General features: G+C 51.1%; 57 protein-coding genes (2 of these 57 cut by a window edge). 33 read left to right on the top strand and 24 right to left on the bottom strand.

The annotated features are described in order from the left end of the window. The 4 genes from nagA to CFK45_RS13870 all read right to left on the bottom strand — a co-directional run. Nucleotides 1–599 carry the 5' portion of an N-acetylglucosamine-6-phosphate deacetylase gene (gene nagA / locus CFK45_RS13880; protein ID WP_096087087.1) on the bottom strand. It extends 553 nt beyond the left edge of the window, so 599 of the gene's 1,152 nt are visible here — the first part of the coding sequence; the start codon lies at nt 597–599; its stop codon lies off the left edge, out of view. A 155-nt stretch (nt 600–754) separates the two neighbouring features. Further along, entirely contained in the window at nt 755–928 is a 174-nt protein-coding gene (locus CFK45_RS18505) for a hypothetical protein (RefSeq protein ID WP_158224712.1), read from the bottom strand. A gap of 150 nt (nt 929–1,078) precedes the next feature. Further along, a complete protein-coding gene (locus CFK45_RS13875; RefSeq protein ID WP_158224711.1) occupies nt 1,079–2,413 on the bottom strand; it encodes a TonB family protein in 1,335 nt (444 codons plus the stop codon). Nucleotides 2,414–2,431: 18 nt separating this feature from the next. Then, nucleotides 2,432–3,283: a hypothetical protein gene (locus CFK45_RS13870; RefSeq protein WP_096087042.1), complete on the bottom strand. Its 852-nt coding sequence runs from the start codon at nt 3,281–3,283 to the stop codon at nt 2,432–2,434. Between the two features lie 353 nt (nt 3,284–3,636). Between CFK45_RS13870 and CFK45_RS13865 the strand changes: the two genes are divergently transcribed. From CFK45_RS13865 to CFK45_RS13855, 3 genes are all read left to right on the top strand, one after another. Beyond that, nucleotides 3,637–4,914: a hypothetical protein gene (locus tag CFK45_RS13865; RefSeq protein WP_143247596.1), complete on the top strand. Its 1,278-nt coding sequence runs from the start codon at nt 3,637–3,639 to the stop codon at nt 4,912–4,914. A 14-nt stretch (nt 4,915–4,928) separates the two neighbouring features. After that, the gene (locus CFK45_RS13860; RefSeq protein ID WP_096087040.1) at nt 4,929–5,363 is read left to right on the top strand and encodes a type 2 periplasmic-binding domain-containing protein; all 435 of its coding nucleotides are present in this window, start codon (nt 4,929–4,931) and stop codon (nt 5,361–5,363) included. Between the two features lie 236 nt (nt 5,364–5,599). Then, a complete protein-coding gene (locus tag CFK45_RS13855; RefSeq protein ID WP_096087039.1) occupies nt 5,600–6,646 on the top strand; it encodes an SMP-30/gluconolactonase/LRE family protein in 1,047 nt (348 codons plus the stop codon). A gap of 208 nt (nt 6,647–6,854) precedes the next feature. On the opposite strand, the gene ilvA is transcribed toward CFK45_RS13855, so the two are convergent. Next, nucleotides 6,855–8,366 (bottom strand): threonine ammonia-lyase, biosynthetic, encoded by a 1,512-nt coding sequence (gene ilvA, locus CFK45_RS13850; RefSeq protein ID WP_096087038.1) that lies wholly within the window; start codon nt 8,364–8,366, stop codon nt 6,855–6,857. 183 nt (nt 8,367–8,549) lie between these two features. On the opposite strand from ilvA, the gene rpiA reads away from it, so the two are divergent. From rpiA to serA, 7 genes are all read left to right on the top strand, one after another. After that, nucleotides 8,550–9,236, top strand: a complete 687-nt coding sequence (gene rpiA, locus CFK45_RS13845) for a ribose-5-phosphate isomerase RpiA (protein WP_096087037.1) — start codon at nt 8,550–8,552, stop codon at nt 9,234–9,236. A gap of 227 nt (nt 9,237–9,463) precedes the next feature. Beyond that, on the top strand, nt 9,464–10,000 hold the full coding sequence (locus tag CFK45_RS13840) for a DUF4123 domain-containing protein (RefSeq protein WP_096087036.1): 537 nt from the start codon (nt 9,464–9,466) through the stop codon (nt 9,998–10,000). A 137-nt stretch (nt 10,001–10,137) separates the two neighbouring features. After that, nucleotides 10,138–10,770, top strand: coding sequence for a hypothetical protein (locus tag CFK45_RS13835; RefSeq protein ID WP_096087035.1), 633 nt, complete (start codon nt 10,138–10,140; stop codon nt 10,768–10,770). A gap of 26 nt (nt 10,771–10,796) precedes the next feature. Next, a complete protein-coding gene (locus CFK45_RS13830; protein WP_096087034.1) occupies nt 10,797–13,121 on the top strand; it encodes a YdeI/OmpD-associated family protein in 2,325 nt (774 codons plus the stop codon). An 18-nt stretch (nt 13,122–13,139) separates the two neighbouring features. Next, nucleotides 13,140–14,114, top strand: a complete 975-nt coding sequence (locus CFK45_RS13825; RefSeq protein WP_096087033.1) for a hypothetical protein — start codon at nt 13,140–13,142, stop codon at nt 14,112–14,114. Continuing rightward, nucleotides 14,096–14,476 carry a hypothetical protein gene (locus CFK45_RS13820; protein ID WP_143247595.1) on the top strand — a complete coding sequence of 127 codons (381 nt, stop codon included), beginning with the start codon at nt 14,096–14,098 and terminating at the stop codon, nt 14,474–14,476. Before CFK45_RS13825 ends, CFK45_RS13820 begins: the two co-directional genes overlap by 19 nt. 229 nt (nt 14,477–14,705) lie before the next feature. Next, the gene (gene serA, locus CFK45_RS13815) at nt 14,706–15,935 is read left to right on the top strand and encodes a phosphoglycerate dehydrogenase (protein ID WP_096087031.1); all 1,230 of its coding nucleotides are present in this window, start codon (nt 14,706–14,708) and stop codon (nt 15,933–15,935) included. A gap of 46 nt (nt 15,936–15,981) precedes the next feature. Here the strand turns inward: serA and CFK45_RS13810 are convergent, their stop codons facing one another. Further along, entirely contained in the window at nt 15,982–16,947 is a 966-nt protein-coding gene (locus CFK45_RS13810; RefSeq protein WP_096087030.1) for an alpha/beta fold hydrolase, read from the bottom strand. Between the two features lie 89 nt (nt 16,948–17,036). Here CFK45_RS13810 and CFK45_RS13805 point away from each other — a divergent pair, with 89 nt between their 5' ends. Continuing rightward, nucleotides 17,037–17,567, top strand: coding sequence for an ATP-dependent zinc protease family protein (locus CFK45_RS13805; RefSeq protein WP_158224710.1), 531 nt, complete (start codon nt 17,037–17,039; stop codon nt 17,565–17,567). 19 nt (nt 17,568–17,586) lie between these two features. Here CFK45_RS13805 and CFK45_RS13800 read toward each other — a convergent pair whose 3' ends face one another. From CFK45_RS13800 to CFK45_RS13785, 4 genes are all read right to left on the bottom strand, one after another. Further along, on the bottom strand, nt 17,587–18,120 hold the full coding sequence (locus CFK45_RS13800) for a hypothetical protein (protein ID WP_096087028.1): 534 nt from the start codon (nt 18,118–18,120) through the stop codon (nt 17,587–17,589). A 198-nt stretch (nt 18,121–18,318) separates the two neighbouring features. Next, nucleotides 18,319–18,804 (bottom strand): protein-export chaperone SecB, encoded by a 486-nt coding sequence (gene secB / locus CFK45_RS13795; protein ID WP_096087027.1) that lies wholly within the window; start codon nt 18,802–18,804, stop codon nt 18,319–18,321. 113 nt (nt 18,805–18,917) lie between these two features. Further along, nucleotides 18,918–19,181 (bottom strand): glutaredoxin 3, encoded by a 264-nt coding sequence (grxC, locus tag CFK45_RS13790; RefSeq protein WP_096087026.1) that lies wholly within the window; start codon nt 19,179–19,181, stop codon nt 18,918–18,920. A 1-nt stretch (nt 19,182) separates the two neighbouring features. Beyond that, nucleotides 19,183–19,593 carry a rhodanese-like domain-containing protein gene (locus tag CFK45_RS13785; RefSeq protein ID WP_096087025.1) on the bottom strand — a complete coding sequence of 137 codons (411 nt, stop codon included), beginning with the start codon at nt 19,591–19,593 and terminating at the stop codon, nt 19,183–19,185. A gap of 320 nt (nt 19,594–19,913) precedes the next feature. On the opposite strand from CFK45_RS13785, the gene gpmI reads away from it, so the two are divergent. The 5 genes from gpmI to CFK45_RS13760 all read left to right on the top strand — a co-directional run bounded on the left by gpmI (nt 19,914) and on the right by CFK45_RS13760 (nt 25,606). Then, a complete protein-coding gene (gene gpmI / locus CFK45_RS13780) occupies nt 19,914–21,461 on the top strand; it encodes a 2,3-bisphosphoglycerate-independent phosphoglycerate mutase (protein WP_096087024.1) in 1,548 nt (515 codons plus the stop codon). Between the two features lies 1 nt (nt 21,462). Next, complete coding sequence (locus CFK45_RS13775) at nt 21,463–22,656, top strand: murein hydrolase activator EnvC family protein (protein ID WP_096087023.1); 1,194 nt, start codon at nt 21,463–21,465, stop codon at nt 22,654–22,656. Between the two features lie 27 nt (nt 22,657–22,683). Further along, on the top strand, nt 22,684–24,045 hold the full coding sequence (locus CFK45_RS13770) for a S41 family peptidase (RefSeq protein ID WP_239923690.1): 1,362 nt from the start codon (nt 22,684–22,686) through the stop codon (nt 24,043–24,045). After that, a complete protein-coding gene (locus tag CFK45_RS13765; protein WP_096087022.1) occupies nt 24,042–25,058 on the top strand; it encodes a divergent polysaccharide deacetylase family protein in 1,017 nt (338 codons plus the stop codon). The genes CFK45_RS13770 and CFK45_RS13765 overlap by 4 nt, the downstream gene beginning before the upstream one ends. Nucleotides 25,059–25,381: 323 nt before the next feature. Further along, entirely contained in the window at nt 25,382–25,606 is a 225-nt protein-coding gene (locus CFK45_RS13760; RefSeq protein ID WP_096087021.1) for a DUF6316 family protein, read from the top strand. 96 nt (nt 25,607–25,702) lie between these two features. On the opposite strand, the gene hisF is transcribed toward CFK45_RS13760, so the two are convergent. The 4 genes from hisF to hisB all read right to left on the bottom strand — a co-directional run bounded on the left by hisF (nt 25,703) and on the right by hisB (nt 28,676). Further along, nucleotides 25,703–26,476, bottom strand: coding sequence for an imidazole glycerol phosphate synthase subunit HisF (gene hisF / locus CFK45_RS13755; RefSeq protein ID WP_096087020.1), 774 nt, complete (start codon nt 26,474–26,476; stop codon nt 25,703–25,705). Between the two features lie 20 nt (nt 26,477–26,496). After that, entirely contained in the window at nt 26,497–27,234 is a 738-nt protein-coding gene (gene hisA / locus CFK45_RS13750; protein WP_096087019.1) for a 1-(5-phosphoribosyl)-5-[(5-phosphoribosylamino)methylideneamino]imidazole-4-carboxamide isomerase, read from the bottom strand. Nucleotides 27,235–27,429: 195 nt separating this feature from the next. Then, nucleotides 27,430–28,086 carry an imidazole glycerol phosphate synthase subunit HisH gene (gene hisH / locus CFK45_RS13745; RefSeq protein WP_096087018.1) on the bottom strand — a complete coding sequence of 219 codons (657 nt, stop codon included), beginning with the start codon at nt 28,084–28,086 and terminating at the stop codon, nt 27,430–27,432. After that, the gene (gene hisB, locus CFK45_RS13740; RefSeq protein ID WP_096087017.1) at nt 28,083–28,676 is read right to left on the bottom strand and encodes an imidazoleglycerol-phosphate dehydratase HisB; all 594 of its coding nucleotides are present in this window, start codon (nt 28,674–28,676) and stop codon (nt 28,083–28,085) included. The genes hisH and hisB overlap by 4 nt, the downstream gene beginning before the upstream one ends. Nucleotides 28,677–28,816: 140 nt before the next feature. Between hisB and CFK45_RS18815 the strand changes: the two genes are divergently transcribed. The 4 genes from CFK45_RS18815 (at nt 28,817) to CFK45_RS13725 (ending at nt 32,520) form a co-directional block, all read left to right on the top strand. Beyond that, nucleotides 28,817–28,951 (top strand): hypothetical protein, encoded by a 135-nt coding sequence (locus CFK45_RS18815; RefSeq protein ID WP_275655699.1) that lies wholly within the window; start codon nt 28,817–28,819, stop codon nt 28,949–28,951. Between the two features lie 477 nt (nt 28,952–29,428). After that, nucleotides 29,429–30,724 carry a glycosyltransferase family 4 protein gene (locus tag CFK45_RS13735; RefSeq protein WP_096087016.1) on the top strand — a complete coding sequence of 432 codons (1,296 nt, stop codon included), beginning with the start codon at nt 29,429–29,431 and terminating at the stop codon, nt 30,722–30,724. A gap of 1 nt (nt 30,725) precedes the next feature. After that, entirely contained in the window at nt 30,726–31,457 is a 732-nt protein-coding gene (locus tag CFK45_RS13730; protein ID WP_096087015.1) for a class I SAM-dependent methyltransferase, read from the top strand. Then, nucleotides 31,450–32,520 carry a prenyltransferase/squalene oxidase repeat-containing protein gene (locus tag CFK45_RS13725; RefSeq protein ID WP_096087014.1) on the top strand — a complete coding sequence of 357 codons (1,071 nt, stop codon included), beginning with the start codon at nt 31,450–31,452 and terminating at the stop codon, nt 32,518–32,520. Before CFK45_RS13730 ends, CFK45_RS13725 begins: the two co-directional genes overlap by 8 nt. Here the strand turns inward: CFK45_RS13725 and CFK45_RS13720 are convergent. Beyond that, a complete protein-coding gene (locus tag CFK45_RS13720; RefSeq protein WP_096087085.1) occupies nt 32,497–33,105 on the bottom strand; it encodes a class I SAM-dependent methyltransferase in 609 nt (202 codons plus the stop codon). The genes CFK45_RS13725 and CFK45_RS13720 overlap by 24 nt on opposite strands. Before the next feature lie 163 nt (nt 33,106–33,268). Here CFK45_RS13720 and CFK45_RS18810 point away from each other — a divergent pair, with 163 nt between their 5' ends. Then, complete coding sequence (locus tag CFK45_RS18810) at nt 33,269–33,853, top strand: methylated-DNA--[protein]-cysteine S-methyltransferase (RefSeq protein ID WP_275655698.1); 585 nt, start codon at nt 33,269–33,271, stop codon at nt 33,851–33,853. Here CFK45_RS18810 and CFK45_RS13710 read toward each other — a convergent pair. After that, entirely contained in the window at nt 33,850–34,170 is a 321-nt protein-coding gene (locus CFK45_RS13710; RefSeq protein WP_096087012.1) for a hypothetical protein, read from the bottom strand. The genes CFK45_RS18810 and CFK45_RS13710 overlap by 4 nt on opposite strands. Nucleotides 34,171–34,330: 160 nt before the next feature. Here CFK45_RS13710 and CFK45_RS13705 point away from each other — a divergent pair, with 160 nt between their 5' ends. Further along, nucleotides 34,331–34,780 (top strand): MarR family winged helix-turn-helix transcriptional regulator, encoded by a 450-nt coding sequence (locus CFK45_RS13705; RefSeq protein ID WP_096087011.1) that lies wholly within the window; start codon nt 34,331–34,333, stop codon nt 34,778–34,780. A 166-nt stretch (nt 34,781–34,946) separates the two neighbouring features. On the opposite strand, the gene pgm is transcribed toward CFK45_RS13705, so the two are convergent. Further along, nucleotides 34,947–36,584 (bottom strand): phosphoglucomutase (alpha-D-glucose-1,6-bisphosphate-dependent), encoded by a 1,638-nt coding sequence (gene pgm / locus CFK45_RS13700; protein ID WP_096087010.1) that lies wholly within the window; start codon nt 36,582–36,584, stop codon nt 34,947–34,949. 128 nt (nt 36,585–36,712) lie between these two features. Between pgm and CFK45_RS13695 the strand changes: the two genes are divergently transcribed. The 3 genes from CFK45_RS13695 to CFK45_RS13685 all read left to right on the top strand — a co-directional run bounded on the left by CFK45_RS13695 (nt 36,713) and on the right by CFK45_RS13685 (nt 39,457). Next, nucleotides 36,713–37,666: a DUF6635 family protein gene (locus CFK45_RS13695; RefSeq protein WP_143247592.1), complete on the top strand. Its 954-nt coding sequence runs from the start codon at nt 36,713–36,715 to the stop codon at nt 37,664–37,666. 115 nt (nt 37,667–37,781) lie between these two features. After that, nucleotides 37,782–39,014, top strand: a complete 1,233-nt coding sequence (locus CFK45_RS13690) for a hypothetical protein (protein ID WP_096087008.1) — start codon at nt 37,782–37,784, stop codon at nt 39,012–39,014. Then, a complete protein-coding gene (locus CFK45_RS13685) occupies nt 39,014–39,457 on the top strand; it encodes a type 2 periplasmic-binding domain-containing protein (RefSeq protein WP_096087007.1) in 444 nt (147 codons plus the stop codon). The genes CFK45_RS13690 and CFK45_RS13685 overlap by 1 nt, the downstream gene beginning before the upstream one ends. A 12-nt stretch (nt 39,458–39,469) precedes the next feature. Here the strand turns inward: CFK45_RS13685 and CFK45_RS13680 are convergent, their stop codons facing one another. Next, the gene (locus CFK45_RS13680) at nt 39,470–41,044 is read right to left on the bottom strand and encodes a GGDEF domain-containing protein (RefSeq protein ID WP_096087006.1); all 1,575 of its coding nucleotides are present in this window, start codon (nt 41,042–41,044) and stop codon (nt 39,470–39,472) included. Nucleotides 41,045–41,204: 160 nt separating this feature from the next. Next, nucleotides 41,205–41,942, bottom strand: a complete 738-nt coding sequence (locus CFK45_RS13675; RefSeq protein WP_239923688.1) for a SapC family protein — start codon at nt 41,940–41,942, stop codon at nt 41,205–41,207. 291 nt (nt 41,943–42,233) lie between these two features. Here CFK45_RS13675 and CFK45_RS13670 point away from each other — a divergent pair, with 291 nt between their 5' ends. Further along, nucleotides 42,234–43,112, top strand: coding sequence for a LysR substrate-binding domain-containing protein (locus CFK45_RS13670; protein ID WP_096087004.1), 879 nt, complete (start codon nt 42,234–42,236; stop codon nt 43,110–43,112). 13 nt (nt 43,113–43,125) lie between these two features. On the opposite strand, the gene CFK45_RS13665 is transcribed toward CFK45_RS13670, so the two are convergent. From CFK45_RS13665 to CFK45_RS13655, 3 genes are all read right to left on the bottom strand, one after another. Next, entirely contained in the window at nt 43,126–43,887 is a 762-nt protein-coding gene (locus tag CFK45_RS13665) for a hypothetical protein (protein ID WP_096087003.1), read from the bottom strand. Nucleotides 43,888–44,032: 145 nt separating this feature from the next. Then, the gene (locus CFK45_RS13660; protein WP_096087002.1) at nt 44,033–45,820 is read right to left on the bottom strand and encodes an alkaline phosphatase; all 1,788 of its coding nucleotides are present in this window, start codon (nt 45,818–45,820) and stop codon (nt 44,033–44,035) included. Between the two features lie 10 nt (nt 45,821–45,830). Then, nucleotides 45,831–47,417: an alkaline phosphatase gene (locus CFK45_RS13655; protein WP_096087001.1), complete on the bottom strand. Its 1,587-nt coding sequence runs from the start codon at nt 47,415–47,417 to the stop codon at nt 45,831–45,833. 471 nt (nt 47,418–47,888) lie between these two features. Here CFK45_RS13655 and CFK45_RS13650 point away from each other — a divergent pair, with 471 nt between their 5' ends. The 3 genes from CFK45_RS13650 to hemB all read left to right on the top strand — a co-directional run bounded on the left by CFK45_RS13650 (nt 47,889) and on the right by hemB (nt 52,606). After that, nucleotides 47,889–49,778, top strand: a complete 1,890-nt coding sequence (locus CFK45_RS13650; protein WP_096087000.1) for an alkaline phosphatase PhoX — start codon at nt 47,889–47,891, stop codon at nt 49,776–49,778. 107 nt (nt 49,779–49,885) lie between these two features. Next, nucleotides 49,886–51,559, top strand: a complete 1,674-nt coding sequence (locus tag CFK45_RS13645; protein ID WP_143247591.1) for a hypothetical protein — start codon at nt 49,886–49,888, stop codon at nt 51,557–51,559. Between the two features lie 51 nt (nt 51,560–51,610). After that, nucleotides 51,611–52,606 carry a porphobilinogen synthase gene (gene hemB / locus CFK45_RS13640; RefSeq protein WP_096086998.1) on the top strand — a complete coding sequence of 332 codons (996 nt, stop codon included), beginning with the start codon at nt 51,611–51,613 and terminating at the stop codon, nt 52,604–52,606. A 100-nt stretch (nt 52,607–52,706) separates the two neighbouring features. Here hemB and CFK45_RS13635 read toward each other — a convergent pair whose 3' ends face one another. Beyond that, nucleotides 52,707–53,222 carry a DUF4136 domain-containing protein gene (locus CFK45_RS13635; protein WP_158224709.1) on the bottom strand — a complete coding sequence of 172 codons (516 nt, stop codon included), beginning with the start codon at nt 53,220–53,222 and terminating at the stop codon, nt 52,707–52,709. A 153-nt stretch (nt 53,223–53,375) separates the two neighbouring features. Between CFK45_RS13635 and CFK45_RS18920 the strand changes: the two genes are divergently transcribed. The 4 genes from CFK45_RS18920 to CFK45_RS13620 are packed head-to-tail and all read left to right on the top strand — an operon-like array spanning nt 53,376 to nt 56,139. Continuing rightward, entirely contained in the window at nt 53,376–53,531 is a 156-nt protein-coding gene (locus CFK45_RS18920; RefSeq protein ID WP_414630756.1) for a DUF5993 family protein, read from the top strand. Nucleotides 53,532–53,555: 24 nt separating this feature from the next. Continuing rightward, complete coding sequence (locus CFK45_RS13630; protein WP_096086996.1) at nt 53,556–54,113, top strand: disulfide bond formation protein B; 558 nt, start codon at nt 53,556–53,558, stop codon at nt 54,111–54,113. An 11-nt stretch (nt 54,114–54,124) separates the two neighbouring features. Next, entirely contained in the window at nt 54,125–54,778 is a 654-nt protein-coding gene (locus CFK45_RS13625) for a potassium channel family protein (protein ID WP_096086995.1), read from the top strand. Further along, nucleotides 54,775–56,139 (top strand): TrkH family potassium uptake protein, encoded by a 1,365-nt coding sequence (locus tag CFK45_RS13620; protein ID WP_096086994.1) that lies wholly within the window; start codon nt 54,775–54,777, stop codon nt 56,137–56,139. Before CFK45_RS13625 ends, CFK45_RS13620 begins: the two co-directional genes overlap by 4 nt. A 101-nt stretch (nt 56,140–56,240) precedes the next feature. Here CFK45_RS13620 and CFK45_RS13615 read toward each other — a convergent pair whose 3' ends face one another. Then, nucleotides 56,241–57,157, bottom strand: the 3' portion of a protein-coding gene (locus tag CFK45_RS13615; protein ID WP_143247590.1) for a polysaccharide deacetylase family protein. 175 nt of this gene lie beyond the right edge of the window; the window shows 917 of its 1,092 coding nt (coding positions 176–1,092); its start codon lies off the right edge, out of view — the gene reads right to left on this strand; the stop codon is at nt 56,241–56,243.

Here is a 57,157-nt window from a genome sequence, read left to right as displayed (position 1 = left end):
TCGTAGGTCGCAGCGCTGTGACCGACCGCGACCACCACACCGCGCTCAACCAACGCTCTTATGCATGCACTGCTGTTTTTTTCAGGGGCCAGGGTAATTAAAGTAGCGCCTGTGCTTAACGAGCTGCACAGTTCAACTGAACCTTCATTGAGCGCACAAAAATAATCGGCCTTGTGCACACCGCGGCGCTCACTATTTAAAAAAGGGCCTTCTAAATGAATACCGACAACAGAGCTCTGCTGCTCGGCCATATTTTCTTCAACCGCTTCGATAGCCTTGGCAACAGCGCTGAGCTCATCGCTAATAAGCGTCGGCAACATCGCCGTTGTACCGTAGCGCAAATGAGCTTCGGCTATTTTATTTAGGCCCGGGCTACTTAGCTCGTCATTAAATAAAACACCAGCACCGCCATTCACTTGCGTATCAAAAAAGCCCGGAACAAGAAAGTTACCGGCTAAATCGATGCGTTTAGCCGCCGCTGGAATTGCTGAATAATCGACAAGCGCTTCGATATGCTTGCCGTTTAGCAACAGCGCAGGGCCGTCGAGCCAACTTCCGTTGCGCTGATGGATGCGAGCGTTTAGCAGGGCTTGAAGCATAAAGAAATCAAAATAAATGTGTAATAACACGCAATTTACAGCATCCAACTGCACTGTAAAGGCGAAGAACAGAAGATATGTGAAAGCCGCCGCTTTTTTAGCCGGCAGGCATACCCCTAAGCTAGCCGGGCATGCTTGCCTGGCGCACGCAGAATCTAAACTAAAGCATCGGCACTAGCTTTAATATCAAAAGACAAATACTGCGTGTGATAACTGGAAAGTAACTCGCCTAATAACAGACACAAGGCGATAAAGATAAGAACAAAGTAAAGCCAAGGCGGCCGAAAAAGACCGGCAATACTGGCAAAAAAAGGCATCCATTGCTTCATGCTCACCCCCTGAGCGCGCTCTCCTCCTAGAGAGCTTGTCGACCAACAACAAGCTTAGCCGAAGCAATAGTACTCCTATGTTTATTGAAAAAAAAGCAGCAGATTTGCGCCAGCTAAACACTCACTGTCGCTGGCGCAAATAGCACACCGTTAATAGGGCAGCTCGTAAGCTAGCGGTACAGAAAAGCTAAACTCGCGGCCTACAATACCCTCGGGTATCGCGGGGAACGGCGACGCTTTCTCAACGGCCTTGAGCGCTTGTTTATTAAACATCGTGTGAGCACTTTCTTTGGTGATTTTCACATCGGTGATATAACCACTGCGGTCAATGCTTACTTCTAAGCGAACTTCACCTTCAATTCGGCGCTGGAACGCCTGGCGCGGCAAGGTCTGATATTTCAGCACCTGCTCTGTAAGCGAGCGGTAATAATCTTGGCGAAGCTTGATTGTGCGCTCGTCGAGCACCAGGGCAACATCGTCGTCTGCGTCTTGCTCTGCTTCAAGTTCTGCACTTTGCACGGGCGCCGGCTCTGCAGGTTTGGCTTCTGCCAACTGAGTATCCGCTTCGCTTTGCGCTGCCACCGCTTCCTGTGTTGGGCTTTTTGAGTCATCCGCCGTGTAAAGCTGATCAATTTTTTCCGCACTGGTAGCTGTTGCAGCAGCCGGTGCCGCGGTTTTAGCTGGCTGAGCTTTTGTCTCAACACTGCTCGGCGGCGCGCTTACAACTGGCTTGGCTTTCACAGCCGCATCGCTGCTTTCAACCTTGGCGGCAAGCGCTGAAGTACTGCTTGAAGCAAGCTTGGCAACAGGCTTGGCCGCAGCTGCTGAGCTTGCGCTTGCGCTTGCGGCTTTGGCCGGCGCCGCAGTTTGCGCCTCAACAACACTTTCTACTGCCGGTTGCTGCCACGCGGCCACGGCGCTTTTGCGGGCATCGCTTGGCGCCACCCCCTGATAACGAGCCAGCAAAACTTCGTCGACATTTCCCGCTGCAAGCATGGCCGCACGGAAATCTGAACTCAGCGGCACATCGCCAACCCAGGTCGCCAACAACAGGCGAAAAAACTCATCCGATCGCAAACTCAACAGCTCAGTGCCGTTTAATTTAATCACCGTGCCCTCGGCGGGGCGATAATCAACAACCAGCCGGTCACCGGTTTTTAAAGACGACTTCAGGCTTTTACCCAAGTTGCCCAAGGCTTCAACCTGGGCATTTAGGGCTGCCGCCTCGCTGTTCACCGTTAAGTTTTCAATCAGGCGCGACATAAAACGGCGCTGCGTAATGCGCGGTGCAACTATACGCATTTCCATTCGTGCGGCGGCATCGCTGCTTAACAGTGACGATGGCTCGGACACAGGCGCATCAGTATAAAGCGCGGCGATAAACTGATCTTTACCCAAGTTTTGGTAAGTACTTAAGCCGTTGAGCATTGCCGCGTGGGCGCTGCCTGCAAGCAAGCTAAAAACGATTAGCAATAGACGATTCATACAACTTAACATGCTCTATTACTCTTCGATCAGGGCTTCCTTAAATACAAACAGCTTTGGCTGACTCAATGAATTTACGTCAAACACAAAGCGGTAAAGCTCACCGTCATCCTCTTTCGGGATGCTGTGCCAGTGCTCTTTGTTAAACAGCTCAAACAACTGGTGACCAGCCTTAACCTTGACCTTAACGGTGTAAAGTTTGTCGCCGAGGTAGTCCATTTCAACTTTGCCGAAGCTCTCTTTAGCAACTAACTCAACTTTTTTAAGTGGCGCTTTACCTTGATTGCCGAGCGCCTTTTGGCCAACTAAACCGGCGAGGCGCGACGATGCCCACTGAATTTGTTCTTGAGAGCCCTCGTTTAGGTAGGGCCACTGACCGCTTACCATCGCTTTGCTGGCTTTGGATGCCGAGCTTTTCTTAACCGTTGTTTTAGCTCCCGAGCGATAGTTCGCCATCATTGAGCGGTACTGCTGATCGAGCACTGGCAGCTCTACCGCCAGTTTCGCTTCCACAGCTTTAAGCTGATCGCGCTCCGAAACGAGCGTTTGCACACGGTCATTTGCACGGTTATAGAGCACGGCGGTATCAGTTGCAGCTTTGACGTTCTCTGCTGAAGCATCCTTCTCAGCCAAATCAAATACGCGCAACATCTGAGTTTCTACACGTTCTAGGTTTTTTTCTGCCTCGCTCAGTTGTTTGTTCAACTGCTTCAGGCGAGTGCTGTTTTGCTGCTGCTGTTCACGCTTAGAAACTAAACTCCGTTCTAATTTCTGCAGTTCCTTTTCACTCTGTGCAACAGCGGCAGGCGCTTGCACAACAGCAAAAAAAGTAAAAAGAAGGGGCAGGGCCTTGGCCAGTGGGCGCAACATCGAGGTCTCCGGGGGGCTGATGGGATGGATCTTGAGGTGGCGCACAATACCACAAGACTATTTTTTGTACAGACATAAACCGTTCCAATTTTTGCGCTTATTCACAAATAGAAACATACGTTTGATTTTTATACTCAAATGGCAGTATTTACGGAAATGACGCTAAAAATTTTTATTGATCATTTTTAAACCAATGTTATTATGCGCGCGCTTGTCCATACATTGAAGTATTGGTAAGGAAGCAAAGCAGCCCTCCTCGGCACCTACTACACGGATCATCTTCGGCATTTCGCCCCTTCGGCCAAGCTAGACCCCGCTTACGCGGACGGAAATCAATTTAATTGGAACAAATGATGAGCCCGAAGCTTCTGCAAAAGACTTTGCTTGGCGCTGCGATCAGCAGTGCTTCTCTGTCGGCAATAGCCGCAGAAACGACCTTTAATGGTTTTGCCTCCGTTGTCGGTGGTATTGCCCTCAACCAAGAAACCCTGCCTTTCGGCTGTAAAGCGATGTTTGCTGCCGACCCCGGCTATATTGGCCTAGCCGTCGGTGAGCCAGGCACTACCTGTGAGGGTGACCTCGACCCAACCAACCAAGCTGGCGCAAGTACCACTTCAGTTAACCGCAAAGCGGCCTATTCTGATCAGCTTAGCTTCACACCAGACAGCAACTATGGCCTGCAGATCAAAAGCGACCTGAACAATGGGTTAAGCTTTACCGCCCAGCTGACTGGCCGCGGCTCTAAAGACTTCCAGGCAGAGCTCGAATCGGCTTATCTGACTTACGACTTTACGCCAAACACGACTTTGCAAGCCGGTCGTCAACGCCTGCCGCTGTATTACTACAGTGACTTCTTTGACGTAGGTTATGCCTACCACTGGATTCGCCCACCGATCGACGTTTATGCAAATACGCAAAACACCTTTGAAGGTGTCAGCCTGACCCAGCGCGCCAGTTTTGGCTCATGGTCAGCTCAGGGCCGTATTTACACCGGCTCCGCATATAACCCGCTGAGCCGCTTTGGTGACTCCTCAACCGACTCACTGACCGGCGGTTTACTTGAGGCGAGTAACGACTACCTTCGCCTTCGCGCCTCCTATGTTCAGGGTGACTTCTATGTTAGGGGAACTCTGACAGATAAAAGCAATGAGCAACCTGGCTACTTCGGCTCACTTTCTGCGCACCTTACTCTAGGTAACTTCTTTGCTCTGGTCGAGGGTACTGCCGGTGGTTTCCACGACGACGACGCCTACTTCAGTACTACGCCAGTCACCGATGTTATTAACCCGGTTGACCCGCGTACCTGGGACAGAGGTATGACCGCACTCGACTCAGCGATGATTAGTGCCGGTTGGATCTTTGGTGACTTTACCCCGCACATCACCTACTCACAGAACACTCTGGAGTTAGCAATTATTAACCCACTCAACGGCAAGCCAATCGACAACGATGAATTGTATGTTGCTGCAAGCACGTGGACTTATGGCTTGCGCTGGGATTTCCACCCAAGTGCTGACTTTAAAGTTGAATACAGTGCACGTACTGATGACAGCGGCTCTCTGTTTGTCGCTAGCGAAGGCAAAACTCAGGGTGTTGACGTACTTTCCATGGGCTTTGACGTAATCTTCTAAATAAGGTGGCAGGAATGAAACTAGATAAAGTAATAAAAAGTGCCACCCGAAGCCTGCTTATCTTAGCTACTTTGGTTGCCTTTAGTGCCCACGCGGGCATCGCAGTAATTGTGCACCCAAGCAATACCGATACGCTCGACCGCAATGATGTTGCACATATCTTTTTAGGTAAAACTAAAGCCTTCCCCAGTGGCCGCAAAGCGGTACCGCTTGACCAAGGTGAAGATTCTTTGTTGCGTGCAGCATTTAATCAAACTGTACTGAAGAAAAGCCCGCAGAAGCTTCGTAGCTACTGGGCAAAACAAATGTTTACCGGCCAAGGTGAACCGCCAAAGGTTGTCGACGGCGATGCAGCCATGCTCAAAGCCGTTGCTGAAAACCCTTCAGCAATTGGTTATATCGAAGACGTAAATGTCGACGACAGCGTGCATGTTGTCTACCTGTTTTAATACAACGTCAGTTGTTCCCAAGCCCGCCTAGTGCGGGCTTTTTTTTGCCTCTTTTTTACCTCTTAGTTTGCCGAACGATAGCTAAGCCCGCCCAGGCAAATACCCAAAGCCCAATTTATTTTTTGCGCGCCAGGTTTAAACAGGCCTGTGGCCTTGAGCACAAAGTAAATAATAGTCATTGTCTTTTAACGATAGGCCACCTAGCATGGGTGCCCCATTCGCTTTTCCGTACTCTTATGATGCTTTCGATTATTTCGTTGCGACAGTTAGCTGCCGGCGCCTTAACCTTGACTTTGATGGCCTGTCAGAGCGCCACTACTACAAAGACAACAGCTACGGCCGGTAACAGTGCTGTTGGCTATATCGAAATTTATGACCAGCGCGCGCTCGAATTTATCGATAGCAAGCGCCCGGCAGAAGTGTTAGCCGGTAATTTTGAATGGACTGAAGGCCCTCTGTGGGTGGAAGACGGCAACTATTTATTGTTTTCAGATATTCCCCGCAACATGGTGATGAAGTACAAGCCGGACAGCGCCGAACTCAGCGTTTACCTCGACAATTCCGGCTGGACAGAAAACACCGAACTCAGTGGTTACGGCTCCAACGGCCTGCTGCTTAATGAACAGGGCGAGCTGGTTTTAATGCAGACGGGGCAGCGCCAAGTGGCGGTGATGGATGCTCCGCTCGACAGCCCCAAACCCAACTATCGCAGCCTTGCCGCGCGCCATCACGGCAAGCGCTTTAACAGCCCCAACGATGCGGTATTTCACAGCAACGGCGACCTGTATTTCACCGACCCTGGCCACGGCCTGAACCCGGCCGACGGCCGAGTCAGCGAACTGGGCTACAGCGGTGTTTACCGCATTGATACTAACGGCGAGCTTTTATTACTTGATGACAGCCTAAGCTTTCCCAACGGTATCGCTTTATCGCGCGATGAAAAAACGCTCTATGTCGCCGTTTCCGATGCCGACAAACCCGCTTGGTATGCATTTGATGTACAACAAGACGGGCGCCTGGCCAACAAGCGCCTGCTGCACGATGCCAAGCCGTATTTAAAAGATGGCGAACATCACGGCCTGCCCGACGGCATGGTGCTACACAGCAGCGGGGTTTTATTTGCAACCGGGCCCGGTGGTGTTTGGTTATTTGATGAACAGGGCAAGGTACTTGCGCGCGTCTTTACCGGCCAGCTGACATCTAATGCCGAGCTGAATGCCGATGAAAGCATGCTCTACCTAACAGCCGATGACTACCTGATGCAGTTGCCGTTAAATAAATAAGCGAGTGCTCATCCATATACCTGTTGCTCACCCAGCACCGACTATGACAAAGATCTAGACGCGCCGTTAACCCATACATGGGGGCTCGACGACAGCATCCCTGCTGTCTACGGTCTAGCTCTTTGCCATTCAGCCGCGGCAGAATTTCAAAGTTCTGTTGAAAACAACGGCCGCTCGCTATCGAAGCCCATTAATTTTACCCGGCAAACTATAAAAAGAAGCTATACGCCGGATTGGAGCTCTCATCCCAATAGCTATAACCGAGCTCGTCGAGCAGGGCCTCAAGGTCTTTGCGCTCTTTGGGCGGCACTTGCAAACCAACTAACACCCGACCAAAAGCCGATCCGTGATTGCGGTAGTGGAACAAACTAATATTCCAGCGCCCGGCCAAACGGCTTAAGAAATTCAACAAGGCCGCGGGGCGCTCTGGAAATTCAAAACGATAAACACACTCGTCATCGGCTTCAGGGGCTTTACCGCCAACCATGTAGCGCGTGTGCAACTTGGCCATTTCATTGTCGGTCATATCGACAACTTCGTAGCCGGCCTCCTGCAGTTTAAGCAGAATTTCTTCTCTATCGTTGTTATCTGGGCTTACCTGAATACCGACAAAAATATGGGCCTGTTCGTTGTCGCGATAGCGGTAGTTAAACTCGGTAATCGCACGGCGGCCGAGCTGCTGGCAGAACTTTTTATAAGCACCGGGCTTTTCCGGTATCGTCACCGCAAAAATAGCCTCGCGCTTTTCACCAATTTCCGTGCGCTCGCTGATATAGCGCAGCCTGTCAAAATTGGTATTGGCGCCGGAGTCGATAGCGACAACGGTTTTTCCGTGCCAATCGTTATCGGCGACGTATTTTTTTAAACCGGCAAGCGACAACGCTCCGGCCGGCTCGGCAATGGAGCGGGTATCTTCAAAAATATCTTTTATCGCCGCGCACATTTCATCAGTGCTGGCGGTGATCACCTCGTCCACACACTCTTTTATCAGCCGGTAGGTTTCTTTGCCTATCTGGGCCACAGCGACCCCTTCAGCAAACAAACCGACGTGGCTTAAAGTGCCGCGGCGCTTTTTATCCCAGGCCAGCTTTAAGCAGGCACTGTCTTCGGCCTCTACCGCAATAACCTTGGTTTCGGGGCGCACGTGTTTGATATAGGCCGCGACACCGGCGCACAAACCACCGCCGCCAACAGGTACAAACACGGCGTCGATGTCGCCGCTGTACTGGCGCAGAATTTCCATGCCGACGGTGCCCTGGCCGGCAATCACATCGCCATCGTCAAAAGGGTGCACATACGTTAGGCCTTTTTCTTCAACCAGCTTGTTAGCGTGATCGGCCGCTTCATCATAGGTATCGCCAACCAAAACAGCTTTGGCGCCTCGGCGGCGCACGGCATCAACTTTAATCTGCGGCGTTGTGCGCGGCATAACAATTGTGGCGTTAACGCCGAGATGCTTGGCGGCAAGCGCTAAACCCTGGGCGTGGTTACCGGCTGAGGCCGCGACCACACCTTTTTCTTTTTTGTCTTCGCTGAGCAGGCGCAACTTATTGTAGGCCCCGCGAATCTTAAAACTGAATACCGGCTGCAGATCTTCGCGCTTTAACAGTACCTTGTTGTCGCAGCGCGCACTAATCAACGGCACTTCATCGAGCGGAGTTTCGATAGCAAGGTCGTAGATTCGCGCATCGAGTATGCGCTTGATATAGGTCGCAGGCATGGTAAAGCTTCTTCGTTAAAGTCCGCAGGCTAAAGATCGGCAAGTCTAAAGCAAAGGCCGGCTTGAGTCATGGATGAGTCGGGCAAAGGCGCGCTAAAAACGCTAAACTTCGCGATCTGGAGCAATAATGTGTGTAACTCGCACTGAATACAAGGCAGGCTCTGCCTCACAAGAAAACAAGAGATGAATAAACAAGATCAACTAAAACAACAAGTTGCCAAGGCCGCCATCGACTACGTCGTGCCCAAACTTAAACAAAACGATGTGCTCGGCATAGGCACCGGTTCAACGGCCAACTTTTTTATCGACATGCTCGATGGCCACCAAGATAAGTTCCGCGCGGCAATTGCCAGCTCCGAAGCCTCAGCCGAGCGCCTGGCCAAAATAAACGTAGCGGTGCTCGATATGAACGATGTTGAACAGCTTGCGTTTTATGTCGACGGCGCCGACGAGAGCAACGGCCAACTACAGCTAATTAAAGGCGGTGGCGCCGCGCTGACTCGTGAAAAGATTGTTGCCTCGATCGCCAAGCAGTTTGTCTGCATTGCCGACGAGAGCAAGTGGGTCAATACTCTCGGTGCTTTCCCCCTGCCCGTTGAAGTGCTGCCAATGGCTCGCGAAGCCGTCGCCCGCCAGCTCGAAAGCCTCGGCGGTGAACCCGTATGGCGCAAAGGCTGCGTGACCGACAACGGCGGCCACATACTCGATGTACACGGTTTACAAATCGCCGACGCAATCAAAACCGAAACCGAGATCAACCAGATGGTTGGCGTCATCACCAACGGCCTCTTTGCCCTGCGCAAAGCCGACGTAATGCTGCTCGGCCGCGAAGACGGCGTACAAATAATCTACCCCGGCCTCGGAACCTAAACACACGCGGCAAGAACCTGCATTTGCGACGCGCTGCATAGGCCACAATTTCAGGCCTATGCTACAATTTGCCCCGCTTAAGCGGGGCCAAAGCCCAGCGCTAGCGGCACATTGCCAACCACACAAAGGCGACATAAGCGCCGCCACAACCCGGCGCCCAAAAAACGATTGCAGGAGGCAAACTAAATGCAGACAAGGCCGTTACCCAATCAAGGGCTCAAAGCTCTATGAGCCAGACAGAGCAACTTAAACAGCTGCTCTGGCAGCCACTAGCAGACGGCAGCGTGCCCAAGGTCTTTGCCATCATCGACTGCGCCCGCGACAAACGCCTCGAACCACTGATCAACAACTCTGGCTTAAAACACGAGTGCCTGTACGAAGGCAAACTCAATTACGCACTCAAACGCGCCGCGCCGCATATAGTGCAGCTTACAAGCGATAGTCTCTTTACTGAAACACTGCTCAGTGAAGGTTGGGGACAGGCCTGGGGCATTTATTACCTATGCAAACCCGACGTGACCTTGAGTCAACTGCGCAATGGCTGCAGAAGAATATCTAAAGTGAAATCACCCGAGGGGAAGACCTTAGTGTTTCGCTATTATGATCCGAGGGTGCTGCGTACCGTAGTACCGACCTGCGACGTTCAACAACGCAGCGCAATTATGGGGCCAGCTTGTTCGATAATGGTAGAAAACAAAGATGGCAAGCCTGAGGTCCTTCAAGCAAAGCCGTTACGGTACACAGAAACAGCCCCCCGAAAATAACGGACTCTCAAGGCAGCATAAACATTACGCTCTAGACGCGAAGCCACAAACTATGAGAATTCTGAAAATTACATATATATCTGAGCCCATCACCATTAACCATAGAAGCACCGGGATCAGCTGAGGAGCATTACCACATGGAATCGTTAAATCCAGAGTTAATACGAAAGGTCGTAGCTGAGCTGCGAATCTCACCGCTCATTGAGCTTGACCCGAACGACAGTAAAAATCTACAAGCCCTTGTAAACCAAGCTTTTGAGAAAGCACAAGGCTTTGAACTAGCAACAGATGACACTGAAGTTCTAAAAATGCTAGCGCTTTGTATTAACCACTGGGGCCCACAATTTGACACTCAAGCATGGGCAAAAGAAATTCTAAGCGATACAAGCAATGAATCGCTCGCGCGCATACATGAACTACATACCTACAAAATATTCCAAGATGCTGGCTCAGATGCAACTGACTTTGCAAGCTACTGCATATTAAAATTCAAGCGACGAGTGCCAAGTACAGAGTATGAAAACGAGGAAATACATTTCGCATCGGACATGGCGCTAGCTATTGCCAAAAGCTATGGCATTAATGATTTATTAAATAGCTATATGTGCCTAGAGATGCTGCTCATCATAGGTGGGAACTTTATGGAAGATGAGCGTTGCCAAGCCATTCAAGAGATTTTTCAATCCCCCACCCTAAGCGCAGATGAAAAAATCAAGCAAAGCTATGATTGGCTAGCCAAAAATATTGAAAAAATTTATGCCCAAGCATAGATAGCTATAATTCTTGAGTGAAAAACATGGCCGTTACAGATACTTCACAGAATCACATACTAGAAGCCGCAGGTTTACATACCACAGCAAGCAGGCGCTCTTTTAAAAAGCAATACCCTGATGCAGGGAAGCTCTACTCAGATACCTACAATGCTCTAGACGATCAAAAACTCAAGCAAAAATTCACCTCTAACAACAAAGAAGAATCAGCCGCCGCCATTATTGCCAGCAAGCGTATGGCAGAAAAGAACCGTAGCTTCGTCAACGCATCAGAAACCAGTGGCAAGCACCAGCAAAAGATTATTGCCAATGCAACGTTTGAAGAAGAGTACAAGGCCGCTCTAAAAGAGATCAAGCAAAATCAGATCGATACTAGCGACCCAGTAGCGCTTGCCGCATTTAGCAAGAACGATCTCAAACAAAGCAAGTCTCAGACTGCTCAACCCAAAACAGCCAGTCATTCTGTCGTATCCAAATGTAAAAAAGAGCTTAAGTGTGAGCTCTCAACATTTTCGATCAATTTAGAGAACGTTTCCGATGAAGCGCCATTTACAATTGTTGATAACTTTTTTGAAAAACGCTCAGGGAAAACCCAGGAACACCTTACCGAAGAAACCCCAATAGATGACCGACCCGCACCAAGCTTAGATCTATTTAAAGATGACTGCCCAAGTGAATATCATATAATCACCGGGAAGCTAAAATATTTCCGCGCTCAAGCAATGATAAAGGCCTCTGGTTCGTGTGACCACGGGCAGGAGAATATTTGTCCTACTGTTAAGGTTATCTGCCAGGAGGCAAAGTTTTCCGGGGGCAAGAATGAGCTAGAGGTCGGCCATGGTGATAAAGCGCTCAAGCAGCTCAACCTAATACCTAAGACCTTAGGCTCGGTAGATGATTGGGCAACATTTCTACGGTTATTAAAAAAGCAAGAAGATGCTATAACACCTGCGAACTACCACTTTTCGGTGCGCAGCCACCAGAAGAATGCGCCATACACAGGCTACCAAACGCTGGTAAAAGCCTATCCTTTTACCTTAATGGCATTCACAACTTCACTAACCTTTGGCAAAAACCCAGAAGCAAAGATTAGCGCATTAGCTCGCTTAGACGATCACGACAAGACAATTTCTTTTTCGACAACACCCAAAGAGGCGCTCAACGACCTAACCGGAACGTCCTGGTTATACAAAACACTAAGAACCTTGCACTTAATCAGCAAGGGTTTTAGTGCACTTGGCGGAAGCGACGATGGAGAAATAATTGATGTCGATAATGCTATCGACACTGACACTGAAGAGCATCTTAAAAACCAAGAAAGTGACAGTGTTGATGCACGAAACTTACCCGTACAAATACACCTGTCTTATCGCCGTATCCTAAAAGCTTTACCTGACAATAGCGGGGTCGGCTTTAAACAAGAATTCTTTATAGCAGGATCCCCGTTACTAAAATACCAAAAAGATATTGACCTCATTCGCCTGCTCTGCAAGACATCTTTATCTGCTGCAAGCTTAGGTGCATCTGACCTTATAAATTATCTGGGGGTTAGTGAGCTTATTGAAGCTTCGTTTAACAATGCAAAAATATTTTTTAAACAAGTAGCTAAAGACATAAAACAAGAAGAAGTTGCCGATGAAGAGGTGGCAGAAACTTTGGAAGGAGACAACGGTGGCAGCACCTCGGTAAAGTGTATTTTAAGCTGCTCACTGGCGATAGAAACTGACAATCCCGGTGCAGGCTTAGTTTTCAAAAAAGAGCCCGGACAAAACCTGCAGTGGGACAAAAAAAGCACCTCTATCTACGGAGGAGGAAACTTTCAAGTCTCAGGTGAAGTTAGCTCCGACCTTAAAATCTTTAAATCCATTGGTTTTGGCTCACTGGTAGATAAAATAGGCGCCAACTTAAATATTCAATCCGCCGACAGCACCGGAGAGGTTCGCTTGGCATTTAATCTTACCGCCGATCCTGGCGAAGCCAATCGCATCTACGATAACGAGAAAAAAGAAGGCCGCACCGATATCGAAAAAGCGGATGATGAGCTAGAGAATGCAAGCGGCCAAGTGCCTGTAGGCTCGCCAGCCGGCTGTAGCTTATCGTTATTATTTTCAGGCATAGGTATCTATATCGAAGCCTATATTACAACAGCGGAAGACCAGAGTGAGACCGACGTAGCAGACACCGAACAAGCTCGCCAGCCAGGCAGGCGTCGACAGGCCGTCAATGAAGCAGATACCAGCAACCAAGCCAGTAAGCAGGTAAAAAAGCGAATTAGTTTCCAAGTAATGAAAGCCAGAGAAAGTAAAGCCAAAAGCTGGCAATTACCCTTTGATAAATTCACAAACTCCTAATTTGTAATTGAGATTCATATGTCATTTCATAAACCTTTTTATTCTTTAAACATTAAGTCAGCCAGGTGCGGATATGTTATTTGTATTAATGGCGCCTATGTTGAAGTACATGAAGACTCGGAGAGTCTAGCAATTGAATACCCAGTCAACCACTGGCTAAAAAACAAACAAAACAATATTGAAGTTTTTTTAAGCACCATTGATGATCCAGAAACAGGTAAGGCTCGAGTCCGCAGAGACGCTGTACTCGAAGTAAGGCTTTATGTAAAAGAAGCCGAATCAAGCGACAAAAGCTTAGTTAGCCAAATAAACTTTGACGCATCCAAACTAAATCGAAAAGATGAAAATGCCATTGATTACGATGCGCTGAACAATATTGATGAGTTCTGTTCTGGCTCCACCACTCCGGGAAGCTACGCCATTGAAAATGGCAAAACTATTGCATCTACTGAGGGTGAATACCGGGTCGGAAGTATTATTGCTCAAAAAGGCAAAAGCAAAGGTTTGTGCTTAACCCAGCCTATCGAGCTGCCGCTGCCCCACCCGGAATGGATGTTTTTCTCTGGTGAAACCCATGAAATTCACTTTAACCTTAGCGACGATGAATGGGAAGACAAACGCACAGAGATGATTGCCGAGTATCAAAAACTATGGGATGCTCTAGAAGCTAAAGATTACGATACTTTTGCAGCCCAAATCTCGGATCGCTGCAAAGAAATTGATTTAGCTTTTTATCGGGACGAAGGTCAAACCTGTAAAAATATCATCCGGAAATTCAAGCTCAACTCTTCTGACCCAGAGTGGCCGTTAAAACCTTTATCCAAGAATTCTCTGGATTATGCCGTCGCCTATAATCAACAAATAGTCTGGATGCATCCTTGGGATAAGCCAATGAGCGGGGCAATTGCGTTAAAGCACACCAAATCCGATATGGTTAATGTCTACCCCCTTGCTTTCGCCAAAATCAACGGCCAATGGAAAATCGTACGTTAACTCCCTACACCATGCTGCAATTTACTGAGACCCAAATCGCCGCGTTAGAAGCCAATAAAAAAGCTGATAACGCGGCAGAAAAAGCCAAAGTTCTCCGCTCTCGCTATGCACGGGTCTTTGAGTTTTATTCCGACCCCCAGTTAGAAAACTGGGTGAAACGCCAGTTTGACTATTTTGAACACACCAGCATTGATACACAAAGTGCAACAGAACAAATACTCGATTTATTTGCCGTGTTTGGAGAACGGTTTGAGCGCTGTGAAAAAAATGACTGGGCTTTAGATATTCTAAACTCCAACTTATACGACGCAGACACCAAAGCCTTTATGCTGCAAAACGAAGTGGCCCGCCGCTATCTCTAGCAAGCGCTCGCCACCTGCGAAGTGCCCAGTGAGTAGCGAAACAGCGCCTAGCGAGCCTTAAGCCAAATCGCAGCCTCTCCCTAGCTCAGGGCCGATAGCCTCAGCGCGGGCTCCCCCGAGCCAAAAGCCCTGTGTTACAATGCGCGGCCCAAAATTCTAATACTCAACACGCCTATCGTTGAGTCTATTCCCAAATTAAGCCGATTGCGGATAGTCCGCTGAGAAACTCATGAGCAAAACTTCTCTGCAGAAAGACAAGATCAAGTTCTTGTTATTAGAAGGCGTGCACGAAAGTGCCGTCGAAACGCTAAACCACGCTGGTTACAACAACGTTGAATACATCAAAACCGCCCTGGTTGGCGATGAGTTGATTGAAAAAATCAAAGATGCCCACTTTGTCGGTATACGCTCGCGCACGCAGCTGAGCAAAGAGGTCATCGAAGCCGCGCCTAAGCTGATTGCCGTCGGTTGTTTCTGCATCGGCACCAACCAAGTCGACTTAACGGCCGCGCAAGAAAACGGCGTCGTGGTATTTAACGCGCCCTACTCCAATACCCGCTCGGTGGCTGAACTGGTCATCGCAGAAGCCATCTTGCTATTGCGCGGTGTGCCGGCCAAAAATGCCGGCTGTCACCGCGGTGAATGGTTAAAAAGCGCTGCCGGCTCGTTTGAGATTCGAGGCAAAACGCTCGGAGTTATCGGTTACGGCAATATCGGCGCCCAGGTAAGTGTGCTCGCTGAAAGCCTCGGCATGCAGGTCATGTTTTACGATGCCATTACTAAGTTGCCACTTGGCAACGCTGAACAGGTAAAAAGCCTGCACGCTCTACTCGCCAAAAGCGACATTGTCACCCTGCATGTTCCCGAGCTCGACTCAACCCAGGACATGATAGGCGCCAGTGAAATTGCCGCGATGAAAGAAGGCGCAATTTTAATTAACGCCTCGCGCGGCACCGTGGTAGATATCGATGCCCTCGCCGCAGCGCTGGAAAGCAAAAAACTAAGCGGCGCCGCGATTGATGTCTTCCCCGTCGAGCCCAAAGCCAACGGTGAAGAATTTGTCAGCCCGCTGCGCGCGTATGACAACGCCATCCTGACGCCGCATATCGGCGGCTCAACCATGGAAGCGCAAGAAAATATCGGCTACGAAGTGGCCGAGAAGCTTATCCGCTACAGCGATAACGGCACCACCACCAGCTCGGTTAACTTCCCCGAAGTTGCCCTGCCGGCGCACAAAAACGTTCACCGCTTGCTGCACGTTCACCACAACCGCCCCGGCATATTAAACGCGATTAACCAAGTTTTTGCCGATCAAGGCATCAATATCAGCGGCCAGTATTTGCAGACCAACGAAAACGTCGGTTATGTAGTGATTGATGTTGACGCCGAGTACAGCGACATCGCTTTAAAACAACTCAAAGCCGTCGAGGGCACCGTTCGCTGCCGTGTACTGTTTTAGGGCCAGTTGACACTAAATTTGTAGAACGTGAGCGCGGCCCGGGCGCTCACTGTAAAAAAGATTCAAAAAAAGCGCCGAGCTTATCAAAGCAAGGCGTTCTCCACGCTGGCGCCTCAGCAACTAAATGGTGGCGCCCGCCGTCTATCATTTGCAAGTGCATGTTTTCGAATTTTTGCCGATAGCGCGGAATATTGTGCCGATAAGCTACGGTTTTATCACCGCTGCCCTGCAGCAATAACACTGGTAGGGAACTCGTCTCAAGCTGATCAAAACCCGCTTCCCAGCGCAGCATCGCCGCCGTCCAGTTTGTCGCTATTTCATTTGCCTGCAGCGGGTCGTGATCGCGCAGAAATTCAACAAAAGCGCGATCGTGGCTGTTGGCGCTGAAACTGCGGCGTACAGTTTTTAACCAGGGGCCAAGCAGTACCTGAGCGAGTTTAATTTGCGACCAGGCCCGCACGCGCAGCAGCGGTGCCAGCAGCGCCATGGAACTAAGCGCCAGTTTATTTTTCAGCACCACTGAGGCGAGAATCGCCGCCCCGGTACTTTGGCCAACAGCAAAGCGCGGCAAATGGGAAGCCGGGAAATACTGCAGCAATTCAAGCAGGCTGTTTTCATACACTTGAAAATCGCTTAGCTCGCCAAACTTGCCAGAACTCAAACCGTGCTCGGGCAAGTCATAGGCAATCACATTAAATTGGCGTTGCAACAGATAGCTAACCAGCGGCAAATACAGGCCAACATGATCAAACAGGCCGTGACAAATCAGCACTTCAGCGCGGGCACCATCACAGCGCCACTGGTGTGCCGCAAGTTCGTAACCTTCAACCGCTAAACTGCCCATCTCGTAGCTGTGCGCACTCGCGATCACCGCATCAAAGCCGTAAATCTGAAAATATTGAGCTAAGCCAACAGGCCACTGCTGTTCGCCCGGCAGCGGCGCGTAGGCCGGCAGGCAGTTTTTGAGCGAGTTAACAAAAGTGTGCTTGGCCTTTGTATCGATGCTTGTCACTATATTTACCGACTCCTAAAATCTTGAACCCGACCCTCTACCCGACAATGGCCCATGCACCTGCGCCCTCAAGTACAAACACTAAAATTATGACTCGAGCTCTGGCTTTTTTTCTGATCTTTTTATGCTCCTGCAGCAATGCAGACAGCAAAACAGCAAACAAAAACAACACGGCAAACACAGCAACAAAAGTTGTCGCCGGCTGGGTGGAGCGGGTCTGTATAGAGGGCCTGCAAGAGCCAATCAAAGCCAAGCTCGACAGCGGCGCAAAAACCTCATCTATCTACGCTGAGAATATCAAACCCTATAAGAAAGATGGCAAAAATCGCGTTGAGTTCACACTAGTGTTGAACGACAGCAATAAAAAAGTGCATCGCATCAAACTCGACAAGCCGCGCTCGCGCAAGGTCAAGATCAAAAATCACGACGGCGTGCACGATAGACGCGTAACGGTCGAGCTCGACATCAGCTTCAACAACAAAGTCGAGCGCGCTGAATTTACCCTTGTTGATCGCAGTGAATACATTTATCCGATTTTGCTTGGCCGGCGCTACTTAGGCTCGCGAGTACTGATCGACCCCGGCCAAACATTTTTAAAGCCAAGCACCTGCTCGCCTTAAGCATTCGCCCAAAGCAGCGCTAATAACACTTGGCCAGGGGCACCGGCACGTAAACCTTTCCTCGCGCCCGGTGCTCAACGCGGTAGCATTCACCATAAGCATTGCGCCAGTAACTAATAGCGCCATGGCGCTTGCCACGGTGGTGAGTATGAGAAGAGTGATGGTTATGCGAGGCATAATAACCATCGGCCGTCAAAGCCCCAAGCGCATAGCCCGCCCAAAAATGATCTGCCCGGTGCCGCTTGTGGGCGCGCCGCTGGTGTTTTTTGCTGTGTTTTTTATAGTAACTCGGAGCCGTACCCCGATAAGTTCTTGCATGCGCGGAGCGATGCTTGGCGTTGGGCGCAGCCTGGTGTCGATAATAGCTGTGTTGCTGCTGACGGCTTCGGTGGCGATTGTGGGCGTCTAGCTGGCGCTGACGTTTATCCTGCCTGGTGCTATCGCGCTGCTGATGCCGCTCGTAGTTGTGATCGACACCTCGCTGGCGCTGCTCATCGGCAATCAGAGGCGCGCTGCTGATAAGTAAAAAAACAACAATGCTGACTTTGTTCATAAAAGCTCTCCTTTCTTTGCATTGAATCTCTGCAATGAAAAAAGAGCCTAAGTCACGCTGACTGAATACGGCATGAACTGGCCAGTGCAGCATCGGGGTAAAGCACAGTTACCGCACTGTAGTCGTCACCGGTAAAAGAGCAATAGGGTAATAGAAAAGTCACCAGCAGATACTAAGACCTGCCGGCAATTACACCTATTAGTGTTCGGTTTCCGTAGCCTGCTGCTGTTCAGCCATTTGCTGCATAGCCTGAACATAAAGCGCATCAAAGTTAATAGGCGGCAGCATCAGTGGTGGGAAGCCCCCGCGCGTCACCAAATTATCAATAGCTTCGCGCGCATAAGGGAACAAAATCTGCGGGCACTGAGAGCTTAACAGTTGTTTCAGCGGCTGCTCGTCGAGCCCTTTTACTGCAAACAAACCGGCCTGATGCACTTCAACCAAAAACGCCGCCTTGCCTTCTTCTGCATCGACTTTAATTGTCAGGTTCAGCACCACCTCGTAGAGGTCATCTTTGACACGGCTGATTTCGGTATTCAAATCCTGATTGACTTTAGGCTGCCACTTGCCACCCACACTCAGACCATTGGGCGCTTCAAAAGAGCAGTCTTTCATGTAGATACGTTGAATTCCAAATTGTACTTGCTGGCCTTCGGCAGCAGCTTGAGTTGTCTCGTCAGTCATTTTCTTACCTTGAGCCGCATCTTTGCGGCGTTGTTATTTACGGCGCGCCCAAAAGCGCAGAGCAGATAGTCAGCGCGCTGCCAGCCTCTAAGCTTGGGGCGCACTAGAAAATTTCAAGTCAGCTCGGCGGCCAGCAGTTGATCGAGCTTGCCGGCCCGCTCCAGAGCGTAAAGCTCGTCGCAGCCACCGACATAGCTTGCACCTATCCATATTTGCGGCACCGTCGGCGAACCGGTTTTTTTGTACAGGCGCTGGCGCGCGGCGCGATCTCCATCAACGGCGGTTTCGTCAAACTGCTGGCCCTTTTGTTTTAACAGCTGCTTGGCGCGCACGCAGTATGGACAGAAACGGGTGGTGAAAATCTTGATCTTGGCCATATTAAGCTTTAACAAGCGGCAAGTTCTGCGCCTGCCATTCCATAATGCCGCCCTGCAGACGAACGACGTTAAAGCCTTTCTCTTTCAAACTCTTGGCCGCTGTGCCGGCGTGCTGCCCCATCTTATCGATTAGCACCAGCGTAGAGTTTTTGTGTTTGTCGAGCTCGGCACTTTGATCGGCAAGCTTGGCAAACGGAATGTTGATCGAATCGACGATATGACCGGCCTTAAAATCATCTTTGTCTCGAATATCAATAAGCACTGCTTCGCCGGCATTGACCAGGCGAGTCACTTCGTGGTGACTGAGGCTGGCACCACCTCGGCGGCGCTCAAGCACAACAAATGCGGCCAGCAAGACAGCCAGAATCGTAATTAACAGCCACTGTTCGGCGACAAAAACCCAAATATCCACACTAGAACTCGCTTTTGAAATAAAGGCGGCGAGTATACACGAAGCATCGCGGACTTTTTATACACAGAGCTTTGTACGCCAAAGCTTGAGCAAGATCTAAGCAATAACTAGCCGCCGGGGCTGGAGTTCCGTAAAATACGGCACCACACAAGAGGCTGGCTGGACTTTTCTTAAAGAAACACCTTAAGTAAAAGACTCAAGCCCTCAGGTCGCACTGCGGCAACTGGAAAGCCCCCCAACGCCCGCCCTTCAAACTGCTTTGGCTACAGGCATTTGTTGGTGCAAGGCCCCGTTTATCAGAGACTTAAGACGGTAAGTTCATGACCGAAGCGAAAAAACCCGTTGCCCTGATCATCCTCGATGGTTACGGCTACACCGATGTTGAAAAATACAACGCCATCAAAAACGCCAATGCTCCTGTAATGAAAGAGCTAATGGCCAAAGGCCCGCGCACCCTGATCGGCACCAGCGGCCTCAGTGTTGGCCTGCCGGAAGGCCAGATGGGTAATTCCGAAGTCGGCCACATGACGCTCGGCGCCGGCCGCGTGGTTTATCAAAACTACACGCGCATCAACAAGGCGATTGCCGATGGCGACTTTTTCACCAATGAAGCCTACGTCAAAGCCGTCGACAGCGCTGTTAGCGCCGATAAGGCTGTACACATTCTCGGCCTGCTGAGCTCTGGCGGCGTACACAGCCACGAAGACCATATTTTGGCGATGATGGAGCTGGCCGCCAAACGCGGTGCAAAGAAAATTTATTTGCACGCCATGCTCGACGGCCGCGATGTGCCGCCGCGCAGCGCCGAAGGCCCGCTCAGTAAAGCCAGCGCCAAGTTTGAAGAGCTCGGTGTCGGCCGCATCGCCAGCATTATCGGCCGCTTCTACGCGCTGGACCGCGACAACCGCTGGGACCGCGTAGAAAAAAGCTACAACCTTATGGTCGACGGCGAAGCCGAATACACCGCTAAAACCGCCGTTGAAGGCCTGAACGCTGCCTACGAGCGCGACGAAAATGACGAGTTTGTCGCCGCTACCGCCATCGTTGACGGCGAAGGTAAGGTCGCCAAAATCGAAGACGGCGACAGCGTTATTTTCATGAACTTCCGCCCCGACCGCGCGCGCCAAATCACCCGCACCTTAGTTAACAAAGACTTCGACGGTTTCGAGCGCAAGCGCGTAGCCGAGCTCGCCGACTTTGTTATGACCACCGAGTACGCGGCCGATATTAAAACCAGCTGTGCTTTCCCGCCGGAGAACATCACCAACAGTTTCGGTGAAGTTCTGGCCAAAGCCGGTAAAACTCAGCTGCGCATTGCCGAAACTGAAAAGTACGCCCACGTGACTTTTTTCTTCAGCGGCGGCCAGGAAGAGCTTTACGACGGTGAAGATCGCATTCTGGTACCCTCACCAAAAGTTGAAACTTACGATCAGCAGCCGGAAATGAGCGCACCGGAAGTTACTGAAAAGCTGGTTGAAGCAATTAAAAGCGGTAAATACGACGCGATTGTCTGCAACTACGCCAACTGTGACCAGGTCGGTCACACCGGTGTCTACGACGCGGCGATTAAAGCCGTTGAAGCTGTGGACGAGTGCCTCGCCAAAGTCTTTGCTGCACTCGAAGAAGTCGGCGGCGAAGCGCTGGTCACGGCCGATCACGGCAACGTTGAAGAAATGTACGACGAAGCCGCCGGCCAGCCGCACACCCAGCACACCACCTTCCCTGTTCCTCTGCTTTACGTTGGCCAGCGCCAGTTGAGCCTCAAAGATGGCGGTAGCCTGGCCGATATCGCGCCGTCGCTGCTGACCTTGCTCGGTATGGAGCAGCCAGCCGAGATGAACGGCCAGAGCCTGATCGAGGAAAACTGAAGTGCTTAAGAACAAGGGATTGTTCAAATCCGGCCTGCGCCACAGCGCGCGCAGGCTGCTTGTTTGCTGCTGCCTGTGTTTTGCTGCGGCAGCGACTGCAAGTTTTGCCAACAGCGGTATGAGCGAACAAGAGCAGGCAAAGTTCGAAGAAATCAAACGCAAAATCGACAAACTAAAAAAAGAGCTTGAGCAAACCAAAAGCTCGCGCGACAACCTGCAAAAAGAGCTCGAAAACAATGAAAAGAATATTCGTCAGCTCAACGATAAGACCGACGAGTTAAAACAAGAACTCGACAACAAGCAGAGTAAACTCGACGATCTCAGGAGCAACCTCGCTGGCCTGAATAAAAAAAAAAGCGAGCAGAGTCATTTAGTTAAAGACTACATCAACGCGGCCTATCGCCTCGGTCAAAAAAGCGAACTGCAGCTGCTGCTCAACCAGCAGGATCCCGCCGAAGTTCAGCGCATGCTCAAGTACTACCAGAGCTTCAGCAGTGAGCGCCACAAATTAATTGGCGAGTTTGCCCAAACCGTCGCCGAGCTCAAGCGCATAGAACCCGAGATTGCCGCAACCACAGACAAGCTCAAAACCACCTACAGCGCACTGCAAGCCGAGCGCAAGGCCCTGCGCCAGAGCCAGAGCCAGCGCAAACAAACCCTGCGAAAACTCGAAGGCGAATACAGCAACCAGCAGCACAAGCTCGCCGGTTTAAAGAGCGACAGACAGCGGCTCGAAAAACTGCTGAATCATGTTTACGAAGAAATAAACGCCCAGGAACTCAGCGCAGACATCAGTGACTTTGCCAAACTCAAAGGCCGCCTGCCCAAACCGACCAACGGTAAAACCCTCAACCGGTACGGCAGTCGACGCGCCGGCAGCCAATTGAGCTGGCAAGGCTTGGAGTTTGCTGCCAGCAAAGGCAGTAAGATCATTGCCGTACACCACGGACAAGTGGTATTTTCCGATTATCTGCGCGGACACGGCTTATTACTCGTGGTTGACCACGGCAATGGCTATATGTCGCTCTACGCTCACGCCGACAAACTCTACAAAGATATCGGCGAGTGGGTTGAAGCCGGGGAAACCATCGCCAGTGTAGGAAACACTGGCGGTCGCCGCGATGCAGCGCTGTACTTTGAGCTGCGCCACAACGGTAAGCCTACCAACCCGAATTCGTGGTTCAAACGCGCATAACGATAACGAGCTTTAGAGGGAAAATCCTTGCCCAGCCTAATTTTTCGTCAACTGGCCTTAGGCACGCTGTTCAGCCTGAGTCTGGCGAGCACTGCTGAGAATACAACTCCGCCCCCTCAGCAAGAGGCCCCAATAAAAATTGAAGCCCTGCCACTGGAAGAGCTGCGCATCTTCACTCAAGTTTATAGCGGCGTTCGCGCAAGTTATATTGAAGAGCTCGACGATAAAACTCTGCTCGAATACGCCATCAAAGGCATACTCAGCGAACTCGACCCTCACAGCGCCTATCTCGATGCCTCAAGTTTTGACGATCTGCAGGTGCAAACCACCGGCGAATTTGGCGGGCTCGGCATCGAAGTCGGTATGGAAGACGGCTATATCAAAGTCATTTCACCGATCGACGACACGCCAGCCGAGCGCGCCGGTGTCGAAGCGGGCGATCTGATTATTAAACTCGACGGCAACAGTGTTAAAGGCAAGAGCCTCGACGAAGCCATCGAAAGCATGCGCGGCCCCAAAGGCACCGATATCGTTATTACCATTGTGCGCGAAGGTGAAGCCCAGCCGTTTGACCTGACCCTAACCCGCGATGTTATTAAAGTGCGCAGTGTGCGCAGCGGTGTACGCGACGAATACTACGGCTACATTCGTGTCGCCCAGTTTCAGCTGCACTCTGGTGACGACGTCGCCGCGGCACTTAAAGAGCTGCAAGAGGCCAGCTCTGAACTCAAAGGTTTGGTACTGGATCTGCGCAACAACCCCGGCGGCGTACTCAGCGCGGCGGTCGACATGGTTGATGTTTTCTTAGACGGCGGCCTGGTTGTCTACACCGAAGGGCGCGTCGAGGGCAGCAAAAAACAATATTACGCCGAAGCGGGCGACCAGAGTCAGGGCCTGCCTATTATTGTCCTGATCAACGATGGCTCGGCTTCAGCATCTGAGATTGTCGCCGGCGCGCTGCAGGATCACGGCCGGGCACTGGTGCTTGGCACACGCAGCTTTGGCAAAGGTTCAGTGCAAAGTGTTATTCCTATCTCGGAAGATCGCGCGATTAAACTCACGACCTCGCGCTATTACACCCCTAATGGCCGCTCCATTCAGGCCCAGGGCATCGAACCGGATATCAGTGTTGAACGTGTGCGTGTCACGGCCGTGCAGCCTCGCGCACGCTATACCGAAGCCGACCTCAGCGGCCATTTGAGCAACAGCAATGGCGGCGAAGAAAGCCGAGCCAAAGATCGCAACAGCTCAGATACCGATCTGCAAAACCAGGACAGCCAGCTCTACGAGGCACTGAACTTGCTCAAAGGCCTGGCCCTGTTTAATAAAAAAGACAAAACCCTGCCCACCGATGTTGAACAAGGCGACGATAAGCAGGCCGCACTTTGAGGGCAACACTGCTTACCTTTGCGCTGCTAGCCGGCTTGAGTGCCTGTAATAAACAGGCCGAGCCGGAGCCCTCAAAACAAGAGCTAAGACAAGAGCAAGAAGCCGCGCCGCTTATACAGCAAAACCATCAGCCAGTTGGCGCCCGCGCAATGGCCGCAAGCCCTATCGCAACTGCAGTTTCCAAGCCGAGCCCAAATCATAGAAAGCAAGTACTTACAAACTCCGAAGCTCAGGCGCCAGAAACGATATCTGAGCAAGAGAGCGCTCCGCCCAAGATCGTGATTATTATCGACGACCTCGGCTACGACCTCGAAGGCTCAAAAAAACTTGCTCAATTACTCTACCCACTGACACTCGCCATTATTCCCAATTCACCTCACGCCCAGCGCGCCGCCGAACTGGCCATTGAGGCCGGGCACGAGCTTATTTTGCACATCCCTATGGAACCGTTAAACACGGACAAGTGGGAAGACGGGCTCAATACCAGCATGGATAAAACAAGCTTTGATGCCGCTCTAAAGCAACTTCTCGAGCAACATCCGTGGGTGGTCGGTGTCAACAACCACGGCGGCAGCAAGCTTACTGCCGACCGCGAGCGCATGGATTGGCTGATGCAAAGCCTGGCCGACAAAGAGCTGTTTTTTATCGACAGCCGCACGAATGCCGCCTCGCAAGCCGCAAACGCAGCGCTCGCAGCGGGCTTGCCACACTCAGAGCGCGACGTGTTTATCGATCACGAAATCAGTGCCGAAGCCATCGGCCAAGCTTTTGTAAGGCTGCGCAAGATTGCGCGGCAACACGGCCAGGCAATCGCCATTGGCCACCCTCACGATCTAACCCTCAATGCCTTGCGCAACGAGCTTCCGGCACTTGAAAAAGAGGGCTTTGAACTGCATTACGCCTCTGAAGCGCTTAATATAAACCGTAAACAAAGCCCAGAACTGGCGCTTGGCACAGCAAAAACCCAAAGCTTGGCCAAACCTCTAGCGAACCCAGCAAGCAAGCCCCGTTAGCAGCTTGTTCTAGTTTTTGCGTAATAGACAACAGCTTAATCCGCCAAATGCACGTTTTTGTCACTACATTTGATCGAATTTGTCAGTGACTTAGACAGAAACTGTGCCATGCTTGCAAGGGCTTGTTTGCACCGCCTCACGGGGCTATAGTGATCTGTAGCGAATACATAGATGACTTAAGCGCCAGCAGTTTTTATTCAACGACATCAATCCTGAAGATAAACTAACGGCAAGCAAGCGCGAACATCTTCTGGTTTCGCAACTCAACTGGGCCCAAGGGCCTGATGATTAAGCACTATGGATAGCAGCTTAGGAGGTACACCATGAACCGTATCGGTGAACAGCACGACATTTCCCCCAAACGCAGTAGCCGCTTTTTCCAGGAAGAAGGTTATTGGTACTACAACACTCGTGAAGGCGTTGCTATTGGCCCCTTCGACACACTTTGCGAAGCAGAAACGGGTGTTAGCGACTTTATCGACTTTGTTCTTCACGCCGGCCCGTCAGTCAGCCAGACCCTGTCAAACTACGCGCCATCGGCCGCCTAACAAAGCGCCCAAACTGTGAATTTCTAAATAAAAAGCCCCTGGCTCAACACTGAGCCAGGGGCTTTTTTATAATCAACTAAGACCAGGCAAAAGCAGTTACAAGCGAACCTCAATACCGCGTTCAGCCATGTGTTGCTTGGCTTCGGCGATGCTGTATTCACCAAAATGAAAAATGCTCGCTGCCAGTACGGCATCGGCACCAGCCAAATCAACACCATCGGCCAGGTGGTCGAGATTACCTACACCGCCAGAGGCGATCACCGGCACATCGACCGCATCGACCACGGCCTTGGTCAATTCAATATCGTAACCGTTTTTAGTGCCATCGCCGTCCATACTGGTCAGCAAAATTTCACCGGCGCCAAAATCGGCCATTTTTTTAGCCCATTCAACCGCGTCAATACCCGTGCCTTTGCGGCCGCCGTGAGTGAAGATTTCCCACTTGCCCGGCTCACCGGCTTTGCTAACCCGCCGTGCGTCAATCGCAACAACAATACACTGGGCACCGAACTTCTCAGAAGCTTCGCGCACAAACTCCGGGCGCTTTACCGCAGCGGAGTTAATGCCGACTTTATCGGCCCCGGCGTTGAGCATACAGCGGATATCGGACAGCTCGCGTATGCCGCCGCCAACGGTCAGCGGGATAAATACTTCGGCGGCAATTTTCTCGACCGTATGCACGGTGGTGTCGCGACCTTCGTGCGTGGCGGTGATATCGAGAAAGGTAATCTCATCGGCACCGGCTTCGTTGTAGCGCTTGGCAACCTCTACCGGGTCACCGGCATCGCGGATATCGATAAACTGCACACCTTTAACTACGCGACCGTTGTCGACATCGAGGCAGGGGATAATTCGTTTAGCGAGCGCCATGTCAGTACCTATTACTATGCCTATTTAGAGTTCTGGTCGCAGTAGCTCTGGGCATCTGCAACATCGAGGGTGCCTTCGTAAATCGCGCGGCCAGTGATCGCCCCGCTGATACCGCGCGCACTGACGGCGCTCAAAGCTTTGATATCATCCATATTAGTGATGCCACCGGAGGCGATAACCGGAATACTTGAGGCTTCAGCCATGGCCAGAGTCGCTTCGACATTGACACCCTGCATCATGCCGTCGCGGGCGATGTCGGTGTAGACAATTTCGTTGACGCCGTCCTGCTCAAAACGCTTGGCAAGTTCGGTGGCTTTAACCGAGCTGACTTCAGCCCAGCCGTCAGTGGCAACAAGGCCATCTTTTGCGTCGAGCCCAACAATAATGTGGCCGGGGAAACGCTTGCACATTTCGGTCACAAATTCGGGCTCTTTTACCGCCTTAGTACCGATAATCAGGTAGTTAACACCGGCCTCTAAATACGCTTCGATGGTTTCGGCGCTGCGGATGCCACCGCCGATCTGAATAGGAAGCTCTGGGTAGGCCTTGGAGATTGCGGTGACGATTTCCCCGTTGACGGGTTTGCCGTCAAAGGCGCCGTTCAGGTCGACAAGGTGTAGGCGGCGACAGCCGGCGTCTACCCATTTTGCAGCCATGGATACCGGGTCGTCGGAGAAGACTGTGCTGTCTTCCATCAGGCCCTGACGCAGTCGTACACAGGCGCCATCTTTAAGATCAATCGCAGGAATAATTAACATACTTACTACCTGTAGTTGGGCTCAGCACTTCGATATCCGGCCTTGGCGGGGCGCCCTACTCAGACTCGCCGTAAACCCATCCTTGGGGGCTCAGCCGCGACATCCTGTCGCAGATGGTCTGATTAGGGCGCCCCGCCAAGACCTCAGTTCGGGTGCCAAATCCAGTTAGAACTAAAGTTCTGATAAAAATAAAACTTAGAAACTACCGTCCCAAGCAACAAAATTCTTTAACAGCTGTAAACCGGCATCGTGACTTTTTTCCGGGTGGAATTGGGTCGCAAAAACGTTGTCTTTGACTACAGCCGCGGTGAAATCGAGGCCGTAGTGGCAGCGCCCGGCTTCGATGCTTTGTTCGTTCAAACGCACAAAGTAGCTGTGCACAAAATAAAAGCGGCTCTGGTCGTTGATGCCGTGCCACAGCGGGTGCTCGAGTACGCGTTGCACTTGGTTCCAGCCCATGTGGGGAACCTTGTGCTTGTTGTAGCTCGAGGTTTGCAAAAAACGCTCATTTTTCGAGAAAAACTCAACGTCGCCGTCGAAATGAGCTAGGCAGTCGACACCACCGTTTTCTTGGCTTTGTTTCATCAGAGCTTGCATGCCAACACAGATCGCCAGCAGAGGTTTGCCGCTGGCGATTTCATCGGCAACAAGCTGGTCAAAACCCAAGCGGCGTATTTCGGCCATGCAGTCACGGATTGCGCCAACGCCGGGGAAGAGCACTTTATCGGCGTTTTTTACAACCTGGTGGTCGCTGGTCACATGAACTTGGGCATCCGGGGCGACTTTGTGAATAGCCGAGGCAACCGAATGCAGGTTGCCCATGCCGTAGTCAATTACCGCAATGCTTGTCATAGCGTGCCCTTGGTGGATGGCATAATATCGCCGAGGCGCTCGTCTTTGGCCATGGCCATGCGCAGGGCGCGGCCAAATGCTTTGAATACGGTTTCGGCCTGGTGGTGGGCGTTGTCACCGCGCAGGTTGTCGATGTGCAAAGTCACCTGGGCGTGATTGACAAAACCGCGGAAAAATTCCAGAAACAGTTCGGTATCAAAGTTGCCAATGCGTTTTTGGGTAAAAGGAATGTGCATTTCAATGCCCGGGCGACCACTGAAGTCGATCACCACTCGCGACAGTGAACCATCGAGCGGCACGTAAGAGTGGCCGTAACGCACGATGCCTTTTTTATCACCCAGGGCCTGGTTGATCGCCTTGCCAAAGGTAATGCCAATATCTTCAACTGTGTGGTGATCGTCAATGTGGGTATCGCCATTGCAATACACATCCATATCAATCAGGCCGTGGCGGGCGATCTGATCCATCATGTGCTCGAGAAAAGGCACACCGGTGTCAAACTTCGCATTGCCTTTGCCATCGATGTTCAACTCGATTTTTATTTGAGTTTCAGAAGTGTCGCGGCTAACGATCGCGGTACGTGCTGTCATGAAGCTTACTCACACATTGGAAAGCAGCGAATTATAGCCTTTTGCTCGGCTCGGCACATCTATTGATATCCATCAAATTGGCGCCAGCTAAGAGGCGTAAAGTAGCACTCAACAAATTCATTAACAGAAGATAAACAAAGATGAGCGAAGCCGTATTTGTTTCCGGCCTTGGCATGTGGATCAGCCTCGGCGGTATTGCTGTCATTGGTCTGGTTGGTGGTGCTCTGTTGGTGTACTGCGAAAAACTGGCCGCCAAGAATCGTCCAGCACACTAAAACTCTGCAAAGAATGACAGGGGCCCACGATTTAAGCTGGGCTTCTAGCGACCCCTCGGTAGGTGCTCCATCTCTCACCTACCCTCGGCATCGAAGGATGCCATGGGCGCAGGATGCGCCCACCCCTTTGATGGGTTTTGCTCGGGAAGATTGTTAGCTTCCCTGATAGACAGGGCAAAATCCTCGGGCTCCGGCCGTTTCGGAAACCTTTTATTGAAGGCGAAGCGGATTAGATCACGGAGCCCACATTATTTGGTGGCGGCCCAAGGTGCATACGCGCAGCTGTCACCACCGACTTGGCGGGTTCTTAGCCTCCCGCCAGGTTCTTCTCGGTGAACCAGAGCCTACCGCTCTGATTGAAGCTCTCGCAGTAAGCGCTCGGTTCACCGCTACTTTGCCTTGTTCGGCCCCGTTCAAATTATTCTTGTTCAAAGCTAACGCCTATGCGACTCTGTTGCGCCTCATACGGGCGGCACTATGAATAGCAAGGTTGACTTAAATACACAGCCATCGGCGGCATCCACAGCAAAAACTTTTTCCGCGCCCCGACAGCTGCGTGTGGCCCTGCTCGGTTATCGCAGCCACCCTTTTGTCGGCGGCCAGGGCATCTACCTAAAATACTTAAGCCGCGCGTTAAAACGCGCCGGACACAAACCTATTGTCTTTAGTGGCCCCCCCTACCCCGATATCGACGCAGACATTGAGTTGGTCAAAGTACCGAGCCTGGATTTATACGCAAAAGAAAAACCGCTGCGCAGCCTAAAAGCCAAGCACCTGCTGAGTTTTAGCGACAGCTATGAGTGGTGGAGCAAATTGAGCGGAAGTTTTGCCGAGCCCTACTGCTTTGCCCGGCGGGTGCTCAAGCTCATAAAAAACCACGACGTCGACATTGTGCACGACAACCAAAGCCTGGCTTCGCCTTTACTCACCCTGCAAAACAAAGGTTATAAAGTTGTCAGTACCATCCACCACCCGGTGCACAGAGACAGAGAACTGGCGCTGAGTGAAACCAGGGATAAGACTTGGCGCCTGTTGATTCGTCGCTGGTATAGTTTTATAAAAATGCAGGAACACGTGGTCAAAAAACTTGAGCATGTGATTACGGTGAGCAAACAAAGCCAAAAAGATATTGCTCATTATTTTAATCGAGCTCAAGAAAAAACCACGGTTATCAGCAACGGCATCGACACCGACACCTTCCGCCCTCTCAGCAATATAGACTGTGAGCATTACACACTGTTTTGCACCAGCTCAAGCGATCAAGCTTTAAAAGGTATTGGCAGCCTATTTGACGCTGTGTTTTTATTAAAAGATAAATACCCCAAACTAAAGCTGGTTTTACTCGGCGAGTTAAAAAAAGGCGGGGCCAATGAAAAGCGGCTAAAAAAGCTTAAGCTTGAAAAACACATTGTATTTAAGCAGGCTTTGAGCACCGATCAATTAGTGCAGCAGTACAATCGCAGCGCGCTGGTTATTTGCCCCTCACTCTATGAAGGTTTTGGCCTGCCCGCGGCAGAGGCTCTCGCCTGTGGCCGAACCGTTGTCAGCAGCGATGGCGGCGCCTTGCCCGAAGTGCTCGGAGACGCAGGTTTTATCTATCCTGCCGGCGACAGCAAAAAACTTGCCCTGCTGATAGAGCAACTTTTAGATAGGCCCGAGCTTAGAAAACAAGCCGAACTAAAAGCGCGCCAGCACGCTTTAAAGAATTTCTGCTGGCAGCGTGTTGCCGAATCTTTGCAAACTTATTATCTGCATATGCTCGAGGCAAACTAAATTGGAAACCATCGATATTCAAAGCCTTGCCATTGAGCCCGGTGCGCGCGTACTTGATCTCGGCTGCGGCGAGGGGCGCCACAGTATTGCCTGCCAATTTTATTTCCCCGCTGCCCACGTTGTTGCACTGGATTTAAATCTTGGCGACCTAAAACGCGCTCAAACTAAGCAAGAGCAATTTCAGCAACTAAATTCAGCAGCAAGTAGCAAAGATAGCTTAAATATATCCAGTTATTTGTGTGCAGACGCTTACAAACTGCCATTTAAAGAGCACAGCTTTGAGCATGTTATTTGCTCTGAAGTGCTTGAGCACATCGACGACTACCAGCAGGTACTCAATGAAATCACACGCTGCCTAAAACCCGGTGGCAGTCTGAGTGTCAGTGTACCCGCGCGCTGGCCAGAGCAACTGTGCTGGGCCTTAAGCAAGGCCTACCACCAAGTCGAAGGTGGGCACCTTAGAATCTTCAAAAAAAATGAACTCGAGCAAGCAATACAGCAGAGAAAATTTCAAAAACTACGCAAGCATAAAGCTCACGCCCTACACAGCCCCTATTGGTGGCTGCGCTGCTTATTCTGGCGCCAAGGCGAAGATTTTCTCCTGTGCCGCCTCTACCATAAAATACTGGTCTGGGATTTATTAAAACGCCCGCTGCTTACCCGCAGCCTGGAGAAACTGCTCAACCCTGTATTAGGCAAAAGCCAAGTAAGCTATTTTATTAAACATGACTGAAGCAACAGCCGAACAAATACAGCGCTCCCTCTACAAAGCGTATAACTATATTAAAAGCTGCCAACTCGAAAGCGGCGCTGTACCCTGGTTTGCAGGTGCCAAGCTCGACCCCTGGGATCACTGCGAAGCGCTTATGGCCCTGTCTATATACAAAGATTGGCAAGCGGTAGAGCGCGGTTTTTTGTGGCTCGAACAACAGCAAAATCCCGACGGCTCCTGGTACGCCTGTTATTTAGGCGACAACAATCTTGAATTCGGCAGCGGCGGCAATAAACAAGACCGCTTAAAAATTGAAACTAACTTTGTGGCCTATGCCGCTACAGCGCTGTGGCACTTTTGGCTTTGCAGCGGCAATACCGAACAGGCATCGCGCTTTTTTCCAATGATCGCCCGCGCAATAAATTTTGTCTGTAAACAGCAAAGCTCAGAGGGTGATATCCAGTGGGCTCTGTCGAGCTGCGAAAAACTCAACAAAGATGCCCTGCTAACCGCCTGCAGCTCTATCTTGCGCTCGCTAGAGTGCGCTATTTATTTAGCCGAGCTGCTCAAGCAGCCATATCAAGACTGGCTGCAAAGCTACCGGCAACTGAAAGAAACAATCCGCAACAAACCCTGGCGTTTTGACCGCAGCTGGCCGAGCAAAGAACGCTTCAGCATGGATTGGTTTTACCCCGTGCTCTCCGGCGCCTTAAGTGCTCAAGAGGCAAAGCTGCGCCTTACCCAAAGCTGGGATAAATTTGTTCACAGCGACTACGGTTGTCGCTGCGTTAGCGACGAGCCGTGGATAACCGTTGCAGAAAGCAGCGAGCTCGTAATCGCCCTGGTCGCGGCCGAACAGCACAGCAAAGCTGAAACACTCTTGCGGCAATTACTGCGCTGGCAAGACGGCGATGGAGGCTTCTGGACCGGCTATCAATTTCAAAGCCGGCAAATATGGCCCAGAGAAAAACCCAGCTGGACCAGCGCCGCAGTGATACTCGCCGCAGATGCCCTGTGGGCTTTGAGCCCGGCCAATAAGCTGTTTACGACTACAAACGCGCTATTTGCGGCGCAGCACAGCTAGCGAACCGAGCTGCTCTTCAAACACAAAGTCGCCACCATCAAGCACCGCCTGCATAGCCAGTCGCGGCCCCTGGCCGCCAAGTTCCGGGCTCGGATAAATGTCGTGAATGGCGAGCACGGCGCCGGCAAGCAGGTGCTGACTCCAACCCAAACAATCGTCCATCGCCATTTTTTCACTGTGGCCGCCGTCTATAAATACCAAACCCAGCGCAGTGGCCCAGTGTCGCCGCGCCTGCTCGGAACTGGCAATCACCGGAATTACCACATCTTCAATATCGGCACCAAGCAAGGTACGACAGAACTCGGGATAGGTATTCATACGCCCAAGCTCGGCATCAAATAACTCTTTGTCATGATAGAGCTCTCCGGGCTGATGCTCTTCCGATCCGCGGTGGTGATCGATAGCGTAGAGCGTATTTAAACTGCGCTTACAGGCAGAGCCCAGAAAAACCGTCGATAAGCCACAGTAGCTGCCAAGCTCCATACAGGGCCCAATATCGGCAACATCAAGCGCCAAGCGATATAAAAGCTCACCTTCATTTTCCGCGAGAAAACCTTTGCTCGGTCGGTATTTTGCGATACTCATAAAAATTTTCGTTAAAAAGCTAAGTATCATACAACTTAAATTAAAAACTGTAACAATCATATCAATACCAAAACCGCGATTGAAACTGCGCCCTGTTTTGGTTTTGGCCGTACCATTTAGCTACATGTAATGCCCCATAACCGAGGTTCTTGTGGTAAATAAAGTGTTTATTCAGTATAGAAAAAGTAAAGCCGGTGAATTAATTATTGGCAGCTTTGACAAGCAGCTGTGCCTGCTCGACTTTAGATTTAGGAAAATGCGCAGTACTGTCGATACGAGAATAAAGACCGGATTAAACGCAGAGTTTATTGAACAGGATAACGATCTGATTGAAAAAACCTGCGAGCAAATCACCGAGTATCTAAGCGGCAACAGAGCAGAGTTTGATTTGCCGCTACTGCTGGTTGGCAGCGACTTCCAAAAACAGGTATGGCGGCAATTAATGCTTGTACAATACGGTCACTGCGCCAGCTATCTTGAGCTGGCACAAAGCTTAGGCAATGCCAAAGCTGTGCGTGCAGTCGCCAGCGCTAACGGCGCGAATGCCATTGCTTTTATTGTGCCCTGCCACCGAATTATTGGCAGCGATGGCAGCCTAGTTGGATACGGCGGCGGCCTGGCGCTTAAAAAACGCTTGCTGCTTCTAGAAAAAGAAAATAGCTATAACGTTAGCCGATCTGACAATATAAATAAAAATCAATCCGGCGATAAAAACACCTTAGTAGATCAACAACAATTTCGTTTTTAATAACGGCGCAAGTAGTACAGCTGCAGCGCGGCAAAGCTAGTCACCATTAGCGCAACAGCCATAGTCGCCCAAATAGCTTGCGCTGCACTGATCCAAAGCCCACCGGCAATTAAACTTAACGACACCAGCACCCACAGTACATCCCCTGCGATAAAATACCAGATCAGTAATTTTGCAGGCCGCGCGAGCGTCGATGTCCACAGTAAATGCAGGCCATTAAATATAAGTACAATGCCCAACGCGAGTATCACCGCTTTTGGCGCAGCGGCCGACACATCTCGCGCTGCCTGTAAAAAAACCGAGACTGCAGCTGGCATCACAGTAAATATCACTCCGAAAACCAGACAACTCGCAGCATTTAAACGCAGGACAGACTGTAGACTCAACATCGCAAGAACTCCTATGTATACTCGGTTGACACAAACGTATCGATTACAACACACAATGTCAACCAGGTTTACAAAGAAAGGCACCGCAATGGTCGAATCGCTGAGCTTGCAACTCGTGCAGCAGGCCGGCCAGCTCAATGACAGCATCAGCCACTTTTTATCTCAAAAGCTTGTAGCTAAGGGTTATCAGGCAATTACCCCGTCCTTGCTCGGCTTCCTAAGCACCTTGGAGTGCGGTTCAAATTACGGCTCCGAACTAGCCCGAAAACTAGGCGTTTCGCGACAAATGGTTGCCAAAACCGTTAGGGAGCTGTGTGCGCTGGGTTACCTTGAACAGCTCGACGGCCCGGGCAAACAAAAACAGATTGTGTTCACAGACAGGGGCGAACAACTTATCGCGCACGCCAGGCAGTGTTTAGCGGAAATCGATCAAGGCTTATTTAAACAAATGGGCACAGGCCAGGTACAAGCCGTCGTCGAGCAACTAAAAAGCATCAACGCTTATATTGACAGTACAGCGCCGAGCACAAAACCATAGGCCAATAAGCTGCTGCAAAGCACAGAAAAACGTCTGCCCGCAAGAAAGGCGCTACCGAAAATAAAGCGCCGGCAATAATGTCGCTAACAACAATACAAACGATAAAACTTTAGTACAGAGATTCAGCCCGGCTATTGCCGCCGGGATGATTCAAAACACCACAAGCTTATAAGCCGGCCGCGCTAAATGTTGCGCTGACAATGTCTTTGGCTTCATCGAGAATACGCTGTAAGTGCGATTCGCCGAGGAAACTCTCAGCATAGATTTTGTAAATTTCTTCCGTGCCAGAAGGGCGCGCGGCAAACCAGCCATTTTCACTGACAACCTTTAAACCGCCAATGGCCGCATCATTACCAGGCGCGTGCGTTAGCTTTTTAAGAATACTCTCACCGGCAAGTGTTTCGGCTTGGACGTCATCTGCACTTAAGTTTTTCAGCACGTTTTTCTGCGCTGAATTTGCCGGAGCATCAATGCGGCTATAAACCGGAGCGCTGAACTTTTCAGTCAGTTCTAGATAAAGCTCACCGGGGTTTTTGCCTGTTACCGCTTTTATTTCTGCAGCAAGTAAAGCCAGAATAAAGCCGTCTTTGTCGGTTGTCCAAACGCTGCCGTCTTTTCTCAAGAAGCTGGCGCCGGCACTTTCTTCACCGCCAAAACCATAAGTGCCGCCGTAAAGCCCATCGACAAACCATTTAAAGCCGACGGGTACTTCAGCCAGGTCGCGGCCAAGATCGGCGGCAACCCTATCTATCATGCTTGAGCTAACCAGGGTCTTGCCGACAGCCAATTGTGCCGGCCATTGATCGCGGTGTTTAAATAAGTAGTCAATAGCAACCGCAAGATAGTGATTTGGGTTCATCAAACCCGCCGTCGGACAGACGATGCCGTGGCGGTCATAGTCCGGGTCATTGCCCAGGGCGATATCAAACTTGTCTTTCATTTGAATCAAGCCCGCCATGGCGTAGGGGCTCGAGCAATCCATGCGAATTTTGCCGTCTTTGTCGAGGCACATAAACGAGAAAGTCGGGTCAACTTTACTGTTGACCACTTCAATATCTAAATCCCAGGTTTTTGCGATGACCTCCCAAAAGGCCACGCCGGAGCCGCCCATCGGGTCGACGCCAATTTTTACTTTTGCAGCCGAAATGGCCTTCATGTCGATAACACTGCCGAGATCGTCAACATAAGGCTGCACAAAGTCATACTGAGTCACTTGATGCCAGGCGTCGGCAAAAGGCGTTATTTTTACCTCCTGACTGCCGCTGACGATAATGTCGTTGGCGCGCGCCTGAATGGCAGAGGTAATGTCGGTATCCGCCGGGCCGCCATTTGGCGGATTGTATTTAAAGCCCCCATCTTGCGGCGGGTTGTGCGAGGGTGTAATAACTATGCCGTCAGCCAACTCATTGCTGCGGCCCTTGTTGTAACTCAGTATCGCATGAGAAATAACCGGTGTTGGCGTGTAACCGCGGCCCTGCTGCACCACAACATGCACACCGTTGGCGACCAGTACTTCCACTGTTGTCATAAAGGCGCATTCACTCAGCGCATGGGTATCGATACCAACATAACAGGGGCCATCGATGCCGGCTTGCGTGCGATATTCAACCAGGGCCTGACAAATCGCGGCGATGTGCACCTCAGTAAACGACGCGTTGTTGGAGCTACCGCGATGGCCTGAAGTACCAAAACTGACCAAGGTGTCAGCACTCGGGTCTTGCACGTAATAATTACTAACCAGACGGGGAATGTTACACAGGTCTTGATCGAGGGCTAGTTGCCCCGCTCGCGGGTGTAAGCTCATAGAGTGGCTCCTTAGTTAGGCGCTAGTTCGGCGTTAATTAGATGGCTCCCCGGCGCGGGCCGAGAAAAGGCTGGGGGGAGATCAAAAGCGGCGCTATTATAAGTGCTGCCAGCCCGCTAAGAAATTACATGAATCAAATTAAACTCAACAGCCACAGGCAGGCCCTGGTCAACCAGGCGCTGCGCCAGGGTTTACAAGATTATTTTGACGACCGCCGCACGCAGGTCAAGGCTTTTGTCAAACAAGAATTCAGTTACCCGGGCTGCTGGCACAACAACAAACACGCCTTCGGTTGGGACTTATTAAGAGTGCCGCTGAACTTACTGTGGGCGCCACTTTATCTACTTTTACAACTGCTTTGTCTGACACTGAAACACCTCGGCCCGCGGCGTCTGAAACCCTTGGTGACTCAAACCTCGCGCAGGCTTCCGGCGGGCTTTCGCACCGCAGTTCAGCGCTTGCTCAACAACAAGTATCGGCAAGTGTTTGTCGATACCGCCCTGCTCAAACACTATATTTGTGCTCGCCTGGAACAGTTGCCCCAGCGCGAATTTGACGAACAGCAGCAGCTTGAGCTCGAGCGTGAACTCGGTCTTATCGTCGATGACGTGCTCGAGCAGCTTATGCTCAGCCGCACTGCGCACGCGGATATTGGCAACACCGTATTCAGCACCGCCGTCGGCGCCCTCGCGTTTAAGAAATTCACGCCCGGGGGCATTGGCCTCGGCGTGCTTCTGGCAGCACTGTGGGTGCGCTGGCGCGCCGAGCAAGACTTTTGGCTCGGCGAATTTGCCGGCGGCCTCTACTACCGCCTGTTCCCGCCATCGCCAAACCTATACGACCTAGTATTAGCCTGCGCTGCGGTTATGCTTGCGCTGGCCTTTATTGCATCGTTCTCGGGTTTGATTATCGACCCTGTGCTCAGGCTCACCGGCTCCCACCAGCGCCGCCTGAAACGCATGCTCAAACACATGCACAGGGATCTGCTGGCGAGCACCGGCAATCAGTACCGCAGTCTCGACCCTTATATCGCGCGCATACTCGAACTGTTTGACACCGTCAAAGCCCCACTTAGCCTCTAGCGCCGGCCGCTGGTAATCAGCTTAAAAAAACAACACGGGCAACGGCGCTGGCAAAGGCCCTGTGTGCAACCTATGGTTAATAGGTCAGTCATTAGAGCCTTGGTCGGACAGTCGCTTGAGTAAAACCCCACTAAATCTTTTTTTTATCGCTGCACTGGCAGCCCTGCCTGTATGTACAAAAGCGGAGATCAGCACGCGCTTTTCAGGCTTTGGCAGCATAGGTGCGCTGACAACAAATACAGATGAGCTGGGCTTTCGCCGCGATTTTTCAGATCCGTCGCCAAGCTACAGTGACGAAATCAATTTCAGCTCGCTAAGTGTGCTTGGCCTGCAAGCTAATATAAGCCTGCACGATAGTTTTGAATTTGTCGGCCAGCTTGTACTGCGCGATCAACCAGTGCAAAACAGCGACACACTTATAAAAATCGCCGCACTAAACTGGACACCAAGCGAGGAGATTCAATTTCGCTTAGGCCGCTTCTCTCAGCCTTTTTATATGCTCAGTGACAGCCGCCATATAGGTTTTGCCAATTTGTGGACAATGCCCGTACAAGAGTTTTATGCGCCTGTTACCAATAACTTTATTGACGGTGCAGAGCTAAGCTACAAACTCGAATTGGGCGACGGCTTTTTAATGAGCAGCATCAATGGTGGCACCACGCTGGTCAGTATCGAAGACTCCGCTTTAGGCTCGCAAACCCTGGAGATAAAAAATGTGTTGGGCATAAACCTCGAATATCACTACGGTGATATTCAGGCAAGGCTTAGCTGGAATAAAAGCTCGGGGGTTTCACGCTGGGATGAGGTCGACGCAGCCCAAGCGGCTTTAGAACAAATCACGCCGCTGTGGCCGGGCGCAAAAGATTTAAGTGAGCGCCTCTCGTTAGATGAAAATGAACTCAAATATGTCAGCGCCGGCGTCCAATATGACAATGGCCGCTGGCTGCTTATCGGTGAAGCAGGAGAAATTCATTCAAACTCGTTTATTCTTCCCGGAACTCGCATGGCCTATCTAAGCCTGGGTTATCACATCGACTTATTTACTCCCTATATCAGCTACGCAATCACTAACTCCGATGAGTTTTACCTCGAGAGCCCACCGCCGCCGCAAGTCGCCCCACTGGTAGAAACGCTTACCGAAAATGTGAAACAAGGCTGGGATCAGCGCGGCTTTTCAGTCGGCCTGCGCTGGGATTTCCACTTTAATATGGCGTTCAAATTTCAGTGGGATTACAAAAGCATGGACAGGCAGGGTCTAGGCATATGGTTTCCCAATAAAGAGGGCATTTACCCCGATAAAGATGTCGATGCCCAAGTTCTCAGCACACGTTGGGACTTTATATTCTGATGTTTAAGCTCAACCGCTATCTGCATCTAAGCATACTGTCACTGATTTTACTCAGCTCTGGCGCTTGCGCTGACATTTACGTCATTGTCAGTGCGGGCTCAGAGGTGCAAAATTTAAGTAAAAAGCAGTGTATAGATATCTTTATGGGGCGCGCACGAAAGTTTGATAATGGCAAAAAAATAGAGGCCTTTGATCAACCGAAGGGCAGCGCTTTGCGCGAAGAGTTTTACACAAAGTTAACTGGCAAATCGCTGGCTTTTATCAACGCCTACTGGGCCAGGCTTTTTTACACCGGCCGTGTACAGCCGCCAAGTGACCACTTAAAAAGCTCAGAGCAAATCGCGCTGGAAGTTGCCCGCAATCCACGGGCGATTGCCTACGTTGCCGAAGCCCAGCTAAGCGATCAGGTACAAGTGGTATTTACATTAAATGGCAATCAATAACTAAAGCGCTAGCTACTTGGCGTCATCAAACAATAAAACAGCGTTCTTGCCTGATTTTTTCACCATATACATGGCTTTATCAGCTCGCTCAAACAGGGTAGAAAAATCGCTGACTTCAGCACTGCTTATCGCAACCCCAACACTGGCACCGACATAACGCTCACACTTTTCCCCCTGCGCATCTTTCATAAAGATTGGCTTGACGATGCTTGCCAGGATTTTCTCGGCGATTTTTTTTGCCTGGTGCGCATTGACGCCATCCAAAGCGATAAGAAACTCATCGCCCCCCCAGCGCGCGGCGATGTCTGTCTTCCTGACCGAATGACTCAAACGCGCGGCGATAACTTTTAACAGCTCATCACCAGCGTCGTGACCAAAACTATCATTGATGGCTTTAAAACCATCGAGATCAATAAATACAATTGCCACCGGATACTCTTCGCTGTGTGCGCTTAATAAGTGGCGTATTTTTCTCATCGCTGCGAGGCGATTGTATAGCTGGGTCAAGTTATCGTGGTTGGCTTCGTACTCAGTTTTAGCCAGTTTTCGCTTGTGATCCGTCAAATCGAGAATATAGATAAATACGCTCGCCTCGTGCCCCTCGATAATGATTTTGACAAAAGTAAACTTGAAATAGCGGCGCTCGAGCACATCGTCATCACTCGGAATATCCACCTCTATCGAGCAGGGTTGGTCGTAGTCGGGGTGGGCCAGTACTTTAGCTTTGAGCTCATCGGCATTTTCACTAAAAGCGCCCAACCAGTGATCCGAATACAGAGGGCTGCGGTCGTCGCCTGTGGTTTTGCGCACCAGTGCTTCAAACTTGGGGTTACAAGAGCGCAGGCGCAATTTTTCATCGGTTACGCCTAAGTAGTTGGCCGACAGATCAAAAATAAGTTTGACGTGTTTACTTATTTCTTCGGTGCGGCGAGCAAGTATTTGTTCGGAGATAATTTGCTTTTTGGCATTGGCCAGCATCAGGTTGATAACACGGGTGATCACACCGAGCTCATCTTTGCGAAGCCCCTGCTGCAGCATGTGTATCTCGTCGCCAAAATCGACTCGACCGAGCTGCTGGGAGATTTCAGCTATAGGTTTGGTCACCAGCCAGTAGGTAATCAGTGAAATAGCCGCACTGATTAACACGATCACCGCGACCAAAATCAGCGCGGCGTAATAAATCTGCTCGCTAACTTGCTCTTTTAAAAAGTCCCGGCTTTCAAACAGTTCGAGCACACCGACTTCTTCTTGCTCGTCCCAGGGCGAATACACAGCTACGGTATGGGATGCTTCACCCGGGCAAGTCACTCCAGAGCTCAGCGCCATGCTCAAGGTCGTGATGCGTGCGCAGTCGATCACATCATTTAACGCCAGCCCTTCCACAACTTCGCGCGCGAGCTCGGAATCTTCAATATAAGCCGCCGTCGCCGCCATGTTGTACACCGTCGCAACCAGTGCTTCACTGCTGGTTTTGCTGTTTTGTTCCACGCGCTCAAGGATGGAAACGTAGGAGACAAGCGTCAAACCCACGGCAAATATGCAGGCAATCAAGGTGGTATATAGCGCCAGTTTTATACTCAGCTTCATGCTCAGCCGAAGGCTCCAGTGTCGGGCTAGGGGTCAAAGACCGGGACGTAGAATAGTTTAGTTAACTATAGCAGGCCTTGTTTCTGGAACCTGCGGGCATAAAAAAACCGCCCAAAGCCAGAGTCAGCCGGGGCGGTTTTGCAAAGCTAAGAGCGGGCAATTACGCCGATGTTTCTTCGCTTGTCTCTTGTGCCGCAGGTGCGGCGTTGCGAGCGCGCTTTAACACCTCATTCATACTGCCGAGCGAGTGCAAGTGCGCGTGAGCCCAGGCCAGCCAGCCCTTGTTAAACCACTCGTAGACATCTTTTTCATCGAGCTTTTCGTGCAGGCTCTTCTCATTGATGATGTACAGCTCACCGAGATTAATTGTTCCCTGAGGCAGCTTGATACCACCGCTGAACTTTGAAAACAGCTCTTTCTCGGCGGCGGCCTTGCAGAACTCCTCGGTCAAACGAAAACCCTGATCCACAGTTTTCAGAAACTGCACAATATTCTCTAGGGTTTCTGTTGGCTCACCCTCATCGTTCTTAAACAGCTCATCGCCATCTTGCTCCTGCAGATGTGGCGCGTCGGCATCAAACAGCACCACGCCGTCGGAGCTCAACACAAACGGATAGCGGCGCACATACGCCGGAACATAGGCACCTTCCCAGTTACTGCCTAGTTCGTGGCCTTTGCTGCGCAGCGAAAGTATCGCGATGGGCACATATTGCTCTTGAGAATTTTTCACAAAAAAGATGGGGAAGCTGCGGCTGGCTTCAAAAAACTCAAAACCGGCCACTGGCAGGCTGTTGCTGTTTGCAGCAAAATCGTAGTTGTTCTGGCGCTGCAGTTTGATATTTGCGTGCTTTTTCTTGTCCAGGGGCGTGGGGTTGGAATAAAACATCATCGCGGACATAGTTATGATTCTTCTTTTTACTTCGAGTGAAATGAAATGCAGTCAGCGCCAAACGCGTTTGTGTATAACGTTGGTTGGTAGCGCTGGCCACGCCGATGCAAGCGATACTAGCAGGCCTGTTTTAACTGCGGCAAGGGCTTAGCGCAGTACGGCACAAAATAGCGTAAGCGCGCCAGTTATGCTTCGCTGTCAGCGACGAGCATTGAGTCACCCCAGAGGAAAGCATAAGATAGAAGCCCTGCAGATAAGAACTCTGAGTGTCTTTCGAAAAACAGATATAGGGCTGCTGAAGTGCGTTACAGTCTCAGGCAAATCGAAGTGTTCCTCGCCATCGCTCACCACGAGAACGTCAGCCGCGCCGCTGAACAGCTCTCGCTGAGCCAGAGCGCGGCCAGCGGAGCCCTAAAAGAGCTCGAAAACCAGTTTGATGTGCAGCTATTCGACCGCATAGGCAAGCGCTTAAAACTCAACGAACAGGGCCGCCACTTGCGCACCAAAGCCGAATCGCTACTGGCCCTGGCTACCGAACTGCAAGAGGACCTCAGCACCGACCGCGCCCTCGGCAACCTAAAAGTCGGCGCAACTCTGACCATCGGTAACTATTTGTGTGTTGATTTAATCGAGGCCTATCTCAACAAAGCCCCCGATGCCCATATCAATCTCGATATCGCCAACACCGAGCGCATCAAACGCGAACTGCTGAACTTCGATATTGATGTCGGCATGCTCGAAGGGGAAATTCAGCACCCGGATCTCGACATCCACACTTGGCGCGAAGATAAACTCATCTGTTTCTGCGCCCCCGAGCACCCCCTCGCCGCCACCGGTAAGATTGAGCGCGGGGAGCTGCTAAGCCAGGCCTGGGTGCTGCGCGAGATTGGCTCGGGCACCCGGCAGAGTTTTGACCGCGCCGTCGGCGAGCTCGGCCCCCAGCTCAATGTGCGCCTCGAGCTCGAACAAACCGAGGCCATCAAGCGCGCGGTCAGCAAAGGCCTAGGCCTTAGCTGCCTCAGCGAGATCTGCCTTGAACAAGACTTTAAGCGCGGCAACCTTGTCGCCCTGCCCTGCAGTGAACTCGACCTCAGCCGCAAACTCTATCTTGCCGTACACAAACACAAGTACCGCAACGCCAGCCTTGAACAGTGGCTCAAGCTCTGCGAGGCAAGTTAACCAACACTTCAGTTCAGTGATGGTGACCGGCATGTTGTTGATTGTGGCCGTCGGCATCGTAAAAACCACTGGCGCCGTGCTCAACAAAACCGAGGCGTATCATTTTGGCTAAAAAAGGATCGTCTTCACTGTCACCAATATCGGCAAAATCTGTACTGCTATAGTTCGAACGCACAGCAAAAGCCTGATTGATATCAGCGCTGTTACCCGAGAGTGAACGCAACTGCCACTGCTGGATAAGTGGCTCTTGTTCGCCCTCTTTGCTAATTTCATAGCGCGCGGGCAGATTAAAAGCGCTCAGCCACCACAGTGTGAGCTGCATGCCTTCGTGCTTGTCTTGATACTGAACCCAGGCATTGCAGCCTTCACCGCCGCTGTCGAGCTTGTGCATTTTTTCTATGCTCGACTGCGGTAAAAACTGCCAATAACTGCTCCACGCATCTGCCTGCTCGGCAGCATTCAAGTCGCGCACTTCGTACTCTATGCCGCGCTGATAATCATCAAAATACTGGCTGTGCCAAATTCCCTGATTTTTGTCCAGTGCCCAGAACTGAACAATATTTGGCGGCTGGTATTGATGCATAACTTTTGCGCCATTTCGCCACAGGCTTAGTTCACGCTCGTCCTGGCCGTGCAGCTCGTAGCTGGCAACAAGTAGCTCGGGGCTAATATTCTCGCACTGGTAGTCTGCAGCAAAGTCGTGCGTATCAGCGCTGTGTTTTTGACAGCCCAAAACAAGGGCCAGAGAACTGAGAAAAATTAATCGGTGGTACACGTTAATTCCTAGATTAATGCGAGCTTGCCCGGCCTCGGCAAGCGGGAGTAGCCGGGAATAAGCTCATTAACCCTAAGAGCCCCGCAGGGCTCTTAGGGTCTGTTGACACTAGTTTGTGTCGCTTAAGTGACTTTTTTATTAAGCCTTAAAGTTTGGCATCCGCCCTGGCAACAAGATCGGCAGCAAAATCCATAACATGGAAAATAATGCTCTGCTCGTTGGTGCCGGAAACTAACGACGCACCCGGGCCCATCGCGTAGATGCCCACATCTTCACCGGCGTGAGTTTCCGCGCTCTTCGGTACCAGTGCCTCCTGGTGGAAACCGCTGCTAGTCGTATCTACTTCAGATAAATCCTTGCGACCGGCATTGCCATCTTCGCCGTAGGTTCTATCGGCGTTGGTCTCAGCACCATAGTTGCGCATGCCGCGACCATTGGTGTAGCCGAGCGTAGTGTAGGGCATGTCATCGCTAGCGAGTGCTGGCTCTGTCTTACCCACTTCAACCACTTTGCCGAGTATCGGGTTGCCGCGTTTTGGATAACCGGCAATGGTGAAAACGTGGCTGTGGTCAGCAGTGACAATAATCAGTGTTTCCTCAGGGTTTGTGGCATCAACGGCCGCTTGCACTGCATCGGCAAAAGCAATGGTATCCGTCAGCGCGTTGTAGGCACTGCCGGCGTGGTGGCCGTGGTCAATACGGCCGGCCTCGACCATCAGGAAAAAACCTTCATTGTTGTTATCGAGCACATCGATGGCGGCGGCCGTCATCTCAGCGATAGAGGGTTCACCGAGGCTATCGTTGCTGCGGTCGGCTTCGTAGCGCATGTGGCTCTCTTCGAATAAGCCAAACAGACGTGGTGTTGCGTCGAGATCCAAGGCGCTGAGCTCGGCTGCGCTATTGACATACGCACCGTCGCTGTAGGTCGTTTTCCACTCAGCGGTTAGATCGCGGCCGTCACTGCGATCGCCCTCTTCACCGGCCGATTCAGCCTTCTCGACATTAAAGGCCACATCCTTGGGCAGGAAGTGACGGCGACCTCCGCCCATTGCCACTTCAATACCGTCGACATCCAAACCCTGGTAACGCGCTTCGAGGTTTGCTTCAAAATTTACCAGCTGGCTGGCGATATCTTCACAGGCCGCGCGCTCGGGGTTCTCGTCAATTTTCATATCAGAGATATCTTCCCAGTTGCGATCGGCGCTCTTAGCGTAAGTGGCCGCTGGCGTTGCGTGAGTAATACGCGCGGTACTGACGATGCCCGTGCTCATACCGGCAATTTCAGCCAGCTCAAGTGCGCTGACTAATTCATTACCAGCAACACTTGTACAATCACCGCGAACAATGTCTTCATCGACACCGATAACACCGACATCGGTTTTAACACCGCTAACCATCGCCGTCATGGTGCCGGCAGAGTCGGGTGTCTGGGCGTCAACGTTATAGGTTTTGGCCAAACCGGCAAACGGGAACTTACCAAAACTCAGCACATTTTCTTCACCCATCATGGCCTTCTGCTGACCTTCAAGTATGCGTGCAGCGGTAACCGTACTAACACCCATGCCATCGCCAACAAACAAAATCACGTTTTTGGCTTTGCCTCGGTCCGCCGCAACGTCGTAGCTAGGCGCAGCGGCAACATTGGCGGCCGCATCTTTGTACCAGTCATTGGCAAGGGTATTGTTAAAAGCCTGCGAATCAGAGAGCGACGGGCTAACTTCCGGGCTCGGGCTTACCACTGGGCTTGGGCTTACCACTGGGCTTGGGCTTACCTCTGGGCTCGGGCTTACCACTGGGCTTGGGCTTACCTCTGGGCTCGGGCTTACCACTGGGCTCGGGCTGGCCCCCGGCTTAGGGTCATCATCGTCACCGCTACAGGCTGAAAGGACAATAACAGCGGCAGACAAAAGGCTTAACGTAAACTTCTTATTCATGGTTGTCTCCTTATTCGCTGTCCAGCTCAAGCGCTTCGTTAATCAGGTGATATACAAGGTTTTGCTCAATAGTACCGGCCGCTTTGTAAGCACCGGGCCCCATCGCGTGCAAGCTAATATCTTCACCGGCGTGCGTTTCTGAGCTTTTGGGCACCAGGGCTTCCTGGTGGAAACCGGGGGCGGTGGTGTCGATGGCCGATAAATCGTGGCGACCGGCATTGCCAGCCTCACCGTAAGTTTTATCGGCATTCGTCTCCTGGCCGTAGTCGCGCATACCGAGACCGTTGGTATAACCAAGGGTGGTATAAGGCATGCCGTCGTCAGCCAGTGCCGGCTCGTCTTTACCAACTTCAACAACTTTGCCGAGGATGGGGTTGCCGCGCTTTGGATAACCGGCGATGGTAAATACATGGCTGTGATCGGCGGTGACCAAAATTAGTGTTTCCGAGGCGTCGGTAGCGTCAACAGCCGCCTGCACCGCATCGGCAAACGCGATGGTATCGGTCAGTGCGTTGTAAGCGCTGCCGGCGTGATGGCCGTGATCGATACGGCCGCTTTCAACCATCAGGAAAAAACCCTGATCGTTGTTGTCGAGGATGTCGATGGCCTTGCTTGTCATTTCGGCAATGCTGGGCTCGCCGAGCTGATCATTTTTCCTATCGGCTTCGTAGCGCATATGGCTTTCGTTAAACAGTGCAAAAGCGCGCTCGGTGCTATCGCCATCAATAGCGTCAAAGTCAGACTGACCGTTGACATAAACACCATTTGGATAAAGCTGTTGCCACTCGGCGGTTAAATCACGACCGTCGCTGCGGTCACCCTCTTCACCGGCAGACTGTTCTTTCTCAACGTTAAACGCCGAATCTTTGGGCAAAAAGTGGCGACGACCACCGCCAAACGCCACCTCAATACCGTCGACGTCGGCACCGGGGAAGCGCGCTTCGAGACTTTTTTCAAAGTTAATTAATTGCGAAGCGATATCTTCACAATCTTTGCGCTCTGGATACTCGTCAATTTTCATATCAGAGATATCTTCCCAGTTGCGATCAGCGCTCTTGGCATACGTCGCCGCTGGCGTCGCGTGCGTGATACGGGCTGTCGAAACAATACCGGTGCTCAAACCCTTGAGTTCAGCCAATTCCAGTGCGGTGACAACTTCATTGCCAGCCACCGTGGCGCAATTGCCGCGCTCGATATCTTCATCGACACCGATCACCCCGACATCCGTTTTCAAACCGCTAATCATGGCCGTCATGGTGCCGGCCGAATCAGGCGTTTGCGCGTCGACATTGTAGGTTTTTACTAGCGCGGAATACGGGAAGCGCTCAAAGCTTAAATACCCTTCTTCACCGCTTTCCCCCTGCATCTGACCTTCAAGTATGCGCGCCGCCGTCAAGGTCGATACGCCCATACCGTCACCGACAAACAAAATGACATTTTTTGCTTTGTCGCTCTGAGTTCGCTGCAGCTTAGCTTCAATTTTTGCCTGTGCATCGCTGTACCAAGCCGAGCTCGTCTGCGAGCTCGGCAGGACCTGCGCCTGAACACCGGCACTAACAGCCAGTGCCAGAGCACTTAAGGTGGCTATGCCTTTCATCTTCCACTCCGTCTATGTAATTAAGCGCTTGTGCGCGGTAAAACTCTCGCCCACTTCAACTGAGTTTGAGCAGCTCAGCCCCCGATAAAACAACCAAGCTTTCTGAGCGAAGAAAATAGCGCCACTTCGTGTCAGAGCGATGCAGCTTTTGTTAAAAACACGCTACAAATCTGTGATATTTTTATGAAATTGCTACAAAGTATCTTTTTTTGAGAGGCCACGCCCAATTCCCCCAAAAGCCTTGTAACAGTTGACATACAGAGTTTTAACGCGATCTCAAAACGACACAAAAAACTTCATCTGGCCGTCACAGATGTGTCATTTCTTCTACCTAGACTGGCGCGCGGACAAACCGACCTTAGGTGCCTTATGCCTTATTGCCTTAGGCCAACAAAAGGGCCAACAAAAGGCCAATAAACACAGGGCACTTGTTTTTACGCACTTACTTTGTGGATTAAAGGGGACAACAAGATGTATCAACACAACCTACTGAGCAGCGCTATTCGCCGCGCCTTACTTGTGGCCGTGCCAAGCTTGGCACTGCTTGCTTGTAGCGGTGACGATGGCAAAGACGGATCAAACGGCGCCGCGGGTGCAGCTGGCCCTGAAGGCGTCGCAGGCCCTGAAGGTGCAGACGGTAACGATGGCCACGAATCCAGCCTGTTAACTCCGGGCCTGACCCGCCTTGCCACAGTGCCGGCTGGCGCCGAAGTTACCGGGGCCTTCCTCAGCGAAGACGGCGATCTGTTTTTTAACGTACAGCACCCCGAAGATACCAACGAAGCGCAAGACGCTGACGGCAAGGTATTTAACACCGGTACTGTCGGTGTACTGACCGGTGTCAACATCAACAAGCTGCCCAAAAACTTGGTTTCAGTCGGGGTGCCGCGCACGGAACAAGAGCAAGAAACCGTGCAAGTTGCCTATGGCCAGTACCAGGTGATTGCGCAGACTGGCGATACCTACAACAACAAGCTCGCTCAGGGCCTCGGTCATATCCTCGACGCCAGTGGCGAAAACGAAGTGGCCATCATCGATTCACCGGACTTTAACGGCTATATCGAAACTGCGGACAACGAAGGTTATCTATTCACCAACTGGGAAAGTGTGCCCGGCGGTGTCAGCCGCTTGAAGATAATGAAAGACGCCGATACCGGCCGCTGGTCAGTCGATGAAGACGACGTAATGATGATCGACTTTGGCAAGTACGGCACCATCGCCAACTGCTTTGGCTCTGTTTCACCGTGGGGCACGCCGCTGACCTCTGAAGAGTGGGGCAACTTTGGTGACAACACGACAGACTGGAACAACCCAGCCGCTGAAGACAAATACAAAAACCGCGACACGCTGGCCAAGTACACAGATAACGATGCCGCCACAGCCGATGATGCAGACGTATTCCCGAATACCTATCGCTACCACTATATTGTCGAGATCACCGAGCCGAGCTCTGCTGCGCCAGTTCCGGTCAAGCACTACGCCATGGGCCGCTTTGAACACGAAAACTCTATCGTGATGCCGGATCAGAAAACGGTTTACCTGAGCCAGGATGACACCAACGGTGTGTTCTTTAAGTTTGTTGCCGACAATGAAGCCGACCTTAGCAGCGGTACCTTGTACGCCGCAAAGCTGACTCAAGATAAAGGCAGCAACGAACCACTGACCACCGGCTTTGACATCGAGTGGAAAAAGCTCGCCCACGGCAACAACAGTGAAATTGAAAGCTGGATCGCCGAGTACGACAACATCAACTACAGCAGTTTTGTCGAAGGCCAAAGCAATTACCTGACCGATGCAGACGCCGAGGCCTGGGCCGCAGGAGAGACTAACTACCCCGTCACCAACGACGGCGGCAGCTCAGTAACTGCAGGTAAAGCTATGGATGACCGCATTGCCTTTCTCGAATCGCGCAAAGCTGCGCGCGCGAAAGAAGCCACCGCCGAGTGGCGCAAGTTTGAAGGTATCTACATTAACCCCAAACGCGCTGAAGAAGCCGTTGAAGGCACGGACTTGGTTCCCGGCGAAGATGTTAAAGACGCCTACGTATATTTTGCGATTGCCGACCTCGATAAAGGCATGATCGACGACGAAGGCGACATCCAACTGAGCTCGCGCGTAAAAGACTGCGGCGGTGTTTACCGCATGCGCCTTGAAGCAGACTACGACGTTAAGCGTATCGAGCCTGTGGTAATGGGTTCAACCTACCGCTCAACGCTTGAGGGTGCCGAGCGCTGCGACGTCAATGCCCTGAGCCAACCGGACAACGTTATTGTTATGGACGACGGCCGCATCATCATCGGTGAAGACGGTTTCCAGGACAACAACACCCTGTGGCTCTACAACCCCAAAGTTAACGACTAATACTCTGTCTTAACTGCCTAATAAGGAGGGCTTCGGCCCTCCTTTTGCCTTTTCTGGTTGCGCGCTCAGACCCAGCCGCAGCTAAAAACTCAGTTATAAAACTCAGCATGAAAATTCAAATATTGTTCCGCTCCTGGGCTCCTGCGCTTGTTGTTGCCGCACTAACTAGCCCTTTTTTACAACAGGCTCACGCACAAACTGCGCCGACTCAGCCGGCCTACCAACAAGGTGAAGCTATTCCCGCACTTGCCTATGTCGAGCACGGTGAAATCTACAACCCCGAGGCGCCGATACCGCCGCAGTGCTATACAAAAACCGACGGCGTGCACAACCCCTGTTATGTCTGCCACCAGACTTACAGCGACGAGCAGCGAACAAATATGATGCACGACGGCTTTCAGCAGGGCAGCTACGCTTTTTCCGAAGCCGGTGAAACAAACAGCTGGTCAAACCTGTTCAAAGATAGACGTCAAGCCATCGCCGAAGTCAGCGATGAAGAAATCTTAGAGTACGTACGCGAGGATAATTACAGCGAGCTCATACGCTGGATGAAAAGCGATCAATGGCAGGGTGTGGTGCCGGAAATTAACAACCTTGCCAGCGGCGCAGCGGCCTTTGATAAATACGGCCTCGCCCTCGATGGCTCGCGCTGGGTGGCCTTTAACTACAAACCCCTGCCGAGCACTTTTTGGCCCACCAACGGCTCAAGCGACGATACCATGATCCGCCTCGCACCGGCATTTTCTGAACAAAACGGAGAGTTTAACCGCGATCTGTATTACGCCAATTTAAGCCTGTTGGAACTCGCGATCAGCGGCCTGCAAAGCATCGATACCCCCGAGCTTGATGAAACCAAGCTTGGCGCCGACCTGGACGGCGACGGCGAGCTCAGTATCAGCACGCATATTCAGCGCCGCGACAACTACCTCGGCGATGCCAGCGCCATCGCACTTAGCCATATGCTCTACCCCCAAGGCACCGAGTTTTTGCATACCGTGCGCTATATCGACGTCGATGAGCAGGGCAATACCAGCCCGGCAGCGCGCATGAAAGAAGTGCGCTACATGGTTAAAAAGAGCTTTAAGCCGCGCAACGCCTTAGTCAACCGCTACTACGGTGAATTCAAAGAAAAGCACTTCGAAAACCTGCCCAGTGCCGTCGATAAAAAACACAAAGGTATCAGCAATAATTTTGGCTGGTTATTGCTCGGTTTTATCGAAGATGAACAAGGCCAGCTGCGCAAGCAGCACCGCGAAGAACAATTTGCCTGTGTCGGCTGCCACAAAGCGATCGGCTCAACCATCGATCAGACCTTCGGCTTTCCGCGCAAAGTCGCCGGCGCTAAAGGCTGGGCTTATATCGACCTAAAAAGCATCAAAGACGTACCAAATATCGGTGAAAAACAAGGTGAATTTTTAACCTACCTAGAGCGCGTTGGCGGCGGCGACGAGTTTCGCCAAAATGACGAAATGCTCGAGCGCTGGTTTGACAGCAAAGGCCAGGTAAACAAAGCTGCGGTGCTCAGCACCAAAAGTATTTACGAGTTGATTAGCCCATCGCGTGAGCGTGCGCTGGCTTTAAACAAAGCTTATAGAGAAGTGGTTAAAGAGCAGAGCTACCTCTACGGCCGCGATGCCGTGCTGGCACCGGCAACAAATGTATTAAAGCAGGTGAATACCGAACAGGCGCCACTTAAACCCGAACACCGATATCAGTGGGACATCCGCCTGAACTGGCAAGAAGCAGAAGCTGTTATCAGCGATGCCGACTCGTCGCTTTAATTTAGCGACAACAGCACCTAACATAGCGGAATCAGCAACCAGGATTCCGCTATGACTCGCTCCTTCCCTACCGCGCGCCTGCGCCGCAATCGCTTTAGCGATTTCAACCGCCGTTTAGTGCAAGAAAACAGCTTAAGTGCCAGCGATTTAATTTACCCACTGTTTATCCTCGACGGCCCCGGCAAAGAGCGCCAGGCAATCACCAGCATGCCCGGCCAGGAGCGCCTACGCATCGACAGTTTACTCGAAGAGGTTGAGCTATTGCTCAAGCTCGGCATCCCGGCAATTGCGCTGTTCCCAAATACCGATGAAAGTTTAAAAACACTAAAGGGCGAAGAGGCACACAACCCCGACGGCCTAGTGCCGCGCGCTGTGCGGGCGGTGAAAAAACACTTTCCGGAAATGGGCATTATCTGCGACGGCGCCCTCGACCCTTATACCTCTCACGGTCAAGACGGCATTATTAATGACGACGGCTATGTCTTAAACGACGAGACCGTCACCGCATTGCAACTGCAGGCGCGCTGCAATGCCGAAGCTGGCGCCGACGTGATTGCACCTTCGGATATGATGGACGGCCGCATAGGCGCCGTGCGCGAAGCACTCGACACCCACGGCCTGATTAATACCGCCATTTTGGCCTACAGTGCCAAATACGCCTCTAATTATTACGGCCCTTTTCGCGACGCCGTCGGCTCGGCGAATAATCTCGGCAAAGCCGATAAACGCACCTATCAAATGGACCCGGCCAACAGCGACGAAGCCCTGCACGAGGTTCAACTCGACCTCAACGAAGGCGCCGATATGGTCATGGTTAAACCCGGTATGCCCTATCTCGACATCGTTCGCCGAGTAAAAGAAGAATTTAAAGTACCTACCTTTGCTTACCAGGTCAGCGGCGAATACAGCATGCACAAACTCGCCATCGACGCGGGCTATTTAAACGAGGCGGTGGTGATGGAAAGCCTGCTGTGTTTTAAGCGTGCCGGTGCCGATGCCATTTTGACCTATTTCGCCAAAGATGCCGCCCAGCTGTTAAATAACTAAAGCAGAGCACGCTTCTACAAGACAAGTGCAGCAAAATGTAAAAATATATTTGTGCTGCACTTGTCTATAGTTTTTAAGCCTTATCGCGCACTTGTGCCGCTTAAGCCTCTGGCAGCTTTGCCATCATATCGCTAATTGCACTTCGCAAATGTTTGCTATTCGCCTCGGGGCTACTTTCAACAATGGACGACGCCGTGCCCTGCCAGATCATTTGTTTTTTACTGGCATCAACTAAGTCGACGAGCAGTGTTCCATCTTCGTATTGATTGACGTCGATATCACCATAACCGCCCCAGGGCCCATATAAACCAGCGCGCAATGGAAAAATCGGCATCATTGCCGGCTCGCTATCGACGTTCATTTTTTCTTTGGTGGTTGTCGTGAAATTCACCAACATCGATGGGTTTTGCTCTTGATAGACATAACCTTTTGCCTCAAGAGCACTGCGCGTTGCATCTTTTAAAGTCTGCGTCACCAGCGATGAATAACCATTCTGGTCAGTACTTAGTGGTGAAAAAAAACCAAAGGTTTGGTAGCGGGACATATCAAGCCCCGGAGAACTTTGAGTTTGCACAACGGGGTTAGTTGTACACGCGACCAGTAATACCAATGTCACACAAAACACGCTAACTAAACTGAGAGAGTGCTGCTTAACCATATTCATTCATCCCTTTACGAATCCCAACAAATACCTTGCGCTTACAATCTAACCACATTTACTTTACTATGCAATCAATGTGGTTGAGCTAAAAACAGGGATTTATTAGCGATGATGGCACTATTGTTTGGCTTATTCTTAGCCGTACTTTTTTTACTGATCTTTAATAAGTGGCGCCCCGCCGCTTTTACTTTTGTTTTTGCCTGTATTGCCAGCAGTTTGTGGTTTATGCATCACGCCTCTGACCCGCTGAATATTTTGCTTTAAAACCGAAATAGACTGGAGCATACGGTGACTCAAAATTTATCAAGGTTGCTCAATACCTTAGGCGCTATTGCCATAGCATTTATCTTAACCTACGCCTTTTTTGATCAATTCTACGCAAACGACCTACCCTGCCCACTTTGCTTATTGCAGCGCGTCGCTTTTATTGCCGTACTAACTACCTTGATCGCCAACGTTATTTACGGCCCCAAATTAATTCACTACAGCGCTATGATACTCAGCGCATTTATGGGCGCGACGTTTGCGTTAAGGCAAGTATCTTTACACGTGATTCCCGGCACCCCAGGTTACGGTGAACCATTTTTAGGCATGCATTTTTATACCTGGGCTTTTGTTGTCTTTGCGCTGGTTATTCTCGGCGCCACGGTGATGCTCAGTTTTAACAAACAATACCAAAACTCAGGCTACTTACCATTCGGTAAACAAAGTGCATTAGCAAAAATTGCGATAGCTTTGGCCGTGTTGGTTTGCAGCGCAAATATGCTTGCCGTTTTTATTGAGTGTGGCCCTTTAGAGTGCCCGGCCAATCCAGAGCACTACAAACTCCTAAATACAGATAGTTAGCGGGAAATAACATGGCGCAATACGCCGTTATTGGTTTGGGGCTATTTGGCTCACAAGCGGCAAGGGCTTTGAGTCGCATCGGTCACAGCGTGCTTGGCGTCGACAAAGACGGCGCCCTGATTGATCGTTTTGCCCGCGAGCTCGACCACTCACTTATTGCTGATACCAGCCAAGAAGGTGTGATTAAGGAGCTCGACCTTGAAGATTTTGACGGCGTATTAGTTGCCATTGGCGAAGATATTCAAGCGAGCTTATTAACAGTTCTGCACTTAAAAAACTCAGGCGTAACAAATATCTGGGCCAAGGCAATTAGTCGAGATCACCACCTGCTGCTTAGCAGCCAGGGTATTAAAAATATTATTCACCCGGAATCGGAAATGGGGCAGCGCGCCGCTGAATTTATCAGCTACCCGCTGGTACAAGATTACCTTGCGCTTGGCAACAATTGGTTTACGGTTGAATTAACGGTGCCGCAAGAATGCGCCGAGCGCTATCGCAGCTTTATAAAAAGTACCGTTGAAGTCAATTTACTGCTCATCAAACGCACCGAAAAAGTTATCTGCAAGCCCGATGACGACTACCCGCTAGAAGACAACGATAAAATACTGCTGGCCGGACCGCGCGATCAATTAAAACGCCTAGCCGCGTATAGATTAAAACCATGAGGCCTTGGATAAGTCGCGGGCGCCAGCACCGCCACCGACACAAATCGCGCCCCTCTCAGCTGCTCAGCCCCCCCGCCGTTTTGGCCAGCGGCTTTGCGCTACTAATATTAATTGGTACCTGCCTGTTGAAATTACCGTGGGCAACACGATTGCCACTGAGCTGGCTCGAGGCCCTGTTTACTGCAACGTCAGCGGTTACCGTTACCGGTTTGGCGGTTGTAGATACCGGCACCGAATTTACCCGTTTTGGCGATGTGATTATCATGCTGCTAGTCCAGCTTGGCGGCCTCGGGTTTATGACATTTAGTGTGATTACTGCGCTCGCGCTCGGCGCCAGGCTCGGCCTAAAACACAGCATTATTGCCCAGGAAGCGTTAAATCAAAGCGCCATCGCCGATGTAAAACAAGCCGCCAAAATCGTTATTAAGTTTTCACTCATTATTGAACTATTCGGCATGCTGTTATTAGCCGTGCACTGGTATCACCCCAAAGGTTGGGCCGACGCACTATTTGAAGCTGCTTTTTACAGTATTTCAGCCTTTAACAATGCCGGCTTTGGCCTTGAGCAGCGCAATATGAGCAACTATGTTGGCGACATTCACGTCAACTTAGTTATGTGTTTTTTATTTGTCGTCGGCGGTTTGGGTTTCGCGGTTCTGGCAGACCTGTGGGCCAAACGACGCTGGCGCCAGCTTCGCCCGTATACAAAAATGATGTTAAGTGCGACCTTGTGTATTAACATCGTGGCCATCGCCGTTTTTGCCCTGCTCGAATACGACAACCCCAGTACCCTCGGCCAGCTAAATTTTCAGGAAAAAACACTGGCTTCGATTTTCCAGGCTTTAAGCCCGCGCACCGCTGGCTTTAATACTGTCGACATCTCCGCCCTGCGCGATGAAAGCTCGATATTTATCATGCTGTTAATGTTTATTGGCGGCGGCTCAATGAGCACGGCAAGTGGTATTAAAGTCGGCACTTTTGTGGTTTTAATCTTCGCCACCTACGCTTTTTTACGCCAACGAGAAGAAGTTGTTATTGCGCAGCGACGTTTAAATCAACAGCAAATTTTAAAAGCTCTAGCCATTGCCGTGCTTACAGTTGCAGTTATATTTGGCGGTATTTTTCTACTGAGCATCAGTGAAGATGCAGAGTTTCTCGATATATCTTTTGAGGTCGTCAGTGCCGTCGGCACCGTCGGGCTCAGCCGCGGTTTAACCACCGAGCTCAGCCACTTTGGCCAGCTAGTTGTTATTTTACTTATGTTTGCCGGCCGCCTCGGGCCACTAACCTTAATCTGGCTACTGGCAACCCCACACAAACGCCAAATACGCTATCCCGCCGGTGAATTTCAAATTGGTTAGCGCTACGATTGATGGGCGCGCCTCAGTCATCACACAAAAAATATGTTTATAGATGCTATATCGCGAACAGTAAAATACTCGCCGCTCTCCTAGTGTTAACACTAATAATGCCTCCAGCTCCCATCTTGTCCGCGCCGCACAAAAGTTGTTGACCACCAGTAAAAACGCCCGCTTTGGTGGCGTGCGGTGCAGTTGTAGCGGCTGCGGCCGATGGCAATATCGTTTTTGGCTTGTACTCTTAATTTATTTTCTTTAAGCACCGCCATGTTGGCCGCCCCCTGCATTGAAGCAAAACAGTTTAGTGACTCAGCCGGAATATTTTTGGGCAGGCTCATGGTTAGCACCGGTTTTTTTACCTCGAGTGCAAGCTGCATTTGTTTTAGTGGCCGGCCCTGTTCATCACTTATCTCAAGCTTCATATTGTCAAAAGGCAGTGTGCTTAACTTCAACATAAAATCCTTGTTATCGCCGTAGTTGCCACCAAAAGGAAAGCGCGGCAGAGCCTGTAAGCTGTCGCTGTTGGCAACAGCGCCGCTTTGCTGGCCAAAAGCTAAGTAGTTGTGCTGTTTTAATTGCGCCTGAATTTGACTGTCGTATTCACCAAAAGGGTAAGCAAACAGCTTAAGGCTGTAACCAATCTCTTCTTTAATACGTTTTTCGGCGTGCGCAACTTCCGCGCGAAAGAACTCAGCGGCACTTTGCTTTGCATCGCGGCGCAACACATAGGCGTGGCTGTGGCTGTGATTGGCGATGCTAGCTCCGTTGGCGGCCAAGGTGCGCAGCTCATCCCAGCTCATATGGCTGGCCAAGTTTTGATCGTGCGCCTGGGAGTTAACAAATACGGTAAAACTCATATTGCGTTTTTGCAGTTCGGGATAAGCCTTATCAAAGATAGAGCGGTAACCGTCGTCAAAGGTCAGCACCACACTTTTGTCAGGCAGCACCTTGCCGTCTCGCAGCAGCTTGGCCACCTCAGGCAGCGGCATCACCGTATAACCCCGGGCCTCGATGCTGTCGA

Source organism: Agaribacterium haliotis, assembly GCF_002312815.1.
Lineage (GTDB): Bacteria > Pseudomonadota > Gammaproteobacteria > Pseudomonadales > Cellvibrionaceae > Agaribacterium > Agaribacterium haliotis.
Note: the sequence above shows the minus strand (reverse complement) of the source record. Positions and strands in the feature narration are given on the sequence as shown.

What these genes read in the sequence shown, in the direction of transcription:
- CFK45_RS18505 (WP_158224712.1), bottom strand. Translation starts at nt 928, where the DNA reads ATGAAGCAATGGATGCCTTTTTTTGCCAGTATTGCCGGTCTTTTTCGG.
- CFK45_RS13875 (WP_158224711.1), bottom strand. Translation starts at nt 2,413, where the DNA reads ATGAATCGTCTATTGCTAATCGTTTTTAGCTTGCTTGCAGGCAGCGCC.
- CFK45_RS13870 (WP_096087042.1), bottom strand. Translation starts at nt 3,283, where the DNA reads ATGTTGCGCCCACTGGCCAAGGCCCTGCCCCTTCTTTTTACTTTTTTT.
- CFK45_RS13865 (WP_143247596.1), top strand. Translation starts at nt 3,637, where the DNA reads ATGAGCCCGAAGCTTCTGCAAAAGACTTTGCTTGGCGCTGCGATCAGC.
- CFK45_RS13860 (WP_096087040.1), top strand. Translation starts at nt 4,929, where the DNA reads ATGAAACTAGATAAAGTAATAAAAAGTGCCACCCGAAGCCTGCTTATC.
- CFK45_RS13855 (WP_096087039.1), top strand. Translation starts at nt 5,600, where the DNA reads ATGATGCTTTCGATTATTTCGTTGCGACAGTTAGCTGCCGGCGCCTTA.
- ilvA (WP_096087038.1), bottom strand. Translation starts at nt 8,366, where the DNA reads ATGCCTGCGACCTATATCAAGCGCATACTCGATGCGCGAATCTACGAC.
- rpiA (WP_096087037.1), top strand. Translation starts at nt 8,550, where the DNA reads ATGAATAAACAAGATCAACTAAAACAACAAGTTGCCAAGGCCGCCATC.
- CFK45_RS13840 (WP_096087036.1), top strand. Translation starts at nt 9,464, where the DNA reads ATGAGCCAGACAGAGCAACTTAAACAGCTGCTCTGGCAGCCACTAGCA.
- CFK45_RS13835 (WP_096087035.1), top strand. Translation starts at nt 10,138, where the DNA reads ATGGAATCGTTAAATCCAGAGTTAATACGAAAGGTCGTAGCTGAGCTG.
- CFK45_RS13830 (WP_096087034.1), top strand. Translation starts at nt 10,797, where the DNA reads ATGGCCGTTACAGATACTTCACAGAATCACATACTAGAAGCCGCAGGT.
- CFK45_RS13825 (WP_096087033.1), top strand. Translation starts at nt 13,140, where the DNA reads ATGTCATTTCATAAACCTTTTTATTCTTTAAACATTAAGTCAGCCAGG.
- CFK45_RS13820 (WP_143247595.1), top strand. Translation starts at nt 14,096, where the DNA reads ATGGAAAATCGTACGTTAACTCCCTACACCATGCTGCAATTTACTGAG.
- serA (WP_096087031.1), top strand. Translation starts at nt 14,706, where the DNA reads ATGAGCAAAACTTCTCTGCAGAAAGACAAGATCAAGTTCTTGTTATTA.
- CFK45_RS13805 (WP_158224710.1), top strand. Translation starts at nt 17,037, where the DNA reads ATGACTCGAGCTCTGGCTTTTTTTCTGATCTTTTTATGCTCCTGCAGC.
- CFK45_RS13800 (WP_096087028.1), bottom strand. Translation starts at nt 18,120, where the DNA reads ATGAACAAAGTCAGCATTGTTGTTTTTTTACTTATCAGCAGCGCGCCT.
- secB (WP_096087027.1), bottom strand. Translation starts at nt 18,804, where the DNA reads ATGACTGACGAGACAACTCAAGCTGCTGCCGAAGGCCAGCAAGTACAA.
- grxC (WP_096087026.1), bottom strand. Translation starts at nt 19,181, where the DNA reads ATGGCCAAGATCAAGATTTTCACCACCCGTTTCTGTCCATACTGCGTG.
- gpmI (WP_096087024.1), top strand. Translation starts at nt 19,914, where the DNA reads ATGACCGAAGCGAAAAAACCCGTTGCCCTGATCATCCTCGATGGTTAC.
- CFK45_RS13760 (WP_096087021.1), top strand. Translation starts at nt 25,382, where the DNA reads ATGAACCGTATCGGTGAACAGCACGACATTTCCCCCAAACGCAGTAGC.
- hisF (WP_096087020.1), bottom strand. Translation starts at nt 26,476, where the DNA reads ATGGCGCTCGCTAAACGAATTATCCCCTGCCTCGATGTCGACAACGGT.
- hisA (WP_096087019.1), bottom strand. Translation starts at nt 27,234, where the DNA reads ATGTTAATTATTCCTGCGATTGATCTTAAAGATGGCGCCTGTGTACGA.
- hisH (WP_096087018.1), bottom strand. Translation starts at nt 28,086, where the DNA reads ATGACAAGCATTGCGGTAATTGACTACGGCATGGGCAACCTGCATTCG.
- hisB (WP_096087017.1), bottom strand. Translation starts at nt 28,676, where the DNA reads ATGACAGCACGTACCGCGATCGTTAGCCGCGACACTTCTGAAACTCAA.
- CFK45_RS18815 (WP_275655699.1), top strand. Translation starts at nt 28,817, where the DNA reads ATGAGCGAAGCCGTATTTGTTTCCGGCCTTGGCATGTGGATCAGCCTC.
- CFK45_RS13735 (WP_096087016.1), top strand. Translation starts at nt 29,429, where the DNA reads ATGAATAGCAAGGTTGACTTAAATACACAGCCATCGGCGGCATCCACA.
- CFK45_RS13725 (WP_096087014.1), top strand. Translation starts at nt 31,450, where the DNA reads ATGACTGAAGCAACAGCCGAACAAATACAGCGCTCCCTCTACAAAGCG.
- CFK45_RS13720 (WP_096087085.1), bottom strand. Translation starts at nt 33,105, where the DNA reads ATGAGTATCGCAAAATACCGACCGAGCAAAGGTTTTCTCGCGGAAAAT.
- CFK45_RS13710 (WP_096087012.1), bottom strand. Translation starts at nt 34,170, where the DNA reads ATGCCAGCTGCAGTCTCGGTTTTTTTACAGGCAGCGCGAGATGTGTCG.
- CFK45_RS13705 (WP_096087011.1), top strand. Translation starts at nt 34,331, where the DNA reads ATGGTCGAATCGCTGAGCTTGCAACTCGTGCAGCAGGCCGGCCAGCTC.
- pgm (WP_096087010.1), bottom strand. Translation starts at nt 36,584, where the DNA reads ATGAGCTTACACCCGCGAGCGGGGCAACTAGCCCTCGATCAAGACCTG.
- CFK45_RS13695 (WP_143247592.1), top strand. Translation starts at nt 36,713, where the DNA reads ATGAATCAAATTAAACTCAACAGCCACAGGCAGGCCCTGGTCAACCAG.
- CFK45_RS13685 (WP_096087007.1), top strand. Translation starts at nt 39,014, where the DNA reads ATGTTTAAGCTCAACCGCTATCTGCATCTAAGCATACTGTCACTGATT.
- CFK45_RS13680 (WP_096087006.1), bottom strand. Translation starts at nt 41,044, where the DNA reads ATGAAGCTGAGTATAAAACTGGCGCTATATACCACCTTGATTGCCTGC.
- CFK45_RS13675 (WP_239923688.1), bottom strand. Translation starts at nt 41,942, where the DNA reads ATGTCCGCGATGATGTTTTATTCCAACCCCACGCCCCTGGACAAGAAA.
- CFK45_RS13660 (WP_096087002.1), bottom strand. Translation starts at nt 45,820, where the DNA reads ATGAATAAGAAGTTTACGTTAAGCCTTTTGTCTGCCGCTGTTATTGTC.
- CFK45_RS13655 (WP_096087001.1), bottom strand. Translation starts at nt 47,417, where the DNA reads ATGAAAGGCATAGCCACCTTAAGTGCTCTGGCACTGGCTGTTAGTGCC.
- CFK45_RS13650 (WP_096087000.1), top strand. Translation starts at nt 47,889, where the DNA reads ATGTATCAACACAACCTACTGAGCAGCGCTATTCGCCGCGCCTTACTT.
- CFK45_RS13645 (WP_143247591.1), top strand. Translation starts at nt 49,886, where the DNA reads ATGAAAATTCAAATATTGTTCCGCTCCTGGGCTCCTGCGCTTGTTGTT.
- hemB (WP_096086998.1), top strand. Translation starts at nt 51,611, where the DNA reads ATGACTCGCTCCTTCCCTACCGCGCGCCTGCGCCGCAATCGCTTTAGC.
- CFK45_RS18920 (WP_414630756.1), top strand. Translation starts at nt 53,376, where the DNA reads ATGATGGCACTATTGTTTGGCTTATTCTTAGCCGTACTTTTTTTACTG.
- CFK45_RS13625 (WP_096086995.1), top strand. Translation starts at nt 54,125, where the DNA reads ATGGCGCAATACGCCGTTATTGGTTTGGGGCTATTTGGCTCACAAGCG.
- CFK45_RS13620 (WP_096086994.1), top strand. Translation starts at nt 54,775, where the DNA reads ATGAGGCCTTGGATAAGTCGCGGGCGCCAGCACCGCCACCGACACAAA.